This window comes from Bradyrhizobium manausense (assembly GCF_001440035.1).
Classification (GTDB): domain Bacteria; phylum Pseudomonadota; class Alphaproteobacteria; order Rhizobiales; family Xanthobacteraceae; genus Bradyrhizobium; species Bradyrhizobium manausense.
On sequence record NZ_LJYG01000116.1, the window covers coordinates 1 to 56,312 of the forward strand.

At 64.6% G+C, this 56,312-nt stretch carries 51 protein-coding genes (1 of these 51 running past the window's edge); 9 read left to right on the forward strand and 42 right to left on the reverse strand.

Translation table 11 applies throughout. The features are described from left to right. Positions 1-80: 80 nt before the first annotated feature. The 14 genes from AOQ71_RS40230 to AOQ71_RS40295 form a co-directional block, all read right to left on the reverse strand. A complete protein-coding gene (locus AOQ71_RS40230; RefSeq protein ID WP_057742559.1) occupies positions 81-1,412 on the reverse strand; it encodes an IS1182 family transposase in 1,332 nt (443 codons plus the stop codon). 1,086 nt (positions 1,413-2,498) lie between these two features. After that, positions 2,499-2,918 carry a DUF3052 family protein gene (locus AOQ71_RS40235; RefSeq protein WP_057759151.1) on the reverse strand — a complete coding sequence of 140 codons (420 nt, stop codon included), beginning with the start codon at positions 2,916-2,918 and terminating at the stop codon, positions 2,499-2,501. A gap of 10 nt (positions 2,919-2,928) precedes the next feature. Further along, the gene (gene ftsH / locus AOQ71_RS40240; RefSeq protein ID WP_057759153.1) at positions 2,929-4,851 is read right to left on the reverse strand and encodes an ATP-dependent zinc metalloprotease FtsH; all 1,923 of its coding nucleotides are present in this window, start codon (positions 4,849-4,851) and stop codon (positions 2,929-2,931) included. 255 nt (positions 4,852-5,106) lie between these two features. Then, positions 5,107-6,276 (reverse strand): tRNA lysidine(34) synthetase TilS, encoded by a 1,170-nt coding sequence (tilS, locus tag AOQ71_RS40245; protein ID WP_057759156.1) that lies wholly within the window; start codon positions 6,274-6,276, stop codon positions 5,107-5,109. A 72-nt stretch (positions 6,277-6,348) separates the two neighbouring features. After that, entirely contained in the window at positions 6,349-7,392 is a 1,044-nt protein-coding gene (gene ybgF / locus AOQ71_RS40250; RefSeq protein ID WP_057759157.1) for a tol-pal system protein YbgF, read from the reverse strand. A gap of 183 nt (positions 7,393-7,575) precedes the next feature. Beyond that, positions 7,576-8,064 carry a peptidoglycan-associated lipoprotein Pal gene (pal, locus tag AOQ71_RS40255; RefSeq protein WP_057759160.1) on the reverse strand — a complete coding sequence of 163 codons (489 nt, stop codon included), beginning with the start codon at positions 8,062-8,064 and terminating at the stop codon, positions 7,576-7,578. A gap of 264 nt (positions 8,065-8,328) precedes the next feature. After that, a complete protein-coding gene (locus AOQ71_RS40260) occupies positions 8,329-9,069 on the reverse strand; it encodes an N-acyl amino acid synthase FeeM domain-containing protein (protein WP_057759162.1) in 741 nt (246 codons plus the stop codon). 167 nt (positions 9,070-9,236) lie between these two features. After that, entirely contained in the window at positions 9,237-11,564 is a 2,328-nt protein-coding gene (locus AOQ71_RS40265; RefSeq protein ID WP_057759164.1) for a putative bifunctional diguanylate cyclase/phosphodiesterase, read from the reverse strand. A gap of 244 nt (positions 11,565-11,808) precedes the next feature. Beyond that, the gene (gene tolB, locus AOQ71_RS40270) at positions 11,809-13,155 is read right to left on the reverse strand and encodes a Tol-Pal system beta propeller repeat protein TolB (RefSeq protein WP_057759857.1); all 1,347 of its coding nucleotides are present in this window, start codon (positions 13,153-13,155) and stop codon (positions 11,809-11,811) included. 41 nt (positions 13,156-13,196) lie between these two features. Next, positions 13,197-14,156, reverse strand: coding sequence for a protein TolA (locus tag AOQ71_RS40275; RefSeq protein ID WP_083514850.1), 960 nt, complete (start codon positions 14,154-14,156; stop codon positions 13,197-13,199). A gap of 4 nt (positions 14,157-14,160) precedes the next feature. After that, positions 14,161-14,613 carry a protein TolR gene (gene tolR / locus AOQ71_RS40280; RefSeq protein ID WP_057759167.1) on the reverse strand — a complete coding sequence of 151 codons (453 nt, stop codon included), beginning with the start codon at positions 14,611-14,613 and terminating at the stop codon, positions 14,161-14,163. Between the two features lie 43 nt (positions 14,614-14,656). Further along, positions 14,657-15,373, reverse strand: a complete 717-nt coding sequence (gene tolQ, locus AOQ71_RS40285) for a protein TolQ (protein WP_057759169.1) — start codon at positions 15,371-15,373, stop codon at positions 14,657-14,659. Positions 15,374-15,810: 437 nt separating this feature from the next. Then, complete coding sequence (locus AOQ71_RS40290; RefSeq protein ID WP_083514851.1) at positions 15,811-17,535, reverse strand: outer membrane protein; 1,725 nt, start codon at positions 17,533-17,535, stop codon at positions 15,811-15,813. A 158-nt stretch (positions 17,536-17,693) separates the two neighbouring features. Continuing rightward, a complete protein-coding gene (locus AOQ71_RS40295; RefSeq protein WP_057759174.1) occupies positions 17,694-18,662 on the reverse strand; it encodes an AraC family transcriptional regulator in 969 nt (322 codons plus the stop codon). A 252-nt stretch (positions 18,663-18,914) separates the two neighbouring features. On the opposite strand from AOQ71_RS40295, the gene ggt reads away from it, so the two are divergent. Further along, positions 18,915-20,651, forward strand: coding sequence for a gamma-glutamyltransferase (gene ggt / locus AOQ71_RS40300; RefSeq protein ID WP_057759176.1), 1,737 nt, complete (start codon positions 18,915-18,917; stop codon positions 20,649-20,651). Here the strand turns inward: ggt and AOQ71_RS40305 are convergent. From AOQ71_RS40305 to AOQ71_RS40330, 8 genes are all read right to left on the reverse strand, one after another. After that, positions 20,600-21,421 carry a serine acetyltransferase domain-containing protein gene (locus AOQ71_RS40305; protein ID WP_057759865.1) on the reverse strand — a complete coding sequence of 274 codons (822 nt, stop codon included), beginning with the start codon at positions 21,419-21,421 and terminating at the stop codon, positions 20,600-20,602. The genes ggt and AOQ71_RS40305 overlap by 52 nt on opposite strands. A 47-nt stretch (positions 21,422-21,468) precedes the next feature. Continuing rightward, positions 21,469-21,618 carry a hypothetical protein gene (locus tag AOQ71_RS46535; protein WP_167354022.1) on the reverse strand — a complete coding sequence of 50 codons (150 nt, stop codon included), beginning with the start codon at positions 21,616-21,618 and terminating at the stop codon, positions 21,469-21,471. Next, positions 21,615-21,872 carry a hypothetical protein gene (locus AOQ71_RS40310; RefSeq protein ID WP_057759178.1) on the reverse strand — a complete coding sequence of 86 codons (258 nt, stop codon included), beginning with the start codon at positions 21,870-21,872 and terminating at the stop codon, positions 21,615-21,617. The genes AOQ71_RS46535 and AOQ71_RS40310 overlap by 4 nt, the downstream gene beginning before the upstream one ends. A gap of 65 nt (positions 21,873-21,937) precedes the next feature. Continuing rightward, the gene (locus AOQ71_RS46540) at positions 21,938-22,108 is read right to left on the reverse strand and encodes a hypothetical protein (protein WP_167354023.1); all 171 of its coding nucleotides are present in this window, start codon (positions 22,106-22,108) and stop codon (positions 21,938-21,940) included. Positions 22,109-22,260: 152 nt separating this feature from the next. Next, positions 22,261-22,752 carry a DUF2852 domain-containing protein gene (locus tag AOQ71_RS40315; protein ID WP_057759180.1) on the reverse strand — a complete coding sequence of 164 codons (492 nt, stop codon included), beginning with the start codon at positions 22,750-22,752 and terminating at the stop codon, positions 22,261-22,263. Positions 22,753-22,873: 121 nt separating this feature from the next. Then, complete coding sequence (locus AOQ71_RS40320) at positions 22,874-23,614, reverse strand: TetR/AcrR family transcriptional regulator (protein ID WP_057759182.1); 741 nt, start codon at positions 23,612-23,614, stop codon at positions 22,874-22,876. 140 nt (positions 23,615-23,754) lie between these two features. Beyond that, a complete protein-coding gene (locus tag AOQ71_RS40325) occupies positions 23,755-24,117 on the reverse strand; it encodes a YciI family protein (RefSeq protein WP_057759184.1) in 363 nt (120 codons plus the stop codon). 21 nt (positions 24,118-24,138) lie between these two features. Continuing rightward, complete coding sequence (locus AOQ71_RS40330; protein WP_057759186.1) at positions 24,139-24,576, reverse strand: YciI family protein; 438 nt, start codon at positions 24,574-24,576, stop codon at positions 24,139-24,141. A 211-nt stretch (positions 24,577-24,787) separates the two neighbouring features. Here AOQ71_RS40330 and AOQ71_RS40335 point away from each other — a divergent pair, with 211 nt between their 5' ends. After that, positions 24,788-25,576 (forward strand): SDR family NAD(P)-dependent oxidoreductase, encoded by a 789-nt coding sequence (locus AOQ71_RS40335; protein WP_057759188.1) that lies wholly within the window; start codon positions 24,788-24,790, stop codon positions 25,574-25,576. 125 nt (positions 25,577-25,701) lie between these two features. Further along, positions 25,702-26,139 (forward strand): hypothetical protein, encoded by a 438-nt coding sequence (locus AOQ71_RS40340; protein WP_057759190.1) that lies wholly within the window; start codon positions 25,702-25,704, stop codon positions 26,137-26,139. Between the two features lie 896 nt (positions 26,140-27,035). On the opposite strand, the gene AOQ71_RS40345 is transcribed toward AOQ71_RS40340, so the two are convergent. From AOQ71_RS40345 to AOQ71_RS40360, 4 genes are all read right to left on the reverse strand, one after another. Then, the gene (locus AOQ71_RS40345; RefSeq protein ID WP_057759192.1) at positions 27,036-27,449 is read right to left on the reverse strand and encodes a VOC family protein; all 414 of its coding nucleotides are present in this window, start codon (positions 27,447-27,449) and stop codon (positions 27,036-27,038) included. A 57-nt stretch (positions 27,450-27,506) separates the two neighbouring features. Further along, entirely contained in the window at positions 27,507-28,043 is a 537-nt protein-coding gene (locus AOQ71_RS40350) for an SRPBCC family protein (RefSeq protein ID WP_057759194.1), read from the reverse strand. 201 nt (positions 28,044-28,244) lie between these two features. Beyond that, on the reverse strand, positions 28,245-29,540 hold the full coding sequence (locus AOQ71_RS40355; protein ID WP_057759196.1) for an RNA polymerase sigma factor: 1,296 nt from the start codon (positions 29,538-29,540) through the stop codon (positions 28,245-28,247). Beyond that, positions 29,537-29,905, reverse strand: coding sequence for a YciI family protein (locus tag AOQ71_RS40360; protein ID WP_057759198.1), 369 nt, complete (start codon positions 29,903-29,905; stop codon positions 29,537-29,539). The genes AOQ71_RS40355 and AOQ71_RS40360 overlap by 4 nt, the downstream gene beginning before the upstream one ends. A gap of 145 nt (positions 29,906-30,050) precedes the next feature. On the opposite strand from AOQ71_RS40360, the gene AOQ71_RS40365 reads away from it, so the two are divergent. Then, the gene (locus tag AOQ71_RS40365) at positions 30,051-31,016 is read left to right on the forward strand and encodes a 2-hydroxyacid dehydrogenase (RefSeq protein WP_057759200.1); all 966 of its coding nucleotides are present in this window, start codon (positions 30,051-30,053) and stop codon (positions 31,014-31,016) included. Between the two features lie 19 nt (positions 31,017-31,035). Here AOQ71_RS40365 and AOQ71_RS40370 read toward each other — a convergent pair whose 3' ends face one another. From AOQ71_RS40370 to AOQ71_RS40385, 4 genes are read right to left on the reverse strand one after another with little or no spacing between them, the layout of a single operon-like run. Continuing rightward, on the reverse strand, positions 31,036-31,449 hold the full coding sequence (locus tag AOQ71_RS40370; protein WP_057759203.1) for a Rieske (2Fe-2S) protein: 414 nt from the start codon (positions 31,447-31,449) through the stop codon (positions 31,036-31,038). Next, entirely contained in the window at positions 31,446-32,546 is a 1,101-nt protein-coding gene (locus tag AOQ71_RS40375; RefSeq protein WP_057759205.1) for an amidohydrolase family protein, read from the reverse strand. Before AOQ71_RS40375 ends, AOQ71_RS40370 begins: the two co-directional genes overlap by 4 nt. Further along, complete coding sequence (locus AOQ71_RS40380) at positions 32,543-33,649, reverse strand: amidohydrolase family protein (RefSeq protein ID WP_057759207.1); 1,107 nt, start codon at positions 33,647-33,649, stop codon at positions 32,543-32,545. Before AOQ71_RS40380 ends, AOQ71_RS40375 begins: the two co-directional genes overlap by 4 nt. Before the next feature lie 31 nt (positions 33,650-33,680). Then, complete coding sequence (locus AOQ71_RS40385) at positions 33,681-35,057, reverse strand: MFS transporter (RefSeq protein WP_057759210.1); 1,377 nt, start codon at positions 35,055-35,057, stop codon at positions 33,681-33,683. 125 nt (positions 35,058-35,182) lie between these two features. On the opposite strand from AOQ71_RS40385, the gene AOQ71_RS40390 reads away from it, so the two are divergent. Further along, positions 35,183-36,100, forward strand: coding sequence for a LysR family transcriptional regulator (locus tag AOQ71_RS40390; protein WP_057759212.1), 918 nt, complete (start codon positions 35,183-35,185; stop codon positions 36,098-36,100). Positions 36,101-36,234: 134 nt separating this feature from the next. Next, positions 36,235-38,202, forward strand: coding sequence for a methyl-accepting chemotaxis protein (locus tag AOQ71_RS40395; protein ID WP_057759213.1), 1,968 nt, complete (start codon positions 36,235-36,237; stop codon positions 38,200-38,202). Position 38,203: 1 nt separating this feature from the next. Here AOQ71_RS40395 and AOQ71_RS40400 read toward each other — a convergent pair whose 3' ends face one another. Further along, positions 38,204-38,869 carry a TetR/AcrR family transcriptional regulator gene (locus AOQ71_RS40400; protein ID WP_057759215.1) on the reverse strand — a complete coding sequence of 222 codons (666 nt, stop codon included), beginning with the start codon at positions 38,867-38,869 and terminating at the stop codon, positions 38,204-38,206. Between the two features lie 106 nt (positions 38,870-38,975). Here AOQ71_RS40400 and AOQ71_RS40405 point away from each other — a divergent pair, with 106 nt between their 5' ends. Beyond that, positions 38,976-39,620, forward strand: coding sequence for a glutathione binding-like protein (locus AOQ71_RS40405; RefSeq protein ID WP_057759217.1), 645 nt, complete (start codon positions 38,976-38,978; stop codon positions 39,618-39,620). A 56-nt stretch (positions 39,621-39,676) separates the two neighbouring features. On the opposite strand, the gene AOQ71_RS40410 is transcribed toward AOQ71_RS40405, so the two are convergent. From AOQ71_RS40410 to AOQ71_RS40430, 5 genes are all read right to left on the reverse strand, one after another. Beyond that, a complete protein-coding gene (locus AOQ71_RS40410) occupies positions 39,677-41,335 on the reverse strand; it encodes a hydantoinase B/oxoprolinase family protein (RefSeq protein WP_057759219.1) in 1,659 nt (552 codons plus the stop codon). 2 nt (positions 41,336-41,337) lie between these two features. Next, the gene (locus AOQ71_RS40415; RefSeq protein WP_057759867.1) at positions 41,338-43,422 is read right to left on the reverse strand and encodes a hydantoinase/oxoprolinase family protein; all 2,085 of its coding nucleotides are present in this window, start codon (positions 43,420-43,422) and stop codon (positions 41,338-41,340) included. A gap of 142 nt (positions 43,423-43,564) precedes the next feature. Then, positions 43,565-44,386 carry an NAD-dependent protein deacetylase gene (locus AOQ71_RS40420; RefSeq protein ID WP_057759870.1) on the reverse strand — a complete coding sequence of 274 codons (822 nt, stop codon included), beginning with the start codon at positions 44,384-44,386 and terminating at the stop codon, positions 43,565-43,567. 64 nt (positions 44,387-44,450) lie between these two features. Continuing rightward, a complete protein-coding gene (locus tag AOQ71_RS40425) occupies positions 44,451-45,287 on the reverse strand; it encodes an SDR family oxidoreductase (protein WP_057759221.1) in 837 nt (278 codons plus the stop codon). Between the two features lie 74 nt (positions 45,288-45,361). Continuing rightward, positions 45,362-46,696: a solute carrier family 23 protein gene (locus AOQ71_RS40430; RefSeq protein WP_057759223.1), complete on the reverse strand. Its 1,335-nt coding sequence runs from the start codon at positions 46,694-46,696 to the stop codon at positions 45,362-45,364. 127 nt (positions 46,697-46,823) lie between these two features. On the opposite strand from AOQ71_RS40430, the gene AOQ71_RS40435 reads away from it, so the two are divergent. Then, complete coding sequence (locus AOQ71_RS40435) at positions 46,824-48,152, forward strand: dicarboxylate/amino acid:cation symporter (protein WP_057759226.1); 1,329 nt, start codon at positions 46,824-46,826, stop codon at positions 48,150-48,152. 247 nt (positions 48,153-48,399) lie between these two features. On the opposite strand, the gene AOQ71_RS40440 is transcribed toward AOQ71_RS40435, so the two are convergent. The 4 genes from AOQ71_RS40440 to AOQ71_RS40455 form a co-directional block, all read right to left on the reverse strand. After that, positions 48,400-49,992, reverse strand: coding sequence for an ABC-F family ATP-binding cassette domain-containing protein (locus AOQ71_RS40440; protein WP_057759227.1), 1,593 nt, complete (start codon positions 49,990-49,992; stop codon positions 48,400-48,402). A 134-nt stretch (positions 49,993-50,126) separates the two neighbouring features. Continuing rightward, on the reverse strand, positions 50,127-51,371 hold the full coding sequence (locus AOQ71_RS40445) for a metal-dependent hydrolase family protein (protein WP_057759229.1): 1,245 nt from the start codon (positions 51,369-51,371) through the stop codon (positions 50,127-50,129). A gap of 14 nt (positions 51,372-51,385) precedes the next feature. Beyond that, positions 51,386-51,883, reverse strand: a complete 498-nt coding sequence (locus AOQ71_RS40450; RefSeq protein ID WP_057759231.1) for a GAF domain-containing protein — start codon at positions 51,881-51,883, stop codon at positions 51,386-51,388. Further along, entirely contained in the window at positions 51,880-53,238 is a 1,359-nt protein-coding gene (locus tag AOQ71_RS40455) for an MFS transporter (RefSeq protein WP_057759234.1), read from the reverse strand. The genes AOQ71_RS40450 and AOQ71_RS40455 overlap by 4 nt, the downstream gene beginning before the upstream one ends. 116 nt (positions 53,239-53,354) lie before the next feature. On the opposite strand from AOQ71_RS40455, the gene AOQ71_RS40460 reads away from it, so the two are divergent. Next, a complete protein-coding gene (locus AOQ71_RS40460) occupies positions 53,355-54,278 on the forward strand; it encodes a LysR family transcriptional regulator (protein ID WP_057759236.1) in 924 nt (307 codons plus the stop codon). Between the two features lie 13 nt (positions 54,279-54,291). Here AOQ71_RS40460 and AOQ71_RS40465 read toward each other — a convergent pair whose 3' ends face one another. Together AOQ71_RS40465 and AOQ71_RS40470 are read right to left on the reverse strand one after the other, a co-directional pair. After that, a complete protein-coding gene (locus AOQ71_RS40465) occupies positions 54,292-55,416 on the reverse strand; it encodes an NAD(P)/FAD-dependent oxidoreductase (protein WP_057759238.1) in 1,125 nt (374 codons plus the stop codon). Then, positions 55,413-56,312, reverse strand: the 3' portion of a protein-coding gene (locus AOQ71_RS40470) for an FAD/NAD(P)-dependent oxidoreductase (protein WP_057759240.1). It continues 519 nt past the right edge of the window; the window shows 900 of its 1,419 coding nt (coding positions 520-1,419); its start codon lies beyond the right edge, outside the window; it ends in the stop codon at positions 55,413-55,415. The genes AOQ71_RS40465 and AOQ71_RS40470 overlap by 4 nt, the downstream gene beginning before the upstream one ends.

A 56,312-nucleotide genomic window follows, 5' to 3' on the forward strand; every position in this document is an offset into this window, starting at 1 on the left:
TTCGATATTAAAGAGTGGGTAGCGCCCGCGCTGATGTCGGGGGCCGTCGATGTCGAACCGCCGGGGGATGGCTGTGCTGTCTATGCTTTTGCCAGTTGGTGTCCTTGCAGGATGTTGTTGGTGAGGGCGTACCAGAGCACGACGGCACGGACCTTCTCGATGCCGCGCACGGTCAATTGCCTGAGGTCCCAGTTCCGCCACCGGGCATGGATGCATTCGCAGATCGTGCGGGCTTTGTACTGTGCCTTGCCGGCTTCGCTGGCCATGCGGGCCCGCCAGGCCGCGACGCCAGGACCGTCGCTGCTCCGAGGTAAAAAGGGATCGACACCGCTCCTGGAGTTGGGCGGAGGACAGTAGACCTCGACGCCTTCACCGTGCGCCCATTCGATGTCCTCGCCGCTGCAGAACCCGCCATCGGCGAGGTAGCGACGCGGCAAGCGCTTCAGCCGAGTGCGCGTTCGCTCCAGCATCGGCCGCATCAAGCCGCGATCTGATCCGTTGTTGTCGATGTCGACCGTGACCACGATCAGTTCGCCGGCCGCGCTGGCCACCTGCACATTGTAGGCGGGGCGGAAGCCGGCATCTGCCATCTTCATCACCCTTGCCTGCGGGTCGGTGGTGGAGGCCCGGGGCTCCTTCGGCTTTTTGCCATTGCCGCCTTTTTCGTCGAGTTGCTTGCGCTTCCGCTTGATCTCGTCCAAAGCCCTCTGCGCAGCCTGCACCCGCTCACTGCGTTCGCGTGCCGCGCGCTCTCTGGCCGCCCTGATACGCCGGCTGCTGGCTTCCGGATCCGCATCGACCTCGCGCTTGAGCTCTTCCACCACAGCCTTCGCTTGGGCCATCTGCCGGCCGAGCGTTGCCTCCCGCCGGAACGAGCCGGCCCCCGCATTCGCCCGTATCCGCACCCCGTCCTGGGTCAGCTTCTCCAGATCAATCAGCCCTGCCTCATTCAGAGCCACCAGATGTTCGACCAGCAAACGGTCCAGCAGGTCCGCGCAGCCGACCCGGAAATCCGACAGTGTGTGATAGTTCAAAGACACGCCGCCGCAGAGCCAGCGGTAGACGTCGTGACTGTCGCAGAGCCGATCCAACGCCCGCGCGCTGCCAACGCCATCGCTCGTGGCGTACAGCCAAAGCGCCAGCAGCAGCCGGGGTGATGGCGCCGGATGGCCCGGCCTGTTTTCCCGTGCCTTAACCCGATCTTCCAGCTCGCTCAGGTCGAGCCCCTCGACATAAGCCCAGATCACCCGGGCCAGATGATCCTGCCCGATCAGGCTGTCGATATCGACCGCCCGCAATTCGACCTGATTGCGCACGGGCTCGCGCAGCCGAGGTGCACCCCGCGGCACCGCTTCGGTTCGTGGCGCCGACTGATCCGGCAATTCGCCAAAAAGTCCCTCGTCAGCCATCATCCTCTCCAGCAGATCAGTCTGCCTAGAGAATCACATTCGCCCGACACGCGGTACAAAAGATTCACAGTCTCGTAGGGTGGGCAAAGCGCAAGCGTGCCCACCACCTGTCGCGATTGGCAAGAGGTGGTGGGCACGGCGCAAGGGCGCCTTTGCCCACCCTACGAGGCTGCCTTTGTTGCTGGCGCACTGCATCGACACCGTCATTGCGAGCGCAGATATTGTAGGGGGCAAGCGCAAGCGTGCCCACCACCTGTCGCGATTGGCAAGAGGTGGTGGGCACGGCGCAAGGGCGCCTTTGCCCACCCTACGAGACTGCCTTTGTTGCGGGCGCACTGCATCGACACCGTCATTGCGCGCGCAGATATCGTAGGGTGGGCAAAGCGCAAGCGTGCCCACCACCTGTCGCGATTGGCAAGAGGTGGTGGGCACGGCGCAAGGGCGCCTTTGCCCACCCTACGAGACTGCCTTTGTTGCTGGCGCACTGCATCGACACCGTCATTGCGCGCGCAGATATCGTAGGGTGAGCAAAGCGCAAGCGTGCCCACCACCTGTCGCGATTGGCAAGAGGTGGTGGGCACGGCGCAAGGGCGCCTTTGCCCACCCTACGGGACTGCCTTTGTTGCTGGCGCACTGCATCGACACCGTCATTGCGAGCGCAGCGAAGCAATCCAGAGTCTTTCCGCGGATGCATTCCTGGATTGCTTCGCTGCGCTCGCAATGACGGAGCGTGCGGGATAGCACGCCCGCGCTCATCCTCGGTGTCATTCCCCGCGAAAGCGGGGAATCCAGTACGACAGCGAGTGTGCGGCAACGCGCGTGCCACGAGCTCGTCATTGCGAGCGCAGATATTGTAGGGGGCAAAACGCAAGCGTGCCCACCACCTGTCGCGATTGGCAAGAGGTGGTGGGCACGGCGCAAGGGCGCCTTTGCCCACCCTACGAGACTGCCTTTGTTGCGGGCGCAAGGTCGTTGCGAGCGTAGCGAAGCAATCCAGAGTCTTTCCACGGATGCATTCCTGGATTGCTTCGCTGCGCTCGCAATGACGGAGCGTGTGGCTGGAGGGTCCATTCGCCACCGGCGCTGATGCTACTTCGCCTTTTTCGCGCGATCCTTCACGGGGATCACGAGCTTGAGGCCGGACCAGACATCGTCGACCGCGCAGATCTTGATATCGACGAGGCCGTTCGCGAGCGCGGTCTCGCGCACCAGGGCTTCGGTGACGTCGGTCGCAACGCCCGACGCTTTCTTCGGCCAGGACGCCCAGATCATGCCGTCGGGCGCGATCGCCTTGCGGTAGTTGCGCAGCTTGGCGGCGAGGCCTTTGGCCTCGGCCGCGAAGAGATGCACCATGTCGAGCGGTGGCTTGGCCGTGTTGGCGATGCTCACGCCATCAGGGAGATCGCCGACGACGTTGCGATAGGGGGCGCCAAGGCCGTCCACAAAAATGCAAAAGCCCGGCTTGATGCCGAGCTTTTGCACTAACGGTTTGCCGGAATATCCGGCCATGGCCGAAGCGTTACGCCTGCGGCTGCGGCTCCAGGCCGGGATCCGGATCGGGACGCGGGCGCGACTTGCCGGCCGGGGGCACGGCGGAGGCGCGCGGCGTGGCCGGCTCCAGCACGGACTCGCGGTTCGGCTTCTTGCCCTTGAGCAGGTCGACGATCTCGTCGCCAGAGAGCGTTTCGAACTCGAGCAGGCCCTTGGCCAGCGCTTCGAGGTCGGCGCGCTTCTCGGTGAGGATGCGGGTCGCTTCCTTGTAGCCTTCCTCGACCAGGCGGCGGATCTCGGAGTCGATCTTCTGCACGGTCGCTTCGGACGCATTCTGCGTGCGCGAGACCGACATGCCCAGGAACACCTCGTCCTGGTTCTCGCCATAGGAGACGGTGCCGAGCTCTTCCGACAGGCCCCAGCGCGTCACCATCATCCGGGCAAGGCGCGTGGCCTGCTCGATGTCGGAGGCCGCACCCGAGGTCACCTTGTCGCGGCCGAAGATCAGCTCTTCGGCGACACGGCCACCCATCATGATGGCGAGGCGCGAGGTCATCTGCTCCAGTGACATCGACAGCTTGTCGCGCTCGGGCAGCTGCATGACCATGCCGAGCGCACGGCCGCGCGGAATGATGGTCGCCTTGTGGATCGGATCGGTGGCGGGCACGTTGAGGCCAACGATGGCGTGGCCGCCCTCGTGATAGGCCGTCAAGAGCTTCTCTTCCTCGGTCATGACGAGCGACTTGCGCTCGGCGCCCATCATCACCTTGTCCTTGGCTTCCTCGAACTCGGCCTGGGTCACCATGCGCTTGTTGCGGCGCGCAGCGGTGAGTGCGGCTTCGTTCACAAGATTCATCAGGTCGGCGCCGGAGAAACCGGGCGTGCCGCGCGCGATGGTCTTGAGGTTGATATCGGGCGCCAGCGGGACTTTACGAACATGGACTTTGAGGATCTGCTCGCGGCCGACGACGTCGGGATTGGGCACCACGACCTGGCGGTCGAAGCGGCCCGGACGCAGCAGCGCGGGATCGAGCACGTCAGGGCGGTTGGTGGCCGCGATCAGGATCACGCCCTCGTTCGCCTCGAAGCCGTCCATCTCGACCAGCAGCTGGTTCAGCGTCTGCTCGCGCTCGTCATTGCCGCCGCCGAGACCGGCGCCGCGGTGACGACCGACCGCATCGATTTCGTCGATGAAGATGATGCAGGGCGCGTTCTTCTTGGCCTGCTCGAACATGTCGCGGACACGCGAGGCGCCGACGCCGACGAACATCTCGACGAAGTCCGAACCCGAAATGGTGAAGAACGGCACGTTGGCTTCGCCCGCGACCGCGCGCGCGATCAGCGTCTTGCCGGTGCCGGGAGGGCCGACCAGCAGCACGCCGCGCGGAATGCGGCCGCCGAGGCGCTGGAATTTGCCGGGGTCGCGCAAGAACTCCACGATCTCCTGCAGGTCCTGCTTGGCTTCGTCGACGCCGGCGACGTCCTCGAAGGTGACGCGGCCATGCGCTTCGGTCAGCATCTTCGCACGCGACTTGCCGAAGCCCATCGCCTTGCCGGCACCGCCCTGCATCTGCCGCGACAGGAAGATCCAGACGCCGATCAGCGCGATGAAGGGCAGCCAGGAGACCAGCAGCGAGACGAACCACGGCACGTTGTCGCCCGGCGGCTTCGCGGTGATCTGCACCTTGCTGTCATAGAGGCGCTTCACCAGCGTCGGATCGTTCGGCGCATAGGTCTGGAAGCTCGAGCCGTTGGTGAAGGTGCCGTGGATGTCCGGCCCCTGGATCACGACGTCGCGGACATGGCCCTGGTCGACGTCGCTCAACAGCTGCGAGAAGGCGATGTCCTGCGAGGACGTGCGCTGACCCGGATTCTGGAAGAGCGTGAACAACGCCAACAGCAGCAAAACAATGATGACCCAGAGGGCGAAATTGCGCAGATTGGCGTTCATCGATCTTCCTTCGTGGTCGCGCGGATCGCGGCCTGATCCTTGGGGCAATCAGAGGAAATCCCCAAGGAATCCTCATCGTTAGACGTATACAATTTAGGTGCCGCCCCGGTCGCTGCCAAGGGAACGAGATGGGACTATTTATCCCATCTTAGGGCGATTCCCGCTGAAATAATGGCATCAAGGCCGGGGTTTTTCCTGCCTGGTTAAGGTGTCCTGACGGCAGACCAGGCAAATGACCGGTGTCATGATCCGCCCTCATCTGCCCGCAGGCCCACTCTTGGACCCGCTCTTGGACCCGCTCTTGGACCCATTCCTGGACCGCCGGGCCGGCGCAGGCGCGATGTGGATACGCCCCCCGGCAAGGCTGATCAAGGCTCCCGCAAGGGTCTGCTTGAAAAGGGTCTGTTTGAGAAGGGTCTGCTTGAAAAGATCCTGCTTCAAGATGGCACGGCCATTTGCGGGTGCATGCCGCCCCGCGCCCATCGCCTGATCGAGCGCGGCCAGCAGGGTCTCTACCTTGCCGAGTTCCGCCGGCCCTTCGTGCCCGAGCGCGTCGATGGCTCGCAACAAGAGCCGCAGCCGGACTTCCTCCGGCAGGGCGGCGAAGGCCTCTGCCTCAAAGGAGGTTTTGGCCTCAAAATTGCGAACGCCCGGCTGCTTCTGTCGGCCGCGATCCCGCAAGGCGAGGAAGCGCTCGGCACCATCGGTCAGCACCTCGACCGCGGCGTTGGCGCGGGCGAGCCGCGCCGACAGCCGCACCAAGGTCCTGGCATCACCACCCTCGGCGGCAAGCTGCGGCAGCAGCGCGCGCAACCGGGGGCGCGTGAAGGCCATGTCGCCGTTGGTGGGATCTTCAGCGAAGCCGATCCCGGCCCGCTTCAGGGTTGCGATCAGTTGCGATTTCGGAACATCGAGCAGCGGGCGCGCCAGCACGAGGCCGTCGCGCGCGGTGAGGCGCGCCATCGCCGACAATCCGGCGATGCCGCTGCCGCGGCAGAGGCGCATCAGCACCGTCTCGGCCTGGTCGTCGCGGGTGTGCGCGGTCAGCACGTGGCTGGCTCCAGCAGCGCGTGCGGCCTGCGCCAGCAGGCGATAGCGGGCCTCGCGCGCGGCGGCGGGCAATCCTGCCTTCGGCTTGGCGCCGCGCCAGCGCAGGGTGCGGTGTGCAAGGCCAAGTTCCGTGGCGAGCCGCTTGACCTCGCGCGCTTCGCGCGCCGCCTCCTTGCGCAGGCCATGATCGACGGTGACGACGGTAAGCTCGGGGCCGCGGGCGAGGCTGCGCCGCCAGCGCGCCGCCAGCCACATCAGCGCGACCGAATCGGGTCCGCCCGAGACCGCGAGCACCAGCGCCGGCGCGGCTTTCAGCTCGGCGAAGAGCTGCCTCGCCGCGCGCGCGGAGATCGGAGAATTGTCGTGGTCTGACATGACGCGGCCCGGCAATCGCCAGACCGGTTTAGCGCAATCGCGGCCGCGTTGTCAGCGCGCAAACGACGCGCGTCAGCACTTCACCCGCTTCTGCTCGCGGTCGACGGCGGCCTTCACGCCGGCGGAGGCACGCGGATATTTGCGGCCGACCTCGCCGAAGGCGGCGCAGGCGGCTTCCTTCTCCTTCAGCGCGGCGAGCGACTGGCCGAGCCGCAACAGCGCATCCGGCGCCTTGGCCGACTTGTCGTATTTGGTGGTGACGGCGAGGAAGGCCTCGGCGGAATCGCGATATTGCTGGCGCTGGAAATAGCTTTCGCCGAGCCAGTATTGCGCGTCCCCGAGCAGCGGGTCTGAAGGGTATTTCGCGGCAAAATTCTTCATGGTCTGCTCGGCGAGCGCGTAATCCTTGCGCTGCATGTAGCCGATGCCGAGGTCGAACTCGTCGCGGGGCGTCGCCGAAGGCGGCAGGGTCGCGAGCGCCGGACCACCGGTCTGCGCCGGATAGCCCTGCCGGGCCGGCGGATAGGCGGGCTGCGCGGGAGCTGCTGCTTGCGGGTATTGCCCGCCATTGTTGGAGAGATCGAGCGGCGCACCTGCCGGCATCGGCTGCTGGCCGCCGCCGAGCGCACGCGGCGCACCGGGCGCATTCGGGCTCTGGCTCGGGTCGAATGCATCGCCGCGGCGGCGCGTGCCGGGAGCACTTGAGCCAGCACCTGGGCCCGGCTGCTCCTGAACGATCGGCGCAGGTGCCGCAATCTGGGGCTGCTGGTAATTCGGTTGCTGGTAGTTCGGCTGCTGCACCGCCTGTTGCTGCGGCGGCTGACGATAGGCAGGGGTGACCTGCGCGGGCGGAACGCCCGCGACATTGGGCTGCGCCGGTGCCTGCCCGGGCGCAGCACCTTGCGCGCCGCCCTCGAGCTGCCGGATGCGATCCTCGAGCTGGCGGTTGCGATATTGCAGCTCTTCGTTCTGGCCGGTGAGCTGGCGCAGCTGGTTCTCCAGCCGCTCGATCCGCATCTCGGGATCATCGTCGGTCTGCGCGAATACGGGCGCGGACAAAGAGAGCAGCGCGGCCAATGCCACGATGCCGGTAATTCCCTTGGATCTGGATGACATTTTGCCCTGACGACGAAAACAAAATCTGCGACGGAACGCGCGAGGCGCGACACATTCAAACGCACTACGCCAAAAATGTGACTTGCACCACGCCGTTTCGGTCACAGTTGGCTGAAACGAAACCGGCGCCCGTGAGGGCGCCGGCATATTCGGTTTGCACAGATGAACAGCGGCTGACCGGCGTCAGGAGCTCGCGTTCAGCACGGTCACAGCACGGCGGTTCTGCGACCAGCAGGAGATGTCGTTACACACGGCCACGGGGCGCTCCTTGCCGTAGGAGATCGTGCGCATGCGATTCGGATCGATGCCGCGCGAGGCGAGGAAGGAGCGCACCGACTGGGCACGGCGGGCGCCGAGCGCGATGTTGTATTCGCGGGTGCCGCGCTCGTCGGCGTGACCTTCGATGGTGAAGGAGTAGCGCGGATAGGTCTGCAGCCACTGCGCCTGCTTTTCCAGGGTCACGATCGCCTGCGGGGTCAGATCGGTCTGGTCGCTCTCGAAGAACACGCGGTCGCCCACGTTCACCACGAAATCCTGCTGGCTGCCTGGGGTCGCCGCGCTCGCATTGGCGTCCAGACCTGCGTTGGTTTTGGCGCACGCACCCATCGACAGCGCGATGGCAACCACCGCGGCCAGCTTCAATCCCTGGAGGATACGCATAGGATATTTCATTCCGGAGCCTCCACGCTCACGTTCGTCCACTGCTGTCCGGTCTACAGGGGGTTGGTTAAGCGAACGTTCCGTCAACCTTATCGGAACCTTGCCTCAGCCGGTCAAATGCCCCCAACCAGCGAAAAGCACCCATTGTGGTTAATGGGTTGTAAATGTGGCGCGAGGGTGAAAGCAAGCCGCGTTGACAGACAAATCGCCGAATTCCGGGCCTTTACGGGCTCCGGCGGGCTGCGCGAGGCGTCATAGGGTCGGAACCAGCGCCGGTCAGACCAGGCCAGCGGGACTGAGCGGCGCTTGAACGAGCACCGGCCGGGCCACGGCCTGGGGCTGGCTCTTGCGCTCGAACAGCATGCGCCGCTCGAACGCGCTCGAGCGCATGATGGGAAAGCGCGTCAGGATCTTTTCCCGGACCTTGGGGTAGTCCGATGCCATCAGCACCGCCTTCTTGGTCGGCCAGCCCGGAAACGCGCGCGGCTCGGTCAAAGTCTCGGACAGGAACACGCTCCGATAGAACGCCTGATGATCGACGCGCACCATCGAAAGCCCCACATCGGCATTGAAATGCTCGCAAGCGATGAACGGCAGGCGGACCGTGAGATAAGGCAGCTCCGGGAAACGTTGCTGCATTCCGGAATCAGCAACAAATCGACACGGATCGATAAAAACCTCGCCGCGATCGAGGCGGGGATGCAGCACGTCGCCGAACACCTCGGTCGTGTAGGACATCCGCCACTCGGAGGTCAGAACGTGGATGCGGACGGAGCTGCACAGTTCGTCGTCGACATAGACGCCGAAATTCCAGACATTCGGCGCGTCGTCGAAACGGTCGGTCACGCGCTGTGATTCCGACGGCGGGATCAGTCCGGCCTGCAGATAGGCGCGATAACGCATCTGGTGCAGGCGATCGCGATCCTCGGGCGTCTCGATGAGGCGGTAGTCGGTGCGCTCGAAGAGCGCCGCTCCGCGCGGGCGAAGCGGCTTCTGCGGTTCGGCCGCGGACTTCATTGATAACCTCTACGCTGCAAGCAACTTCTGCGAGTTATCAAAGATTAAAGGTTCATTAACACAATTGCAAAGGGTTAGAGCCGTTAGGGTTAAGGGTTGCAGCCCGCAACCCCCTCGGGAAATACTTGGAAATATCGGGGAAATAGCGACCGCTGGGACGCTTGAGCTTACGCGAGCGATCGTGAGGAGACGACGATCAGCTGCTCCTGCACGCGCTTGCCATGCGACGCATTGAGCAATTGCCTGATACGGACGGCTGGAACGGGACGGCTGAACAGGTAGCCCTGCCCTTCGGACACGGTGCCGTCGGCGCTGATCAGCGCAAGCTGCTCGTTGGTCTCGATGCCCTCGACAACCACGGCCATGCCGAGGTCGGCGGACAGCCGTGCCACACCGCGGAGCAGCGTCAGCGGGCGGTGGGCGTCGATCCCTTCCAGGAAGGAACGGTCGATCTTGACCTTCTGCATCGGGAAGTTGTGCAGATAGCTGAGGCTCGAATAGCCGGTGCCGAAATCGTCCAGCGAGATGCGCACGCCGAGCGCATGCAGCTGCGAGAGGATGTCGTGCGTGAGCTGCGTGTTGCGCAGCAGCGACGATTCGGTGATCTCGATCTCGAGCCGGTGCGCCGGCAGGCCCGACACTTCGAGCGCGTAGCGAATCTCGCTCAAGACGTCGCGCTGGTGGAATTGCTGCGGCGAGAAGTTGACGGCGACGCTGACGCCCTCCGGCCACTTGATGCATTCCATGCAGGCCCGGCGCAGGATCCAGCGACCGAGATCGACGATCAGGCCCATGTCCTCGGCAACCGGGATGATGTCGACCGGCGAAACCGTGCCGCGCACCGGATGATTCCAGCGCAGCAGCGCCTCGCAAGTGGAGATCTTGCCGGACTTCAGATTCACCAGCGGCTGGTAGAACAGCTCGAATTCCTCGTTGGCGAGCGCCTTGCGCAGGTCGAGCTCGAGAATGCGTCGCGCCTCGGCGGTTGCCGCCATCTCGTCGCGGAAGAAGCAGAAGGTGCCGCGACCGTCGGCCTTGGCGCGGTAGAGCGCCATGTCCGCGTTCTTGAGCAGGGTATCGGCGCTGGCGCCCTCAGCCGAGGTCAGCGCGATGCCGATGCTGGCGCCGATCTCGACCAGATGATTGTCGATGCGGTAGCGCTCGCTCAGGCGCTCGACGATACGGCGGGCAAGGCTCGCGGCATCCTCCGGGACGCTGATATTCTGCTGGAACACGACAAACTCGTCGCCGCCGAAGCGGGCGACGAAATCCTCCGGCCGCAGCATCTCGCGCAGGCGGTTGGCAACCGCACAGAGCAGCTGGTCGCCACAGGGATGGCCGAGCGTGTCGTTGACCTGCTTGAACTGGTCGAGGTCGATGAACAGCAGCGCCGAGAGACGCTCGGAATGACGCGCGGCGGCGAGCAGCCGCTCGATCTCGTCGCGGAAACTGACGCGGTTGGGCAACGCGGTGAGTTCGTCATACCGCGCCAGATGGCTGATCCTGGCCTCGGCATTGCGCCGTTCGGTGATATCCTCGAGCAGCACCACCGCTCCGCCGTCGGCCATCGGCTGGACCGTCCACGACAGCGAACGATTCCGCTCCGCATCGGGGTCGGTGGTCACGGTTTCCCTGGCCTGCAAGGTCTCGATATCGGCAAGGATCAAATCACCGCTCGCCGCGTAGATCGATCCCGCCTGGACGCACGCGGCGACGACATCACGGGCGCTGGTGCCGCTTTGCGGCAGATTGTCGGGCAGGTTCATCATCGCGCCGAAGCGATGATTCATCACGGCGAGCTGGCCGTCGCTGCGGAACATGCAGAGCCCGTGCGGCATGTTGTTGAGGGCGGTGTCGAACTGGCCGGCCAGCGCGGCCTCGCGCTCGCGCGCCACGACCGCGCGCAGGAAGATCCGATGGAGATTGGCCGAAAGCTGCAAGACCGCGAAAAGGAAAGCCGCCGAAACGACCGACATCGCCACGTAGTAAGGCGTGCCGCGCAGAGCCAGGGCGGCAACCGGCGGCACGAAGATGAAGCTGGCCTGGAGACGGAAGATCGACTGCCGTCCATAGGCCCTGCCCGCTCCGCCTGCCACGATACCGGTGGTGACGGAGAGCGCGATCATATGGGCAATAGCGTCGTCATTGCTCAACAGGGTCGTGAAGCACCACAGGCCAATGACGATGGCCTGAATCAAGGCTCCGATCTGATAACGCTTCTGCCAGCGTGCCGCCTGCTCGGCGGTCATGGTCAACTTGGTGGCGTGATAGCGGTGCAGATCGTAAGCGCGAATGGCGCCCGCCAGGATGAGAAGCGGGACAAATGCCCAGATCAGGACCATGCCGGTCTTGAGCGCGGTCAAGGATGCCGAGAACGCCGAGAAGACAATGCCGGTCAGCACCGTGCCGGGAGCCTCGAACAACGAATCGATCAGCGCCGCCGAACGCTTCGTAGGTTTGTGATCAATCCCGCCGCTCTGGTCTGCGAATTGCATTTTGGTTTGTACGCGCGTCCTGTCTGGCGCGTAGTTTTACTCACAGCAGATGAAGTCTTTCTGAGGGAACATCGTTAAAGTCGGGTTGTTTTTCGGCAATAGCGAAACTGTTTCTGTTGAGAAATCAAGCAACTAGGCAAGCCTTGCCGGGCCCAAGGTGAAGGAAAGCTTGCCGCGCACGCAAAAAGCCGAAGCGTTCGCGCTTTTTTTGAAGATATCGCGCGTTGCGAAACGCGCGATCGAGCTATTGGCCCGCGGTCGCGGACAGCAGCGGCGACCATGCCGGATCGGAGGCGAAGCCCGGCGTCGGCACCTTTTGTTCAAAGCGACCGGAGATGTCGACGGAGAACAGCGACGGTCCGGCATTGCCGCCGGGATCGCGGAAGAACATCACCACGCGTCCGTTCGGCGAGAAGGTCGGGCCTTCGTTGTGGAAGCCTGATGTCAGCAGCCGCTCGCCACTGCCATCAGGCTTCATGACGCCGATCGAGAACTGCCCGCCGCCCTGCCGGGTGAAGGCGATGTAGTCGCCGCGCGGCGACCACACCGGGGTCGAATAGGTGGCGTTGTTGTCATCCTTCGAGAAGGAGATGCGCTGCGCCTGACCGCCGCCCGCGGCCATCACATAGATCTGCGACCTGCCGCCGCGATCGGACTCGAAGCAGATGCGGGTGCCATCAGGCGAGTAGGACGGAGACGTGTCGATCGCCGGCGTGTCGGTGAGGCGCGTGGTCGAGCGCGAACGCAGATCCATCACGAACAGGTTGGAATTGCCGCCCTGCTGCAGGCTCATGATGACGCGCTGGCCGTCCGGCGAGAAGCGCGGCGCAAAGGTCATGCCGGGGAAGTTGCCGACGATCTCGCGCTGGCCGGTCTCGATGTTGAACAGATAGACCTTCGGATCCCCCTGCCCGAACTCCATATAGGTGATCTCTTGCGAGTTCGGCGAGAAGCGCGGCGTCAGCACGAGGTCGGCGCCACGGGTGAGGTAGCGCACATTGGCGCCGTCCTGGTCCATCATGGCGAGCCGCTTGACGCGGCGCTCCTTCGGCCCGGTCTCGTCGACGAACACCACGCGGCTGTCGAAATAGCCCTTCTCGCCGGTCATCTGCTCGTAGATCTGATCGGAGATGATGTGGGCGATGCGGCGCCAATATTCCGGCGAGGTGAAATATTGCTGGCCGGCGAGCTGCTGGCCGGTCACCACATCCCACAGGCGGAATTCGGCCTTGAGGCGGCCGTCCTGCTGCCGCGTCATGCGGCCGGTAACGAGGGCCTGCGCGTTGAGCGTCTTCCAGTTCTGGAATTGCGGGGCGACGTCGATGTTGCTGATGCGCTCGATGAAGGCGGCCTGGTCGATCGGGGCAAACAAGCCCGAGCGCTTCAGATTGTTGGTGATGACCTGGGTGACGCCATTGCTGACCTCGCCGTCGGCCGGTGAGCCCGGCACGAAATTGGTGATCGCGATCGGGATCGGACGAAACTCGGTGGGATCGATGCGGAGACGGCCTTGCTGCTGGGCGAAGGCCTGACCACCCCCGAGCAGCGCGAGCGTCGACCCGGTCAGAGTCATGAAGCGGCGGCGGTTCATCGATCGAACGTCAATCATCGCAAAATTCTTTTGTTCGGATGTCACAACATGTCTTTCAGGCCGAAAGTCATCGGAATGAGCTTCCAGCTGTCGTATTGCTGCTTTGGCAGGAACGAATAGACCTGACACTGCACGATGGCGCGCTTGGCGCTCTCTGCCACGGCCTGCGCGATCGATCGCGACGGCCCGCGCACCGCGACGATCACGGGCTCGGACGCCAGCGATCCGTCGACCTTCATGGGAATGTCGATGTCGGCTTCGTACAGGTTGGCGTCCTGCCCGTTATAGGTGGGCGTGAAGCAGCGCTTGACCGCGCCCTGGAATGCGCCTTGCCAGGTCGCGACGTTGTTTGCGGCTGTTCCTGATGTCGAGCCCAGTGACGCCGACGCATTCAGTGCCGAGCCGGCCAGCTCATGCCGGGTCGCGGCACGCTTGTCTAGGTCGCGGGCAATCTGCGCGGGATCGAAGGTGCGCTCCTTGGGCTTCGGCTGCTGCTGCGGCTGCACCGCGGCGACCTTCTGCTCCACCGGCTTCGGCGGCGGCTTCTTGGTGTCCAGCTTCTTCTGCAGCTCCGCGATCGGATCTTCCTTGGCCGGATCAGGCTTCTTTTCCTGCGGCTTCGGCTCTTCCTTCGGTTTCGTCTCTGCGACCGGCTTCGGCGGATCGGGCTTCTTCTCGACCGGCTTTTCGACGGGCTTCGGCGGCGGCTCCGGCTGTGAGTTGGTCTTGATCAGCTCTTTCTTCTCGGTGACCTTGCCGACGGAATCTTCCTCGGGCTTGGCCTCGGCGATCTTCTCGACCTTGGGTTTCGGCTCTTTCTTGTCGCCGGTTTTCTGCCCCGACATCATCTGCGCGAGCTGGTCGCTGGAGATGATGTCGACCGGCAGCGACTCCTCGGGCGCGATGTAAGCTTTGCTGCTAAAGGTGAGCAGGCCCCATCCCAGCACGAGGACGTGGAGTACAATCGACGCAACGAGTGTCTTGTCGACCTTCACCTTCACTGCTTCAGGACCCCTGATCCGCTTCGGTGACGAGCGCCAGCTTCTTGAAGCCCGCGCCTGACAGCAGGCCCATCACCTTGGCCACGGTGCCGTAGTCCGCCTTCTTGTCGGCGCGCAGATAGATGCGTTCCTCGAGGCCGCCGCGCGCATCCGTGATCGCCTTCAGCTTCGGCACCAGCTCGTTGATCGCGATCTCCTGGTCGTTGATGAACACCTTGCCCTTGATGTCGACCGACATCTGGATCGGCTTCTGGTCGCTCTGGTCGAGGCTCTTGGCCTGGGTCTGCGGGAGGTCGAGCGGCACGCCGACCGTGAGCAGCGGCGCCGACACCATGAAGATGATGAGCAGCACCAGCATCACGTCGACCATCGGCGTGACGTTGATCTCGGCCATGACCGGCTTGCGCCGGCTGCGGCGCCCGCCGCCTCCGGACGAACTGGCAACGTTCATGCCCATGGCTTGGTGCCCAATCTCGCCTTCACACTATACATGCCGTCCGTCAGCCCCGCTCGTCGATCTGGCGGGACAGGATGGCTGAAAATTCATCAGCGAAGCCCTCGAGCCGCTGGGCCTGCCGGTTCACCTCGGAAGTGAACTTATTGTAGAAAATAGTGGCAGGAATTGCGGCAATCAGGCCGACTGCGGTCGCAAACAGCGCCTCCGCGATACCGGGCGCCACCACCGCCAGAGAGGTATTTTTCGACGCCGCGATCGACTGGAAGCTCGACATGATGCCCCAGACCGTGCCGAACAGGCCGACGAAGGGGCCGGCGGAGCCCACGGTCGCAAGCACCAGCAGGCGGCGTTCCAGCCGCTCGACCTCACGGGCGATCGAGACGTTCATGACCTTGTCGATGCGCATCTGGAGCCCTGCGACCGAGCGGGCATGGCTCTCGAACGAGCGCTTCCATTCGCGCATCGCGGCAACGAAACACGCCGCCATCGAATGGGTCGGCTTGGCCGAGAGCGTCCGATAGAGCTCCTCGATCGACTCGCCGGACCAGAAGGCCTGCTCAAACCGGTCCATCGAGCGGCGGGTGCGGGCGTAGAGGAAGATCTTGTCGATCGCGATGGCCCAAACCCAGACCGAGCAGGACAACAGGCCGAGCATGACGCATTTCACGATCCAGTGAGCCTGCCAGAACAGCGCAATCAGCGACACGTCGGCGGAGGCGGCAACCGGAAGGGCGGACTGAGCCATTTCGGCCGGATTCATCAGAAATATCCTCTCAAGGTGACCGTTTTGGCAATCGTTACCTGTGTCCCCGCCTATGGCGGCGGATTCCCAACAGCCGCGCTAGACACCGGCGCGGCCGGCAAGCCCGCTCAAAGCCTTGTCTTTCTGGGATGCAGGGCTCGTCCAAAGCCGCCGCCTGCATTCCCTGTCAAGATGTCAAAACTATGGGCCTCGACGACAGCTCCGGGCGCGATTGTCCGTCGTTACCAGAGCCCGGCGATGGTTAATGCGGGGTTACCGGGGGCGATTTTGGCCGCGGAAAAGGGTGGCAGCACAGGGGGATGAAGCGACCGCAGGGCTCTGTCGCCAGTCAGGCGACGCTGCTGCACTGAATTCGGGGGCCGGATAGTTCCATGGTGCCGGCCGCCCTGGTCGCGAGCGCAGACCCGACAGGGACGTCAATTTGCGGGACGCGGTCAGTTGAACCTGTAGGCGATACCGAAGGTCGCCATGTGACTCTGCAGACGCACGGAGTTGGTGGTGGACGAGGTTCCGGAGCAAAAGACCGTCGCCGTTCCGAACGCGGGGTCACTGATGGTTGCGCTGCCGTTGCAAGTGCGGCTCTGCGTGAAGCGAGCCGTCCCGAAATCCGCATAGCGGTACTCGCCGCGCAGGATCCAGTTCTCGGTCAGCTTCATCTCGCCACCGCCGCCAACCGTGAAGCCGGTGCGAACCGCGGATTGCTTGATCACGGCGGGTGAAAAAAGTCCCGCGGTGCAGCCGCCGAACTCCGCAGAAACGAAGCCTGGCGCCGTGAACAGTGGCTTCAGGGCCGTATCGCAGTTCGACGTCTGCTCCATGCTCATCCAGGCCGGGCCGCCGGTGAGATAAGCCAGGAAAGCGGGGTTGACGATGTAGCCGGCTCGCGCGCGAATGCTCGCATCCCATTTGGTGCGGATGCTGAAGCTGTCATTCATTCCGCCGCTTCCGCCGAAGAAACCGCCGATGCCGCCGGGAAGATTCCGGCCAAACACCGAAGCCTGGCGATCGGCCCAGCCAAAATCACCCTCGACGCCGAGCAGCCATTTCGGATTGACCTGCCAATTGTAGCCGAGATAGGGGCTGATGCGGGCCGAGCTCGTATCGAAACGATCGCCCATGAAGCAATCGCCGCAACCGGCCAGCACGTTGAACCCCGAAAAAGTGGACGTATCGGTGCTCGAGCTGACCTGGTTGGCGCGAATGCCCGCGCCGACACCAAGATAGGCCCCATTCCACGATGTGGCCTGAGGCGCCGCCGCATAGGCCGCGAGCGCCTTCACGCCCGGCGCATTGGGCTCGCCAAATTTGTAGGCCAGGCCGAACGTTGCGGTGTGGGTTTTGATCGCCGTGTCGTAATTGACCGTCTGTATGCCCGTGGCGGCAGTCCGGACGTCCGTGCTGGAGAAATGACCGTAATCGGCGAAGCGATACTCGGCCCGGGCGATCCAGTTCGGCCATAGCATCGCTTCGATGCCGCCACCGACCGTGTAGCCGAGCTGGGTCTTGCTATTCGTGAGGCTGGCGGGAGCAAGCGAGAAGGCAAAGCCCGGCGCGCAGCGGCCGTCGGCGCTCTGCAGCGTGCTGCAATTCGACGTGGTCTCGACATGGATCCAGGAGGGGCCCGCCGTTCCGTACAGCAGCACGGCGGGATCGACGAGATAGCCAGCGCGGCCACGGATGCTTGCATCCCATGTCGTCTTGAGCGCAAACGAATTGGAGGTCGACGCGCCGCCGTTGAACGGCGTTGCCGGATAGGCGGCGCCGAAGATCGTCGTGGTTTGATCGGCATAGGCCGCATCGGCTTCGAGACCGAAAACCGTTTTGCCGATCTGCCAGTTGTAACCGAGATATGGACTGATGCGGAACGCGGTGCCGTTGAAAGAACGCCCGGTCACGCAAGGCAGGCCGGCGAAACAATCAGCTGCGACGAACATGTTCCGGAGCACCGCGGGTGCGGTCGTGTCGGTCGCCGAATTGACGTTGACGCTGGACTCGCTGGCACGGAATCCTACTCCGGCACCGACGTAGAAGCCGCCCCAGGCTTCGATTGCGGCTGGCGCCTTGAACGCGGGTGCCTTGAGCGGCAAATCCGCGGCAGTGGCCGCAGAAGCCACCAGCACCCCGGCGGCTACAGACAAAAGGCACTTAAGTGTTGTCATCGCATTCCATTCCGGCGCGTCTCAATGAGGCGAATGCCGCATTGAAGCTGTACATGAAGGCGACCGGCACGACTTGGAGCAGACGGGACTGCCTCGTGGGACTTGACGCGACTCCCGCTGCTATTTCCCGGTGTGTTGCGCACGCGACACAGCCCGGTCTACTCGCCCGACAACCGCGCCTTGCGAAGTTCAGAGGGGGTCAGGCCGTAGCGCCGCCGGAAACAGCGATTGAAGTAGGAGATGTCCGCGAAGCCAGAGGCCAGTGCGACACGGGCGATGCTCTCATGTGATCTGAGCGGATCGGCGAGGCCTGCATGCGCCTGTGCAAGCCGCAATTCGAGCACGTAGTCATGGAAGGAGGTGCCGGCTTCGCGAAACAGTTTCCGGATATAGTCCGCCGAGACTTGCTGGAGCGCTCCGACGCTTTCGGCCGACAGATCGCCATCCCCCAGGCGCGCTTTGATGGCCTGCCTGGCAGCCTCCAGGCGCGCCACCCGCGGGCCGTCGCCCTGTGCGGCGACCTCATCTTCCGGGACCCCACAGATCAAGGCGACGAGGTCGCGCAGATGCTGTGCGGCCATCAGCTGCATCTCCGCACCGGCTGGTTCGCCCATGGCCATCGCGCCGAGCACATAGCCGCGCAGCAGCTTGAGCGCGGACGAGCGCGGATGGATCGGCCGCATCAATCGGTCCTCGATATCGGGCAGGAAGGGCGCAAGCGCCTGCCGCGGAAGTTGAACAGTGAGATGGCGGCCGCGATCGAGCAGCGTGTGGCGGCCGACGTCGCAGGTCGTCATCAGCACTGCGCCGCCTTGCGACACCTCCAGGTCCCGTCCGAGCTGGGAGGCTTCGGCGCGACCTCGCGTGACCACAGCGAGGACGATGTTATCGGACGCGGTCGCAAGCAAGGGCCGCGTAATGCGAAAATGCGCGGGCGTGCGCCAGCCAGACGATAATCCTACCGCCCGCAGACGTCGCAACTCCGTTCTGGCCTCGAAGGGCGCGCCCTCGATCGGATTTATGTCGACATTGAACAGCAGACGACCATAGACCTCGCGCCAGATCGCCAGGCGGTCGCGCTCGGGCAGCAGGGCCGTAGAGAGGGATAGATAGTCCGACTGAGACATTCAGGAGGGCGTTCGCGAAAGTCAAAGCTCTTCGTCGCCCCTCGGCTACTGGCGGTTCAGCCCGTTAAGGTTGTGAGCCAATTTGTCGCACTTCGCTCTCGTCATTGTCGAAGCGGCAAGCGGGGAGCATTGGGACTCGTGGCTGATACCCCCGAGCTGAATGCGCGATTTGCCCGACCGAATCCGCCTGATAGGCTGCGCTCGCATCAACCAACAAGGGCCGGAGCAGCCGGCCTCGCCAGGGAGCAAGCCGTGCAACATGCGGGAACAAGCCTGCGGTGGATCACCGCCGCCATCCTATCGGTCAGCCTCGTCACATTCATCCCCGCGCGCGCGGCATCGGTGGCGCCGGTGGCCGCGGAGAACGGCATGGTCGTCTCCGCGCAACATCTGGCGACGGAGGTGGGCGTCGAGGTGCTGAAGCGCGGCGGCAATGCCGTCGATGCCGCCGTGGCGGTCGGCTATGCGCTGGCCGTTGTCTATCCGGCAGCCGGCAATCTCGGCGGCGGCGGCTTCATGACGATCCAGCTCGCCGACGGCCGCAAGACCTTCCTCGATTTCCGCGAGACCGCGCCCAAGGGTGCGACGGCCAACATGTATCTCGACAAGGATGGCAACGTCATCAAGGGCATCTCGACCAAGGGGCACCTCGCCGTTGGCGTCCCCGGATCCGTCTCGGGCATGGAATATGCGCGCGAAAAATACGGCACCATGAAGCGTGCCGAATTGCTGGCTCCCGCGATCCAGCTCGCCGAACAGGGTTTCGCGCTGGAGCAGGGCGACATCGACCTGCTGCTCACCGCCACCAAGGACTTCCAGGACGATCCCGCCTCCGCCGCGATTTTCCTCAACAACGGTCAGCCGTTCCGGGTCGGCGAGAAGCTGGTGCAATCAGAGCTCGCCAAGACCCTGCGCGAGATCAGCAGCAAGGGCACTGACGGCTTCTACAAAGGCTGGGTCGGCAGCGCCATCGTGGCCTCGAGCCAGGCCGGCAAAGGCCTCATCACGCAGGATGACCTCAACGGCTACAAGACCCGCGAGCTCGCTCCCGTCGAATGCGACTATCGCGGCTATCACGTCGTGTCCGCGCCGCCGCCGAGCTCGGGCGGCGTCATCATCTGCGAGATCCTGAATATCCTGGAAGGCTATCCGCTGAAGGAGCTGGGCTATCACTCCGCAGCCGCCGTGCACGTGCAGATCGAAGCGATGCGGCACGCTTACGTCGACCGCAACAGCTATCTCGGCGATCCTGACTTCGTGAAGAATCCGCTCGACCGCCTGCTGGACAAGAAATACGCCGCCGATATCCGCGCCGTGATCGATCCGAACAAGGCAGGAATCTCCAAGGACATCAAGCCGGGCGTGGCGCCGCATGAGGGCAGCAACACCACGCATTACTCCATCGCCGACAAGGACGGCAACGCTGTATCCGTGACCTACACACTGAACGACTGGTTCGGCGCCAAGGTGACAGCAGCCAAGACCGGCGTTCTGCTCAATGATGAAATGGACGACTTCACCGCCAAGGTCGGGGTGCCGAACCTTTATGGCCTGGTGCAGGGCGAGGCCAATTCCATTGCTCCCGGCAAGCGGCCGCTGTCCTCGATGAGCCCGACCATCGTCACCAAGGACGGCAAGACCGTCATGGTGGTGGGCACGCCGGGCGGCAGCCGTATCATCACCGCTGTCCTGCAGACCATGATCAACGCGATCGACTACGGCATGAACGCGCAAGAGGCCGTCGACATGCCGCGCATCCACCAGCAATGGCTGCCTGATCTGACCAATGTCGAGACCTACGCCCTGTCTCCGGACACGCGCAAGATTCTGGAGGGCATGGGCCACAAGTTCGGGCCGCCGCAACCGGCCAACCATCTCGCGGTCATCATCGTCGGCGCGCCGTCGCTGGACGGCAAGCAGGTCGGCAACAACCGCTACTACGGCGCCAACGATCCGCGCCGCAATTCGGGGCTGGCGGCGGGGTATTGAGGGAAAGCCGCCGGGAGAGTCTCGGGGCAGTTGGTCAGTCGCGCCGGATTGCCGACCGCGGTGCAGCCGCCTGGCACATCCGATGTCACGACTGCGCCGGCGCCGATCTTGGCGAAATCGCCGATGCTGCTGTCACCGAGGATGCTCGCGCCGGCGCCGATATAGACAGCGCTGCCGATCCGCGGCGAGCGCGCCGGCAGCTCGCTGTCGCGGCCGATGCTGACGTTCTGGAGAATGGTGACTTCGTCGCCGATCACGACATTGGCGCCGACGACAATGCCGGTGGCATGGTCGAGGTACACCCCCGATCCGAATGTCGCGGACGGGTGGATGCTGACCTGCAGGACGTTCGAGGCCTCGTTCTGGAACAGCAGCGCTGCATCGCGATGGTCGTGACGCCAGAGCCAGTTCGAGACGCGCCAGGCCTGCAATGCGACGTAGCCCTTGTAATGCAGCAGCGGCGGCAACAACGAGGTGATGGCTGGATCGCGCAGCGCGATAGAGCGCAAGTCGAAAACGGCCGCTGCGATCAGGTCCGGCTCGTCGCGAAAGGCATTGCGCGAAAGGGCGGTGAAGCGCGCGCGCTCGGCGTTGCTGCGGCCAAGCCGATGCCCGATCAGCTCGGCCAGCGCAGCTGCAAAATCATCATGCGCGAGTATGGCACCGGCAACGGCCCTGGCGAACACGGGATCGGCATCGGCCGCGCGCTGCGCCTCGCCGCGGATGTCCCGCCAGAGGCTCTCGCTCGTGATGATCGCAGCCGGTGTCATCGTCGCCTCCGCGTCTTGCCCGCGGCGACGAATATAGGTCGTCCCGGTCAAGGCGCCAGGGACGCCGGAGGAATGGCGCCCCGCTCGGGCGCGCAGCCCGGACTTCGCCGTTTGCGCAGGTCGATCGCGTAGAGCCAGCCGCTCGCAGCGGTGGCGACAGGAAGGATGAAGAGCACGAAACCACGCAGCAGGATCATGGGTCGAGGCCCGCTTTCGCAAACATGATGGCGCGGTCGAGCGCGAGCCATGCGAACCAATAGAGATAGAGGCTCAGGAAGAACTTCCAGGACTCGCCGACCTGCCAGTGCGGATAGAGCTCGACCTGCGTCGGCCATTTATTGAGAAGCGCGACCGCCATGGGAACCAAGCTGCCGAATCGCCCGAACAGCGCCGTGGCGCGCTCGAGCAGCGCGATGCGCCGGTCGATCTGCTTGCGCTCTGCGTTGGTCATGGTCGGACCCGTCGGCGCGCGGAATGCGCTGTCAGGCCTTAGTCGTACCTCGCGGCAAGCGGGTTCTATGGCGCCTGATGGTCTTGCGGATGGTCATAGACGACGCCGCAAAACCGGTAGCCGCAGGTGCGGAAATGGCAATCGGGATCGCCTGCGCAGCTGCCATAGACGAAGGTGACATAGCCCGGCACCGCCAGCGCGGTCGCGCCAAGCAGCAGGCGAGGGGCGAGGTCCATGGGCTTTGGTGTCGACGACCCGGGCGCCGGTTCGCTCCCCGCTTGAGGGAAGAGGTGAAAACCAGACCGCCCGCCTGCGCGGTTGCGCAAGCGGGCGGCTCGGGGCCATCAGGACTTTGGGGGCATGCGCCTGAAGGCTTTGAGAGGTTTGATCAACCCTGCGGCTGGTCGGTCGGCGGCGGGGTCGGGCGCGTCTTGTGCTGGGCCATGAACTGGTCGAATTCTTCCTTGTCCTTGGCGTGGCGCAGACGGTCGAGGAAGTTCTTGAACTCGACCTGCTCTTCCTCGAGACGGCGCAGCGTTTCGGAGCGGTACTCGTCGAAGGCGCGGTTGCCGGAGGACGGCGGGCCGAAGCCGAAGCCGAAACCACGGCGCTCCATGCGGTCGCGCATGCGGTCCATCTTGTACTGCATCCGCTCCATCTTGTTCTGCCAGCGATCCTGATTGCTCCAGCACGACATTCTTCTGCTCCCGAGTGTGAAAAAGAGAAGGGCGAGTCCGATCGGCCACCAGATGATGAAGCCGAGAATGGTCACGGCAATCCAACCAGGATGCCAGGGCGTATCGAGCATGTGGGGCCGCTCATACGATCGGTATTGGTCCGAGGGGCCGCGCCAGCGATTGACATCAGCGGTGTAGGCCATTTCCCTTCTCCATCACGGCATCAGCGCCGTTGTGAATGTAAATAACATTTACATAGCTAGACCATCCCGCGATTTTGTCAAGCTGACCGCCTGACACGCCCGCGTGATTATTGGCGCAACTTTATTTCGGCTTGCCCCAGGGACCGCCAGGCGGCACGCCCGAACCGGAGGAAGCCTCCGGCGGCACCGGCGGCGGCTCGGCGCTCTTCGCCTGCGGCCTGCGGTCGGTCGGGAAACCGAGGCCACGCAAGTAAATCAGCACCTCGGCCTCGAGCAGCTCGTCCGGCGACATCGGCAGTTTTCGGCGCGCGGCGTCACCCCGGGAAAACAGCGAGGCGACGCCATGCGCCATCGACCAGATGTGCAGCGCCATCATCATCGCCGGCGGGCGCGGCGTGCCTGGCGGGGCCAGCGCGGCGAGACGCTCCGCGGCGGCGCGAATGACGTTAAAAGCACGCTCGCTTGCGGCCTGCAGCGCCGGATTGGCATCGACAGGAAGGCCGGATTCGAACATCGCATTGTAGAAGGCCGGCTCCTCGCGGGCGAAGGCGAGATAGGCCCGGCCGACGCGCTCGAACGCGGTGACGGTGTCGGGGCGCCCGTCGTCCCAGGCCTCGGTCAGCCGCTGCTCGAACTGCTCGAAACCGCGCTGGGCAATCGAGGACAGCAGCTCATCGCGGTCGCGAAAATGCCGGTACGGCGCCGCCGCGCTGACGCCGGCCATGCGCGCGGCATCGGCAAAGGTGAAGCCGGCCGCCCCCTTTTCCGCGATCAGCCCGAGGGCGGCCTGCAGAAGTGCTTCCTTCAGATTGCCGTGGTGATAGCCGCGCTCGGCGCGGCGCTGCTCCTTGCGCCAGCTCATGTGAACGATCTTTACATGAGCTGCGCATGAAGGTCACTAGGCGCTCCCCGTCATTCCGGGGCGGCTCGAAGAGCCGAACCCGGAATCTCGAGATTCCGGGTTCGGTCCTCTGGACCGCCCCGGAATGACCGTACTCTCGCCTAGCCGCCGGGAATCGGCAGCACCGGCATGATCTCGACGCGCTCGCCGGGGAAGATCGCGAAATGCGGGTGGTTCTCGAACATTTTTGCGGCGGCCTCGTGCGAGGCGGCGCGGACGACCGTGAAGGCGCCCATCTCGTTGGCGATGTCGGCAATGCCGCTGCCGTCGACCTTCTTGGTCCTGCCAAGCGGACCACCCATCGCCTGGATCGCGCTTTGGTGCTTCTCGACCCAGCCCTTCCAGGCCGCCATGCCCTCCTTCTCCTTTGCCTTGCGCTCGGCGTCGGACATTGCATTCCACGCAGCCATTTTCGGACTGCTCTTGCTGCCGAGGAAGACGGCGAGATAGGTGTCGTTGCTCATTTGCTGTTTCTCCCTTCAACGTTAATGATGCGCCTGGCCGCGTTGTGCGGCCGTAACATGCGGCAAGTCTTCGAATCCAGAGACCGCGTCTCGCACCTCGTCAGAGAAATCCGACAACTCCTGCACCTGCCGGATCTCGATGATCTCGTTGCCGGAGGCCGGACATTTTTTGGCCCATGCGATCGCCTCGTCGCGCGAGGCCACATCGATCATCCAGTAACCGCCCAGGACTTCCTTGGCTTCGGCAAACGGCCCATCGGTCACGATTGGTTCACCGGCGCCGAAGGACACCCGCGCGCCGGCAGACGGTGGATGCAGGCCGTCGAGCGTGATCAGCACGCCAGCGTTCTTCAGCTCCTCATTGTAGCGCATCATCGCCGCGACGCGCTCGGGATCAGGCTGGGCACCCGGCTCCGCAGTGCAGTAGCCAATCGGAATCATCAACATCATGAAACGCATGGAAGGTCCTTGGCTTGCTGTGGCCTCCCGGCATGCGCCGCAAGGCCGGCTGGAGACATTCACTCGATGCGAGCCGATTTGCCCGCACTCCCCTGTAAGACGAACGAGCCTTGCCGGAACCGACACCGGGACGCGAATTATTTGAAGCGCCGGACGAAAGCACAGTAAGAAGACCCACGCGCCCCATGTTCGAGACAGGACAGATCAGCCCATGCCGTCAGCCTCGCAAAACGTCGCCCTCGTCACCGGAGCCGCGCGCGGCATTGGGCTCGCGACCGCGAAAAAATTCCTGGCCGAAGGATGGCGGGTGGCGCTGCTTGATATCGAGGGCGAATTGCTCGCCAAGGCCGTCGCCGAGATCGGCAGAAGCGGCGATACGCTGGCACTCACCTGCGATGTCTCGGACCCGACCGCGGTCGGCGCGGCAATGACGGTGCTCGAGCGGCGCTTCGGCCGGCTCGATGCCCTGGTCAACAATGCCGGCATTGCGGTGTTCGCGCCGCTGATGGAGACGTCGGAGGCCGACTGGCGCCGCGTGCTCGAGGTCAATCTCACCGGACCGTTTCTCTGCACCAGGGCGGCGGTGCCGTTGATGCGCGAGGCCGGCGGCGGCGCCATCGTCAATATCACCTCGATTTCGGCCGTGCGTGCCTCGACCTTGCGCTCGGCCTACGGCACCAGCAAGGCGGGGCTCGCGCACCTGACAAAACAGCTCGCGGTCGAGCTCGCCTCGCTCAACATCCGCGTCAACGCGGTCGCGCCCGGGCCGGTCGACACGGCAATGGCAAAGCAGGTGCACACCAAGGAGATCCGCGCCGACTATCACGACGCCATCCCGCTCAACCGCTATGGGCTCGAGGAGGAGCTGGCGGAGGCGATCTACTTTCTGTGCTCGGAGCGCGCGAGCTACATCACCGGCCAAATTTTGGCCGTCGATGGCGGCTTTGATGCCGCGGGTATCGGCCTGCCGACGTTGCGGGGACAACGACGGAACGGATAGGCACGGATTGTAGGGTGGGCAAAGGCGCTCTTGCGCCGTGCCCACCATCTCTTTCGGATTTGCTGTGGCAATGGTGGGCACGCTACGCTTTGCCCACCCTACAAAATCGGGTTGGTGGAGAGCTCATGCGACGCGTCACCTTCTACAGTGCCCTGCTGCTCGCATCAGCACTGTTCGCATCCGCACCCGCCAAGGCGGAGATCCGTATCATCCAGAGCCCCGGCGGGCAGGTCGGGCCGTTCCTCGATCTGTTCGAGAAGGTGCGCGCGAGCGGCGAACGTGTCGTGATCGACGGTCCGTGCCTGTCCGCCTGCACGCTGGTGCTCAGCATCGTACCGGGCGAGCGCATTTGCGTGACCAGGCGCGCCGTGCTTGGTTTCCACGCTGCGCGTTCGGTCGACCGACACGGACGCTTCTATGCCGAACCGGAAGCATCCGAAGCCGTGCTCGAAGCCTATCCCGGCCCGGTGCGTGACTGGATCGCCCGCCGCGGCGGCCTCACCTCTCGTTTGCTCTTGCTGAGGGGACGCGACCTCGCCGCCATCTATCCTCGCTGCCGGTGAAGATCAGCGACGATACGGCGCGGGTCGTCGCTGCCGCGAGATCGTCGTCGCACCGATCATTGTCGTTCGCAACACCGCGCGAACCAAGTGATGTGTTGCCTAGAAGAATCTCTCGATCGTCTGCGCCAGCTCCAGGCTCGCGCAAATGAGCATTCCCCACAGTGCAAAGTTGATTTGTAGCGCCGCCGCCATCGGTCGCACCCCTTCCAAGTGACGTCCACCCCAGATTTTAAATTTTATGAAGGAATTATTAGCGGATTCTCGTGCGACGTGCACAGCCTAATATTGCGCCAGTTGTTGTGCATTGCGATCCGCTTCAGTTCACGAAGCGGCCTCACTGCTCTCGCAATGTTGTGCGAATCAAGACTTCAGATTCAGCCTCGCCGGCGGTGTGATTTTTTTGGGTTCCATTTGATTGGCGCGAAGCAGAACGTCCTGCGCAGCTTTTGCCTGTGGCGTGGAGCACCGAAAGTCAGGCGTGATGCGACACATCCTGGTCTTGCTTAGTTTTTGCGCAGTGCTCGCGGGATGCGCGGTCGCGCCGGCGGCGGAGCGGCGATCAATCGCATGGGACGGACTAGGTCGCGATCCAAATCACCCTGATGTCACGAAGCGTCGCGTTGCCGGTCGCACAGCACCAGAGACCGATCCTAATCTTGAGCGGCAAAGGGTGCTGGCGACGTTGCGTCCCTATTCCGACGCGTGGTGGGCTGTTCGAGACGAGATCTTAGCCGAGAACGACAGGCAGCTCGGCTCGAAGCTCGTGATCTGCCGCAGCTGCGTGGCACAGCCGCCAAGCGAAGAGACGACCGGATCAATCCGCTGAGGTGCGCCCTCCTCGCTCGCGGCAGAGCAGGGAGGAGGGCGCAGCGCGGTGCATCAGCGGAACGACACGCTCACATTCCCTCGGCGGGGCAATTCACCATCCAGGGGATGCCGAACTTGTCGACGCACATGCCGAAGCCCTTGGCCCAGAAGGTCTTGCTGAAGGGCATCGTGACGGTGCCGCCGTCGGCGAGCGCGTTGAACTTGCGCTCGGCGTCCGCAACGTCCGTGATCGTCAGCGAGATCGAAAAGCCCTGGGGTTTTTGAACATGCTCCGGCGGTGCGTCGGAGGCCATCAGCACGCTGCCGCCGGGCAGCGACATCCGTGCATGCATGATCGTCTTCTCGCGGCCGGGCGCGGCGGGCATGTCCGGCGGCGCCTCGGAGGAACGCATCATCATCTCGATCTTGCCGCCGAGAACCTTGGCGTAGAAATTGAACGCCGCTTCGCAGGTGTCCTGATAGAACAGATAGGGATTGAGCATTGTTCTCTCCTATTTCCTTGTTCTTTCCTCGTTGTTTCCTTGGGCCAGTGAGACTTATTACTTCTCGGTGAGCTTCTTCAGGCTGGCGAGGCCGACTTCAAAGTCCTTGCCGATCATCGTGTCCATGTTGATGAAGACCTGCATCAGCTTGGACATGAAGGGCGCCGGGCCGTACATCGCCCATGTAACCAGCGTAGCATCGCCTTGCGGCACAAAAGTGAATTCGGCGGTATTGTGCCCCTCGAAGGGACGCTCGAAGTCGAGCTTGATGCGGAGCTTCGACGGCGTGCTTGCCTCAAGAATTTCCATATGGCCGGCGCCGACATTGTTGTTGCCGTCCCAGGCATAGGTTGCGCCCCTCCCTGACGCGGTTCCACCGTAGATGCGCTTCATCGCGGGGTCCCGGTTTTCATAAGGTGACCAGCTGGTCCAGAAGCGGAAATCGGCGACCAGCGGATAGATCGCATCGGCCGGCGCCTTCAGCGCCAGCGAACGCTCGACACGAAACGTGTCGGGCTTGGTGAGGGCGAAGACGAGCACGCCCGCGATCCCGATCGCGAGGACAACAGCGATAATGGCAACAGCTTTCAGCATGATTGGCTCCCTTGATACGGGATTAAGACGAAGGGAAGCCGCGCTGGCCGACAATTTGGGAAGAGATTTTCTTGGCCGTCATTCCGGGGCACCCGAAGGGTGAACCCGGAATCTCGAGATTCCGGGTTCGATGCTTCGCATCGCCCGGAATGACGAAGTGATTGGAAGCCTGGGCACGGCAGCAGAGAAACGGCCGCGCCGTCAGTTCGCCTTCGCACCCTGCTTGGCACCGCCGCCCTTCGGCTGGCTATCCCGGATCAGGCGATCGATGTGCATGCGGATGTGGGCAGCTTCAGCGGAGGTGTTGGCGAGGGCGATGGCGCGGTCGAAGGCGATTCGCGCTTCGTCGTTGCGGCCGAGCTGCATCAGGAAGGCACCGCGCACGCCGTAGAAATGGAAGTAGTTGGCAAGCTTCGGCGCCAGCGGCTCGATCAGGTCGAGCGCGGCCTGGGGCCCGCGCACCTTGGCGACGGCAACCGCGCGATTGAGCGTCACCACCGGCGAAGGCTGCACCACTTCGAGCGCACCGTAGAGCAGGTCGATCTGGGGCCAGTCGGTCTCATCGGGCGTCGCCGCGCGCGCGTGCAGCGCGGCGATCGCAGCCTGGATCTGGTAGGGCCCGCTGCGGCGGTGGCGCATGGCCTTGTCGATCAAAGCGAGGCCTTCCGCGATCATGGTGCCGTTCCACAAGGCGCGGTTCTGGTCCTCCAGCAGGATCAGCGATCCATCTTCGGCAAAGCGCGCGGCGCTGCGGGCGTGCTGCAACAGGATCAGCGCCGTCAGCCCCATGATCTCCGGCTCGCTCGGGAACAGGCGCAACAACAGTCGCGCCAGACGGATCGCCTCCTCGCACAGCGGCTTGCGGATCTCCGCGCTATCGCCGCTCGCCGAATAGCCCTCATTGAAGATCAGATAGATCATCGCCGCGACGCCGGCGAGCCGCTCCGAGCGTTCCACCGCGCCGGGCGTCTCGAACGGCGTCCCGGCTTCCGCCACCCTGGCCTTGGCGCGGGTGATGCGCTGCTCCATCGCGGCTTCCGAAACCAGGAAGGCGCGCGCGATCTGCTTCACGGTAAGACCGGAGACGATACGCAGCGCCAGTGCGATCTGCTGCGTCGCCGGCAGTTGCGGATGGCAGCAGATGAACATCAGCCGCAAGATGTCGTCGCGATAGTGCGAGCCGTCGAGACGCTCGGCAATCGCGCCTTCGGCGTCGTCGAGATCGGAGATCGCCTGGTCGTCCTCCGGCAGCGGCTGCTGCTTGCGGGTGCGGCGAACCTCGTCGATGGCGACGTTGCGGCCGACCATGATCAGCCAGGCCGCCGGATCCCGCGGCGGCCCGTTCTCCCGCCAGTTCTTGAGCGCGCGCAAGCAGGCGTTCTGAAAGGCTTCTTCAGCCGTATCGAGATCGCGGAAATAGCGCAGCAGCGCGCCGACCGCCTGAGGTCGCGCCGAGGTCAGCGCCGTCTCGATCCAGCCAGTGTCGGCCTCGCTCACGCCGAAATTCCTCCCGGCCTGAACACGCCGACGGGGCGCACCTCATAGGCGCCGCCGGGATTGGCAGCGCCCAGGTCGCGCGCGACGTCGAGCGCATCGTCGAGGTTCTTGCAATCGACGATGTAGAAGCCCAGCAGCTGCTCCTTGGTCTCGGCATAGGGGCCGTCGAGCACCAGCGGTGGATCTTCCTTGCGCAAGGTCGCCGCCGCGGTGGTCGGCAGCAACCGCGCCACCGGGCCGAGCCGGCCTTGGCTGGTGAGCTTGTCCTGCACCACGGCGAGCTTTTTCATCACAGCCTCGTCCTGGTCCTTGCTCCAGGAGCCGACGAAGTCTTCGTCATGATAGCAAAGGATCGCATAAAGCATGGGCAGTACCTTACCTGAACGCTTGTTTTGAAGACGATCCAATATGCCTCGCCCCGACAGGGCTGCGGAAAAAAATTTGCGAGAAAAATCCGCCGGATCGTGCCAAGGAGAGCCACCAAAAGCGGAACCTTATGAGGCACTTCGAATGACCATGGGCACACTGGCCGTCCTGATCAACAGCACGCAGCAGAATTGGCTGCCGGAGCGATGGAAGGCCCGGTTCGATGCGGTCTGCGACGGCCGCCGCGTGGTGCTGCTACCGGATGCCTCCCTCGATCCCGCCGAGGTGCACTATGCCGCTGTCTGGAAACCCGTGCCGGGCGACCTCGGCGCCTTCCCCAATCTGCGGGCGATCTTCAATCTCGGCGCCGGCGTCGATGCGCTGATGGCCGACAAGAGCCTGCCCGACGTGCCGCTGGTGCGCGTCGCGGTCCCCGATCTCACCAATCGCATGACCGAGTATGTCGTGCTGCATGTGCTGATGCACCACCGCCAGGAGCTCTATTTGCGCGACTCGCAGCGCGCCAGGCGCTGGGAGCCGAAATATCAGTGGCCGGCGAGCGCGATCACCGTCGGTGTGATGGGGCTTGGCACGCTCGGCGCTGATGCGGCCGACGTGCTGCGCCGGCTCGGCTTCCGCGTCGCCGGCTGGAGCCGCAGCCCGCGCGCCATCGCGGGCGTCGAGTGCTTCCACGGCACCGCCGGAATGGATGCGTTCCTGCGCAAGACCGACATTTTGGTTTCGCTGCTGCCGCTGACGCCTGACACAAACGGCATTCTCAACCGCGAGGTCTTCACCAAGCTCAACCGCACGAGCCCGCTCGGCGCGCCGGTGCTGATCAATGCCGGCCGCGGCGGCCTGCAGAACGAAGCGGACATTCTCGCCTGTCTCGATGACGGCACGCTGGGCGCCGCCTCGCTCGACGTTTTCGTGCAGGAACCGCAGCCCGCGGACAGCCGGTTCTGGACCCATCCCAAGGTGGTGCTGACCCCGCACAACGCCGCCGACACCGATGCGGACGCGATCTCGGCCTATGTCGCCGAGCAGATCGCAAGGTTCGAGGCGGGCGGCGCGCTGGAGAACGTGGTGGATCGGGTGCGTGGATATTGATGCCGCGCGCTTCACATTCTCAGAGGTCGACCACGATATAGGCGTCCTCGACCGTGACCTGATATCGCTCCGCCACATAGGGTCCCATCACCAGATCGGAGCCGGCTTCAAGCTTGACCTCGAAGCTCCGCACCCTGGTGCGGCGCGGATCGCACCAGGATTGTCCGGTCGCCATGTCGAATTCCCAGCCATGCCAGGGGCAGCGCAAGAATTCACCGCGCCGTTCCAGGCGGTAGTCGCCGGGGCCGGATGACTGGCTGAGCCCGGTGACGACGCCAGAGCAGATCGCAGCTCCGCCGTGCGGACAGCGATTGAGCAGCGCATGAAGGCGCCCCTCGACATTGAACACGCCGATCTCGCGCCCGTCGACCACGACGACCTTGCGTGCGCCGGGCGGCAGCTCGGCTGCCGGGCAGACCACATGACGGCTCATGCAAGGCGATACAATGCCATTGCATTGTCCCTGAAGATCATGCGGCGCTGCGCCTCGGTCATCGGAAATTTGAAGGCAAAGGACGGATTGTCATAGTCCCAATGCGGATAGTCGGATGAATAGAGCAGCCGGTCCCAACCGATCCAATCGATGATCTCGACGATGTGGCGCGCCTGCGCCGGCTCCTCGATCGGCTGCGTCGTCCACCAGATGTGCTCGCGCAGATATTCGGAAGGACGCCGCCTGAGATGTGCGACCTCCTTGCGGAATTTCTCGAAATGCTTGTCCATGCGCCAGGCCAGCGCGGGGGCCCAGCCGAAGCCGCCCTCGACCAGCACGACCTTCAGCTTCGGAAAACGCTCGAATACGCCCTCGACGATCAGGCTCGAGGCAAGCGCTTCCATGCACGCGACGAAGACATAGTGCTCCTGCAAATAGAAGGTCGGCCAGCCGGAGCCCGTAGAGGGATGGCCACCATTGTAGCCGACCGGATGCAGACCGATCGGCAGGCCGGCGCGCTCCGCCGCCTCATAGATCGGCCAATAGCGCCGGTGGCCCAGCGGGTCCGAGGGCCTCGATGACAGCATGATCTGCACATAGCGGCGATCGCCGGCGCAACGTTCGATCTCGGCCACGGCCGCCTCGGGAAACTCCTGCGGCACGACGATGCCGGCGCGAAGGCGCGGCTCCTCGCGCACCCAGCGATCGATCTGCCAGTCGTTGGTGGCGCGCGACAACGCTGCCGCAAGACCGGGATTGCGCTCCTCCATGCCGCCCTTGCTGAGCGCCATCAGCAGGCCGAACTCGACATTGACGGGATCAAGATGCTGCCTGCGCAGGAGATCGAGATCCGATCCCGCAGGACCGCCCTTCTCGGGAAGCGAATCGGCGCGCATGCCGGCGGCCATCATGCGCGGATACATCAGCGCGCTTGGCAGCGCCTGTCGCACATGGACGCCATGGGTCTCGTAGTGCTCGCGCCAGCGCGGCTCGAGGTAGGGCAAGAGCTCGCCGGGCGTGCGGTGTGCCGGATGGATGTCGCAATCGACGACCGCCAGCGTCTGCCGGCCCTTCTGCTCGATAAAGGGTGCGTTCATCTCACGTCCTCCCTCGCAAGCTCGACGGCGCCGGCGGCCGCGCCCTGTGCCAGGCGGGGATAGGTTGCGAGCGCATTGTCGATCAGGATTTTCCGCAACGAGTCCGGCGGCAGCCCATCCGGCAGCACGTCGTCGCCGTCGAACTGCCAGTGCGGATAGTCGGTGGAGAACAGCAACATCTCATCCGACCCGATTCGATCGAGCGTCTGCGCGACCGCCGTCGCATCGGCCGCATCGAACGGCTGGACCGATAGGCGCAGATGCTCGCGAATGATCTCTGACGGCCAGCGGTCCACCCAAGGCACCTCCGGCCGCGCGCCACGCCAGGTCTTGTCGGTGCGCCACACGGTCATCGGCAGCCAGCTTACGCCGGACTCCAGCATCACCACCTTGAGGCGCGGGAAGCGGCGGAATACGCCCTCGGCAACGAGGCTGATGGTCTGGTTGGCGAAAGCCTGCGCCTGCGCGACATAGTCCTCGAACTGATAGGACGGCCAGCCCACGATCGTCGGCGCGTACCGATAGGTGCTGCCCGCGTGAACGGCAATGACGAGGCCGTGCCGTTCCGCCGCCTCATAGAGTGGAAAGAACTCGCGCCGGCCGAGCAGCTTTTCGCCCATCACAGGCAGCAGCACCTGCACGAAACGCGGGTCCGAGGCGAGACGCTCGATCTCGGCGACGGCCTGCGCCGGATCCTGCGGCGACACCAGGATCGAGCCGCACAGCCGCGGTTCGCGGTCCAGCCACTCCGCCCGCAGCCAGTCGTTCACGGCGCGGCAGATCGCCGCCGCCATGTCGTCGTTGTGGAGCGCGATCGCACCATGCATCACGTTGGCGATGCCGAACCGGAGGTCGAAGGCATCGAGGACATGGGCGCGCAGCGTATCGAGATCGCTCCGGGCGGTGTTCGGCGCCCGCCAGTCCGCGCGCGCGCTGATTGGCGCATTCGGCGGATAGCTCATCATGGCGAACGACATGCGGTCGATCGCGCGGTTCGTGATCTGGTCGCGCCAGTAGTCGTCGACATATGGCAGGAGCTGCGCCATGCTCGGCATCGGCGGGTGCAGGTCGCAATCGATTGCGCCTGCGAAAGGCATTTTCATCTTTCGCACTCCATTGCTTCGCTCGACGCGGCTAGGCCGCGGCCGTCTGATCGATCTTCCGCGCCGCCAGGTGCTTGCGCTGCGAGATTCCCAGCACCGAGACGCAGGCCGCCACCACCAGCGGCGGCAGAGCGGCCAGCAGGAACAGGTTCGAGAACGGCAGATGCTGTGCGATCAGGATGCCGGCAACCAGCGGTCCGCTGATCGAGCCGATCTTGGCGACCGACAGCGCCCAGCCCACGGCCGTCGTGCGGTTGGCGCTGGAATAGAACTGGCCCACCGAGCTGTTCAGGCCCTGATGGCCGCCCACGACGAAGAATCCGACACACGCCATCGTCCCAAGGTAGGTGCTGTCACCAAGACCGGCCCAGCCAAGCGAAGCAACCAGCGGGCAGGCAATCAGCGGCACGATCGCAATGGCGATGACGCCGAAACGATCGAGCACCCGGCCGATGGTGAGGCCGCCGACGGCGCCTCCCAGGCTGAACACGGTCAGGCCCATGGCCGCCTGCGCGGGCGTGTGCCCGGATGCCTCGGCCAGGATCGGCGTCCAGCTGTTGAGGAAGAACATCGTGATCGAGCTTGCGATATAGGCCACCCACAGGAACGGCGTGATGATCGCCAGCCGCCCGTCGAACAGCGAGGCGAGTTGCGACAGGGGTCCCATGCCGGCGCTGCCGGCGGACGCTTCGTCGCGCAGCACGAAGCGCGTCGTCGCCTGCGCCTGAAGGCCGGGCTCGATCCGGTTGAGGATACGCGCGATCTCCGCGGGCTCGCGATTGCGCACCACGAGGAACTTGATCGATTCCGGAAGCGCGAAATAGCACAGCGCGGCCCCCAGCAGCGGCAGCACGCCGCCGATCCAGAACACGATGGTCCAGCCGAACTGCGGCACGAGACCGGCAGCGATGAAGCCGCCGACGCTGCTGCCCGCGACATAACCGACCATGATGATCGCGACCGCCGTGCCGCGATATCGGCTCGGCGCATATTCGAGGTTGAGCGCGTAGCATAGCGGCGACAATCCGCCGATGCCGATGCCGGCGAGGAAGCGAAGCACGATCAGGCTCGTGATGTCGTTCGCCCACACCGTCGCCAGCGTGAAGCCGCCGAACACCAGCATCGAGGCCACGATCGACAGGCGACGGCCGATGCGGTCGCCGAGCGATCCGAATACGAGGCCGCCGACCAGGATGCCGAAAATGCCGGCGCTGAAGACTATTCCGAGCGCAGCCCGCTCGACGCCCCAGGCGCGGATGATCGATGGTGCGGCGAAGGCCATGGCCTGGAGGTCGTAGCCGTCCAGGAACATCATCGTCGTCGATAACATCAGGACTGTCAGGACCAGGCCATTGCGGCGCTGGCGCTCGATGACGTCGGTGACATCGATGATGTCAGATGCACTCATGCTCATTCCTCCCAGTTGCCGTTCGTTTTGGTGTGACGGCTTGTGGTAGCGGAGGAAGCCTATTTCCTTCGGGAATGGGGGAGAATAAGCTATTTCGCGCGATCATCTTTTCCGGATTGGATTAAATGGCCGATAGCCTTTTGAATATGAAGGCGTTTTTGGCAACGGCCCGAACCGGCAGTTTCTCCGAAGCCGGCCGGCAGCTGGGGGTGGCGCCCTCGGTCATCACCAAGCGGGTCGGACAATTGGAGTGGTCGCTGAAGACCACGCTGCTGCGGCGGAGCACGCGGCGCCTCGCGCTCACCGAGATCGGCGAGCGCTATCTCGACGTCATCAGGCAGATCGTGCGCGATTACGACGAGATGGCGAAAGGCATCATGCGATCGCCAAACGAGCTCGAGGGCCAGTTGCGCATCAAGGCGCCGGCCTCGCCGATGGTGATCAACCTCGCGCAATTGCTGTCGTCGTTTCAGATCAGATATCCGCGCGTGACGCTCGACGCGGTGCTGGTGGACCGCACGGTGAACCCGGTCGAGGAAGGCTTCGACATCGTTCTCACCATGATGCCGTCATCCTTCGACGGGGTGCTCGAGGAGCCCTTGCATGTGTTCGAACGCGTACTGTGCGCCGCGCCCTCTTATCTGGCACGGCGCGGCCAGCCCCGACACGCGCGCGACCTCGTCAATCACGATTGCATCGTGTTTTCGCCGATCGGGCCCTCCTGGACTTTCGAGGGGCGCAACGGCGTGACGACCGTGACAGTCCGGCCGCATCTCGTCACCAATAACGGCGCGCTCGTCATCGACAGCCTGTGCGCGGGCAGCGGCATCGCGATCGCCTCGCGCACCGCGGTGGCGGATCGGCTCAAGTCCGGCGCGCTGGTCGAGCTGCTCCCGGAGCTGCAGGTCCCCGATCTCTGGGTCAAGGCGCTCGTCCCGGCGACGCGCTCCAACCTCGCCCGCGTACAGACGTTGCTGGGCTCCCTGCGCGACGCCTTCCGGGACGCCGCGGCAGCGGCGCCGGCGCTCGCGCGCGAGACCTAGCGCGGGGGGACGACGCCGTTATGTTGGCCGATTAGCCTTGGCCTCCCCAACCGGCATCGCCGGTATCCCGTTCACCCTCTTTTAGCGAGAGATTGATACGCGTTGTTAGTCAATGCGCAGCGAGCGAGTCGGACATGCGAGCGAACCTCGGCCTCAGGATGCGGATCACGGTTGCGCTGGCGGTGACGGCGGCGGCGACGGCGCTGATTGCCGTGCTCGGCGCCATGTGGATCATCGCGGGGATCATCGACCGCGCCGACCAGCGCGAATTGCGCAGCCATTATGATGCGCTGCTGTCGCGGATCTCCGAAGAGTCCCGCCGCGCCGCCGCCATGAGCACGGTGGTGGCCGCGATGCCGGCGACGCAGGAGGCGATGGCCAAGCAGGATCGCGACGCCCTGATGCGCCTGTTCGGGCCGGTGTTCGCAGCGACCAAGTCCGAATACGGCGTCGAGCAGTTCCAGTTCCATACGCCGCCCGCGACCTCCTTCCTGCGCGTGCACCAGCCGGCGAAGTTCGGCGACGACCTCTCGAGCTTCCGCAAGACCGTCGTCGACGCCAATCAGGAGCGCAAGGTCATCGTCGGACTCGAAGGCGGGGTCGCCGGGCTTGGCATCCGCGGTGTGGTGCCGATCGCGCAAGCGGGCAAGCATCTCGGCTCGGTGGAATTCGGCCTGAGCTTCGGCCAGTCCTTTCTCGACGATTTCAAGGCCAACCGCCATGTCGACATCGCTTTCCACCTTGCCGATGGCGCGGGCTTCAAGCTGTTCGGCGGAACGCTGAAGGGCCAGAGCTTCTTCGATGCCGCAGATTACCGCGGCGCCACCGGGGGCGATTTTGCGGTACGGCAGTCGAAGCTCGACACCAGGCCGGTCGCGGCGCTGCTCGGGCCGATCAAGGACTTCTCGGGAAAACCGCTCGGCGCCGTCGAGCTGGTGATGGACAACGCCGATTACGTGGCTTCCGCCGACCGCGCCTGGATGCTTGCGATCGGCATCGCCGTGCTCGGACTCGTGCTCGCCGCCATCGTCGGCTACCTCATCGCCCGCGGGATCTCGCGCCCGATCCTGTCGATCACATCAGTGATGCGCGCGCTCGCCGACGGCCATCTCGACGTCGCCATCCCCGAAAGCAAGGCCAATGATGAGGTCGGCGCGATGGTGAAGGCGGTGGCGGTGTTCCGCGACAATGCCATCAACTTCAGCAGGCTCCAGGCCGGCCAGCTCGAGGCCAAAGCACAATCCGAGGCGGAGAAACGGCGCGCCTTCGCCGCGCTCGCCGACAATTTCGAGGCCAGCATCCGCGACGTCGTCACCACAGTCTCCTCGGCCGCCGTCGAGATGGAACACACCGCGCGCTCGATGTCCGCCATCGTCGAGCAGTCGCGCAATCAGACCCGCGCGGTGTCGTCGGCTTCGGCGCTCGCCTCCGAGAACGTGCAGACGGTTGCGGCTGCCGCGGAAGAATTGTCCTCGTCGATGACCGAGATCAACCGGCGGCTCGCGCATGCGACCGAGGTGGTGGGCAGGGCTGCGAGCGACGGCCAAGCGTCGAATGCGCGCGTGCAGAGCCTCGCCGATGCCGCGCAGAAAATCGGCGACGTCGTTTCTTTCATCAACGGCATCGCCGGGCAGACCAATCTCTTGGCCTTGAATGCGACGATCGAGGCGGCGCGCGCGGGCGAAGCCGGCCGCGGCTTTGCCGTGGTCGCCTCCGAGGTCAAGGCGCTGGCGACCCAGACCGCAAAGGCAACGGAAGAGATCGGCGCACAGGTGACAGCCGTCCAGGGCGAGACGTCAGGTGCGGTCGAAGGCATCCGGTCGATCTGCGCCACGATTCAGCAAGTCGATGAAATCTCCGCGGCAATTGCGGCCGCCGTCGGCCAGCAGGGCACGGCGACGCAGGAGATCGCCCAGAACGTTCAGCAGGCCGCCGCCCGCACCGGCGAGGTCTCGCAGAACATCGCCGGGGTCACCGACGGCATCGCAGCAACCGGCACAGCCGCGGAAGAGGTGCTCGCCTCTGCCGTCGAGCTGTCGAAACAGTCGCAGCGGCTGCGCGATGAGGTGGATCGCTTCCTCGCCCAGATTCGCGCGGCGTAAGTTAGCTAGACTTAGCCCCCACCATCACGTCAATCGCGCCTTTGACGATTTCCTCCAGCTCCTTGCGCGGCACGCGCGCGCGGGAGCGGATGGCGATGGTGTGGATGGTGGCGGAGGCGAGTTGTGCCAGCACGGCCGGATCGGCACTGTCCGGCAGCTCGCCCTTTTCCTTGGCGCGGCGGAAGCAGCTTGCAAAAGCCTTGTCGAGATCAGTGAGCCCCTCCAGCACCATGGCGCGTATCTCGGGATCGCCGACGGCTTCGGACGCCGCCGTCACCACGGTGAAGCAGCCGCGCGGCCCGGTCTCGCCGGAAAGATAGATGTTCAACGCGGCGGCATAGATGCGTTCCAGCCGCTGACGCACCGGCATCTCCTGGCGAAAGATCTCGACCATGGAGGCGCGGGCGTCCTCGCGGTAGCGCTGATAGCTCTTGATGTAGAGCTCGCGCTTGTCGCCGAAGGCGCCGTAAAGGCTCGGCCGGTTCATGCCGGTGGCTGCGCTGAGGTCGTCGAGCGAGGTCGCGGCAAAGCCTTGCTTGCGAAACAGATCGAGCGCCTTGCCGAGGGCGATTTCGGGTTCATAGGCGCGCGGCCGGCCACGGCGCTTGGGTTCGCCGCGGCGCTGGGGTTCTTTGGCAGCAGCTGGCGGCTTCGATTTTTGTACCATTTCGCAATTAATCCTTGACCCGCCCCATATTATGCAAGATGGTACAAAAATCAATCTGGCCAGGTTGAGCGACACCCACACGAGGACCTGCCGAAGGAGGCCCATCATGGATCTTTATTTCTCGCCGCTCGCCTGCTCCATGGCGACGCGCGTCGCGCTCTATGAAGCCGGCGCTGATGCGAATTATCTCGAAGTCGATCCCCCGACCAAGACAGTGCTGAACGACGGCTCTGATTTCCGAGCGGTCAATCCGATCGGTCTGGTGCCGACGCTGCGTACCGACGAGGGCGTGGTGCTGACCGAGAATGCGGCGATCCTGCAATATGTCGCCGACCGCTTTCCGCGATCCGGTCTTGGCGCCACGGCAGGTATCGAGCGCACCCGGCTGCATCAATGGCTCTGCTTCATCGGCACCGAGCTGCACAAGGGGCTGTTCATCCCCGTGCTCGACCGCAAGGCGCCGCAGTCGGCCAAGGCCTATGTGCTGGAGAAGAACCTGTCGCGGCTCGACTATCTCGACAACTACCTGAAAGGCCGCGACTACCTGCTCGACCATTTCAGCGTGGCCGATGCCTACCTGGTCACGGTCATCAACTGGACCATGGCGACGCCGCCGATCGAACTCGCGAAATGGCCGAACGTGAAGGCCTATTACGAACGCTTGCGCCAACGGCCGTCGATCGCGAAAGCGATCGCGGAGGAATTCGAGCTGTACAAGGCCGAGCTGGCCCGGAAGAAGGCGGCTGCGTAGGTCAGGCCAAAGGCAACGTCCCGGCCGGCGAGGCCGGGACGGACTCTTTCAGCGGTTCACCCCGCGTAGCCATACACTGCGATCGCATTATCTGACGACACGAGACCGCTCTCGAGGTCGTCTTTCACCGCCGCACGATCGCGCATCGTGGGATCGCCGATGCCGGCGCCGCCGGGCGTATGCACCACCAGGCGGTCGTCCGGCGGCACCTGCTGAAAGCCCTTGCCACGCAGCTTCTTGCCCGACTTGAGGCCGACATAGCCGGCCTCGCCGTTCTTGCCGCCATCTCGGCCGCGCGGCGGATGTTCGATGCGGTCGAACGCCGCCAGGATATCGAACGGCGCATCGACGCCGCTGCCGACCTCGATGATCTGGCCGAGACCGCCGCGGGTGCGCCCCGCCCCGCCGGAGTCAGGCCGCAGCTCCTTGCGCCAGAAGATCAGCGGCGTCTGCGTCTCCGCGATCTCGACCGGCGTGCCGCGCACGCCGCTGGGATAGGCGGTCGCCGACAGCCCATCCTTCGCAAAGCGCGCACCGGTGCCGCCGTTTGAGGTCACCGCCATCGAGAATCCGTAATTGCCGCCGACGCCGGAACGTGTCTGGCCGCGTACATTGAGATTCCACAGGCAGGAGGTGCCTTCGGCGGGCACGCGTTCGGGAATGATCTGGCGCAGGCAGCCGAACACGACGTCGGGCAGCATCTGCCCGATGATGTGGCGCGATGCGACCGGCGCCGGCTTGGGCGCATTGAGGATCGCCCCCGCGGGCGCCGACACCGTCAGCGGCGAGAGCGAGCCGGCATTGTTCGGGATCTGCGCGGCGACGACGCAGCCGAGGCCGAACACGGTGTAGGCCGTGGTGTAGGACAGTGGCACGTTGATGCCGAATTTCGACGCGGCCGAGGTGCCGTCAAAATCGACGTGGATACCTTGATCGGAGATCGTCAGCGTCGCCGCCAGCGTCACGGGCGCATCATAGCCGTCGACCACCATGCTGTTGCGCCAGCTTCCCTTGGGCAGTTTGGCGATTTCGGCGAGCACGGCCTCGCGCGAGCGGTCGCAGATATAGTCGCCGAGCGCGTCGAGCGTATCGATGCCGAATTCGGTCATCATCTCGACCAGGCGTTCGCAGCCGACATCGTTGCAGCCGGCGAGCGAATAGGTGTCGCCTTCGGTATCGATGGGCAGGCGCGTGTTGGTGCGGATCATCGCCATCAGCGTCTCGTTGACGACGCCCTGGTCGATGAGCTTCAGCATGGGGATGTAGAGCCCCTCCATGAACACGTCGGTGGCATCAGGGCCGAAGCCGATGCCGCCGATGTCCATGAGATGGCTGGTGCAGGAGAACAGCGCGACGATCTTGCCGTCCTTGAAGCAGGGCGTGGTGACGACGAAATCGTTGAGGTGGCCGGTGCCCATCCAGGGGTCGTTGGTGATGTAGGCATCGCCCTGCTTCATCGTCTCGAGCGGGAAATGCGCGATGAAGTGCTTGACCGATTCCGCCATCGAGTTGACGTGGCCCGGCGTGCCCGTCACCGCCTGCGCCAGCATCCGCCCCCTGAGGTCGAACACGCCGGCGGAGAGATCGCCGCATTCGCGCACGATCGGGCTGAACGCGGTGCGCAGCAGCACCTGCGCCTGCTCTTCGACCACGGCGATCAGCCGGTGCCACATGATCTGAAGGTCGATCAGGCTCGCGCCGTTTGCCTTGCTCATGATCAGGCCGCCTTCCGTTCCATGACGATGCTGCCGGCACCGTCGATATGGGCATCAAAACTGGTCGACACAAAAGTAGAGGTCTCGTCCTCCGCAATCACGGCGGGACCCGCAATGGTCGCGCCGGGCGCCATGTCCTCGCGGCGATAGAGCGGGATCTCGACCACCTCGCCCGCCCTTCCGTCAAAGAATTTTCGGCTGCCGGAGGCTTGGCCCGCCGGCTTGCGCGTCACGGCCGCGACGGTGGGCGGATTGCGCGCCTCCGTCGTGGCGAGCACCGACCAGCTCAGCACCTCGATCGCCGCGCCCGGGATCGCCCGCTCGAACATCGCGGAATAGTCCGCCTCGAATTTCTGGCGCAGGCCTGCAAGATCGGCCGACGTCAACGGCCGGTTCGGCAGCTCGACGGTGATCTCGTGGCCCTGGCCGACATAACGCATGAAGGCGGCGCGGCGCTCGCGCACCGGCGCACCGGCCGCACCGGGCTCGACCAGCGCGCGCGCTTCGGTCACCATCTCCTGCAAGAGATCGGAGACGACCTTGGTGTCGAAATCATCGAGGCGGACGTGACGGCTGCGCACCAGCTCATAGGCGATGGGCGCGGCGAGGAAGCCAACGGCAGAACCGACGCCGGCATTCGACGGCACGATCACGCGGGAGACACCGATCTTCTCGGCAACGCGCGCCGCATGCAAGGGCGCTGCACCGCCGAAGGCGATCAGCGTGTGCTGGCCGACGATCTCGCCGCGCTCGACGGCATGCACGCGCGCCGCGCTGGCCATGTTCTCGCAGACCACCTCGTGCACCGCATAGGCTGCGGTCTCCGCCGACAGGCCCAGCGCTTCGCCGACGCTGCTCAGCAGGGCCTTCTTTGAAAGCTCCGGGTCAAGCTTGATCGTGCCGCCAGCAAACGCATCAGGATCGATCATGCCGAGCGCAACGTCCGCATCGGTCACGGCCGGCCGCTGACCGCCACGGCCGTAGCAGGCGGGGCCCGGTTCGGAAGACGCACTCTCCGGGCCGACAGTGACGCGCTTCATCGCGTCGACATGCGCGATCGAGCCGCCACCGGCGCCGATCTCGACCATCTCGATCACGGGAATGCGCACCGGCAGGCCCGAGCCTTTCAGGAAGCGCGCAGCGCGGTCGACCTCGAACACGCGCGAGGTCTCGGGCTGGTACTTTTCGATCAGACAGATCTTTGCCGTGGTGCCACCCATGTCGAAGGACAGCACCTTGCTTTCGCCAAGACGCGCAGCAATCTGCGCCGCGAAGATCGCGCCGCCGGCAGGACCGGATTCGACGAGCCGCACCGGAAAGCGTCGCGCCGTCTCGATCGAGGTAACGCCGCCACCTGAGGTGACGAGATAGATGGCGCCGCGGAATTGCTCGACCTGCAACGCGTCGGCCATGCGGGCGAGATAGCCGTCGATCAGCGGCTGCACATAGGCATTCGCAACAGCGGTTGAGGTTCGCTCATACTCGCGGATCTCCGGGCACACGGCCGAGGACACCGTCACCGAAATGCCCGGCATCTCCTCACCGATGATCGCGGCTGCGCGGCGCTCATGGTCGGGATTGGCATAGGAGTGCAGGAAAGCGATGGCGACACTCTCGACGCCTCGCTCGCGCAATTTCGGCGCCAGTGCGCGGACCGCCGCTTCGTCCAGTGCGAGACGAACGGCACCGTGCGCGTCGATGCGCTCGGGCACGGTGAAGCGAAGGCTGCGCGGCGTCAGCGGCTTCGGCTTGTCGATACTGAGATCGTACTGATCGTAACGGCTCTCGGTGCCGATATCCAGCACGTCGCGAAAACCTTCGGTGGCGATCAGGGCCGTTTTGGCACCACGCCGCTCGATGATGGCGTTGGTCGCCAGCGTCGTGCCGTGGATGAAGACGTCGATGTCGCTGATATGCGCACGCGCGTCGGCGAGAATGAGGCGCATGCCGTCCAGCACTGCCTGCTCTGGACGCTGCGGCGTGGTCAGCACCTTGCGGGTCTTGCGCACCTCGCCCACATCAAGCACGATGTCGGTGAACGTGCCGCCAATATCCACGGCAAGCCGCACCTCGGCTCCTTCAAGCATTCCAAAATTCTCCGGCTGATCGTCAAGAACTGAGGGCGAAAACGCAGCAATTTCCGTGCCATCGAGCACAACGAAAACGCTGTACCCGGCTATTCTGCTTGGCACCTATGCAATAGGCAAGACGTGTTCACCCGGCATCACATCAGAGCAGGAATGCAAGGGCCGCTTCGCAACGCTCCTCGACCTTGAGCGTCAGGAGATCATCGGCACGGGTGCGCCCGAGATTGACCGCAGCGATCGGGATCTGACGCTCTGCGGCAGCCTTCACAAAGCGAAAGCCGGAATAGACCATCAGCGACGAGCCGACGACCAGCATGGCATCCGCCTGCGCCAGATGATCCTGCGCGGTGGCGACAACGTCGCGGGGGACGTTCTCGCCGAAGAACACCACGTCGGGCTTGAGGATGCCACCGCAGGCCTCGCAAGCCGGCACCTTGAATGATGAGAAATCCGCGTGCTCCAGATCGGCGTCGCCGTCGGGCGCGTCCGCGGCATCGAGCGTCAGCCATTCGGCATTGGCGCGGCCAAGCGCCTCCTGGAATTCGTTGCGCGGCGTCTTGGCCCCGCAGCCCATGCAGCGGACCAGATCGAGCCGTCCGTGCAAATCGATCACCTGCCGGTGGCCCGCGGATTGATGCAGCCTGTCGACATTCTGCGTCAGCAGCATCTCGCAGCGCCCGCTCGCCTCGAGCCGGGCCAGCGCATGATGCGCATCGTTCGGCCTCGCTTGTCCGAATCGCCGCCAGCCGATCAGGCTGCGCGCCCAGTAACGCTGGCGCGTGTGCCCTTCCGACATGAAGGCCTGGAAATTGACCGGCTGGGTCCGCTTCCAGCTGCCATTTCTGTCGCGGTAATCAGGGATGCCCGAATTGGTGCTGCAGCCGGCGCCGGTCAGCACGAACAGTTTTTCGTGCCGGCCGACGAAATCCTGGAGCCGAGAGTCTGCCAGCGGAGTGTCTGTCATGGCGCAGATGTAGTCTGCGCCGCGACATTTTGCCAGATCACGCTTTGGCCGGCGGCCGCTCATCTCAGCTCGACCAGTTGTCCCTGAATTCGGGAAACAGCGTCAGGCCGCCGCACGCATAGATGGTCTGCCCGGTGATGTAGCTGGCGTCATCCGAGGCCAGGAAGGCGAATACCGCAGCCATCTCTTCCGGCGTGCCGACGCGGCCGAGCGGAATGTGGCTGACGACCGCGCCGCGCTTTTCGGCGTCGCCGGTCCAGGCGGCGTTGATCGGCGTGTCGATTGCGCCGGGGCCGACCGCATTGACGCGAATGCCGCGGCCGGCAAACTCCAGCGCCAGCGTGCGGGTCAGATTGGCCATGCCGCCTTTGCTGATCGAATAAGCGAGATAGCCAGGTTTTGGGATGATCTGGTGGACGCTCGAGCAATTGATGATGCAGCCGCCTCCGCCGCGGGCAACGAAATGCGCCAGCGCCTTTTGCGCGCAGAGCACGGCGCCGTTGAGATTGACGTCGATGATGCGGCGATAGGCTTCGATGTCGAGCGCCTCGCTCGGCGATTCCTGCTGAAAGCCGGCATTGTTGACGAGACAGTCGAGGCGCTTCCAGCGCGCCAGGATGGTTTCGAACATTGCGGCGATGTCTTTTTCGTCCCCGATATCGGCGTGAATGATGAAATGATCGAGCCTGCCGTGGCCACGGTCGCTCGAAGCCGTGCGCGCGAGCGCAAGCGTCTCCTCAGCCTTCTCGGGGGGACCGATATAGTTGATGGCGACCGTCGCGCCTTCCTGGGCGAGGCGAATGGCGACGGCACGCCCGATGCCCTGCGGAGCGCCCGTCACCAGCGCGTATTGGCCGACGAGGCGTGAGGGGAACTGGGTCGAGCGATCGGTTTGCGGCATGATGTCTCTCCGGAATGCTCCATCATCTACGGAAGACGTGATTTGTTCCATCCCCCGCGGCGCATCGCTGGGATTCATTCCGCGCGGCGCGCGATCGGCGAGGTCAGGATCTGATACAGGATAATCGCACCAAAGGTCGCGGTGCCGATTCCGCCGATCGTGAACGCACCGAATTTGAGCGTGAGATCGCCGGCTCCCGCGGTCAGCGCCACCGCGACGGTGATCAAATTCGCCGGATTGGCAAAGTCGACCCTGTTCTCGACCCAGATCCGGCCCGCCATCGCCGCGATCAATCCGAACAGCACGATCGAAAGACCGCCGATGACGGGCCCGGGGATCGACAGGATCAGCGCGCCGAATTTCGGCGAGAAGCCGAGCAGGATCGATACGATGGCGGCGAAAGCAAACAGCAGGGTCGAATAGACCTTCGTCGCCGCCATCACGCCGATATTCTCGGCATAGGTGGTGACGCCGGTGCCGCCGGCGCAGGCCGCCACGATCGTCGCGAGGCTGTCGGCAAGCAAGGCGCGGCCGAGATACGCATCGAGGCTGCGGCCCGTCATGGCTCCGACGGCCTTGATGTGCCCGAGATTTTCGGCGACGAGGATGACCGCAACCGGCGCGATCAGGAAGATGGCGTCGGCCTGAAAGGTCGGCGCGGTGAAATTCGGCAGGCCGAACCACGGCGCGGCCGAGAGCTGCGTGAAGTCGATCGGCTTGCCGAAGCCAAGACCGTTCGCAAACAGCAGGTACAAGAGATATCCGCCGATCGCGCCCAGGATGATCGGCAGGCGGCGCCACAGGCCGGGCGCGGCCACCGCAACCACGCCGATCATCAGAACGGTCGCAAGCCCGATCCAGGTCTCGAACGCGTTCGCGCTTACCGCCTTCACCGCCACGGGCGCGAGATTGAGGCCGATCGCGGCGACCACGGCGCCGGTGACCGCCGGCGGCATCAGACGCTCGACCCAGCCGATGCCCGACCACATCACGATCAGTGCGATCACGCCGTAGAGCACGCCGGCGCCGACGATGCCGCCGAGCGCAATTGAGATGTTCGGATTCGGTCCGTGCCCGACGTAGCCGGTGGCGGCGAGGACGACGGCGATGAACGCGAAGCTCGAGCCGAGATAGCTCGGCACGCGCCCCGCCACGATGACGAAGAAGATCAGCGTGCCGATGCCGGAGAACAACACAGCAACATTGGGATCGAACCCCATCAGCAACGGCGCGATGATCGTCGCACCCGACATGGCGACGCAATGCTGGAGACCGGAGACGATGGTTTGCCCCCACGACAGCCGCTCCTCCGGCATGACCACGCCCGAGGTCTTCAGCTTCCAACGCGGAAAATAGCCTTGTGAAAGACGGTCTTGCGATCGCTCGTCCGCGCCAAATGCGTTCGACATGTTCCCCCCAAGGTGCGGTGCAGCGATTGATCTTCGTGCTAATAGACAAAAATGTGATTGTTGCTCGAGCGGCGATGATCACATGATGTAAGTCATGCACGATCAATGTGTTCCGGGATTGAACTTTATGACACAGATCGCGATCCAGCCAGCCGTCCACCGCCGGCACCAGCCCTGGTACAGGATCCTCTATGTCCAGGTCCTGATCGCGATCGTGCTCGGAGTCCTGATCGGCTATTTCTATCCGGACCTTGGCAAAGCCCTCAAGCCACTCGGCGACGCCTTTATCGCGCTGATCAAGATGATGATCGCGCCCGTCATCTTCTGCACCGTGGTGCATGGCATCTCCTCGATGGGCGACCTCAAGCGTGTCGGCCGGGTCGGACTGAAATCGCTGATCTATTTCGAGACTGTCTCGACCGTTGCGCTCGCCATCGGTCTTTTGGTGGGCGAGATTCTCCAGCCCGGACACGGCTTCAACATCGATCCCGCCACCATCGATCCGAAATCGGTCGCGACCTATGTGTCCAAGGCGCATGAAGACGGCATCGTCGCCCATCTGATGGCGATCATTCCCGACAGCTATGTGGGCGCGATCGCGCGCGGCGACCTCTTGCAGGTGCTGCTGGTCTCGATCCTCTCCGGGTTCGCCATCGCCTTCCTCGGCAAATCAGGCGAGCCGATCGCGGAGGCAATCGACAAAGCCGCAAAGATGTTCTTCGGCATCATCCGCATCATCGTGCGCGTGGCGCCGATCGGTGCATTCGGCGCGATGGCGTTCACCGTCGGCGCCTACGGCCTTGGCTCGCTGCTCAACCTCGCCGCCCTGATCGGCACGTTCTATCTCACCAGCATCCTGTTCGTGCTGATCGTGCTGGGTGCGATCGCACGGCTTGCCGGCTTCTCCATCATTCGCTTCATCGCCTATATCAAGGACGAGCTCCTGATCGTGCTCGGCACCTCGTCGTCGGAGACGGTGCTGCCGCAGATGATCCAGAAGATGGAGCATCTCGGCGCCTCGCGCTCGGTGGTCGGCCTCGTGATCCCGACCGGCTACAGCTTCAACCTCGACGGCACCAACATCTATATGACGCTGGCGACGCTGTTCCTGGCGCAGGCGACCAACACGCATCTGACGATCTGGCAGGAACTCGGCATCCTCGGCATCGCGATGATCACCTCGAAGGGCGCCTCCGGGGTAACAGGCGCGGGCTTCATCACGCTCGCCGCGACGCTGTCGATCGTGCCTGATATCCCGATCCAGTCGATCGCGATCCTGGTCGGCATCGACAAGTTCATGAGCGAATGCCGCGCGCTGACCAATCTGATCGGCAACGGCGTCGCCTGCGTCGTCATCAGCATCTCGGAAGGAGAGCTCGATCGCCAGGCGCTGCACGAGACCATGGCGCATCCACTGGAGCTCGGCGAAGCGCTGGAGCCCGGCGGCGGCGCGTAGAGCCGCAAAGCGAGATCGAAGGCAGACGCCGCCCGGTTCCGTTGCGGTAGTTTCCCGGAGTAGAAAATTCCTAGGACCGGAGTCACAACATAGGTGTTGGGATCACGGATCGATACTCATCCATTCCACCCGACGCGCTGGGGGCAGAGCGTCGGGTTTTTGAAAATTTTCACTCGATCTAGCTGTCAAAGCTTGCATCGGCCGCATCTGTCAGCACCGCCGGCCGCGGGCAGGTATCATTGTTCCGTCAGTCGGGACAACCGGTCAGATCGAGCCGGCGTGTGATCCCGATCGCTCCGAGGAACGCCTCATCGTGACTGACCACGAGCAGCGCGCCGTCATAGGCACGGAGGCCCGCCTCGACGGCTTCGATCGATTCAAGGTCGAGGTGATTGGTCGGCTCGTCCAGGATCAGCAGCGACGGCGGCGTCGCCCCGCCGAGCACGCAGGCAAGGCCGGCGCGAAACAGCTGGCCGCCGCTCAGACTGCCAACGCCTTGCAAGGCCGCATCTGCGCGAAACATGAAACGCGCCAGCGCGGCGTGGCATTCATTCGCACCGGCCCTCGGATTGAGACGCCCAAAATTGTCGAGAATCGAGATCGCGGGATCGAGCAGGCTGACCTTCTGGTCGAACAGCGCGAAGTCCGGCCTCACGCGCACGGTGCCCGCGACAGGGCGTAGCTCACCGGCGATGAGCTTCAACAGCGTCGTCTTGCCGGAGCCGTTGGGCCCGACAATCGCGACGCGCTCCGGCCCGACGATGGCAAGCGATAGATCGCGCAGGATCGGCCGTTCCGGCTGATAGCCTGCGCGAACACGATCAAGCCAAACCACCTCCCGCCCCGCCGGGAGCCGGGTCGACGGTAGCTTTACAGTCAGCGGCTGAAGGATCTCGATGCGCCGGCGGGCGGTGTCGAGCGCATCCAGAGCCTCCGCGCGCCGCCGCTCGGCGATCTCTGCGGCCCTGCCGCCGCTGTCCTCACTGCGATCCTTGCGCGCGCCTGCAAGGATTCGTGGCATGTCGCCCTTGGCGCGCTTCCTCTTGCCACCGCTGTCCTTGCGCGCCTTGCGTTCGGCCGCCTCCTGCGCCTTGCCGTCGATCTCGGACAAATGCTTCTCGGCATGCGCGAGGTCGTGCCTGACGGCCGCAAGCTCGACGGCCTTTTGCGCGCGATAGCTACTCCAATTGCCGCCATAGCGCGTCGCGCCGAGCGAGGTCAGCTCGACGATGGCGTCCATGGTCTCGAGCAGTGCCCGGTCATGGCTGACGACGATCGCGCCGCCGCGCCAGGCGGCAAGCAGATCGATCACGGCACGGCGCCCGTCCCGATCGAGATTGTTGGTGGGTTCGTCCAGCAGGATGAAATCCGGCGCGGTGAACAGCAGCGCGGCGAGACGAACGCGCGTGATCTGCCCGCCCGACAAACAATCCAGCTCCGTATCGGGCGCGATATCGATGCCGACGCGCGCCAGGGCGGATGCGAGCCGCGTCTCGAGCGCCCAGTCGACCTCGGCGACATCCTCGGCGGAGGCCTCGCCACGCTCCGCCCGGCGAAGCAAGTCGAGAGACTCTCGCGCGCCAAAGAGGTCGACGACCCGCATGCCGCCGCGCAGCTGGGCGTCCTGCCGCAAGAGGCCAACGGTGCCGTTGACGACCATGCGTCCCGCCTGCTGGACGTGCTCGCCCGTGACTGCGGCGAGCAGCGTTGTCTTGCCGACGCCGTTGCGGCCGACAAGGCCGGCGCGTTCCGCGCCGAAGATCAGATCGATGTTGGAGAGCAGCGAGCGGCCGTCAGGCGTGGACAGCGACAGGTTCGACAGGATGATGGAAGCAGGCATGGAATTCCCCGTGAGCAATGCGGATCGGCGTTGCGGTCGGGGTGAAATCCATGGCTGCTGACATCCTTGATGTGAGCCTCGCTCATAATTCGGCCGGGTGGCAAGATCAAGGCATGCCGTCGCGAAGCCAGCGGCTACGCCAGCCTGTCGAACTGAACCTTGCCCGCTTTCATCACCAGCGGGATGTGCTCGCCCTGACCGAGCAAGCAGCCGACATCACGCAACGGATTGCCGTCGACCACGAGCAGATCCGCAAGCGCGCCGGGCACGATGCGGCCGAGCTTGCCCTCCATGCCGAGCACCTCGGCCCCGATCACGGTCGCGCTGGCGATGACCTCGCGCGCCCCCTGGATTTCGGCGCGAATGCGGAACTCTTCGCTCTGGAGGCGTTGCGACGGGCCGAGCAGGTCGCTGCCGTATCCCATCTTCACCCCGGCCTTGCGATAGATCTCGAGCGAGCGCAGGCCGGCATCGCGGACGTCGGCGATCTTGGCGACGCTCTCCGGCGGCAGGCCGAACTGCGCGCCCTCATTGGCGAGCGCTTCATAGGTGATCAGCGTCGGCACCACATAAGCGCCCTTCTCGGCCATCAGGCGAGCGGTCTGATCGTCGACCAGATTGCCGTGCTCGATGGTGCGGACGCCGCAGCGGACTGCGCGCGCAATCGCCGGAGCCGTATAGGCATGGGCGAGCACATAGGTCTGCCGGCCCTGCGCTTCGTCGACGATGGCGCGGATCTCGTCCTCGGAGTAGCCGAAGGCGCCGACCGGATCGGTCGGAGAGGCCACGCCGCCGGACGCCATGATCTTGATCTGGTCGGCGCCCATCTGTAGTTCCTCGCGCACCGCCTTGCGCACGCCGTCGACACCGTCGGCAACCCGCGCCAGCGCGCCGACCCGCACGCAGCAGGGACAGACGGAATCGCTGGCCAGATAGTCCGAGCGGGCCCGACCGTCGCCATGGCCGCCGGTCTGACTCAGCGCACGGCCCGAGACGAACAGGCGGGGGCCATCGGTCAGGCCGGTCTCGATGGCCTGCTTCATCGCGTGGCCGGCGCCGCCGGCATCGCGGACGGTCGTGAAACCTCGCCGCAGCATGCCCTTGAGAATCAGGGTCGAACGCAGCGTCACCAGGACATTCGGCATTTTCGCCTGTGCCGCCAGGTTGAGCTCGATCGCGATGGTATGGACGTGCAGGTCGATCAGGCCGGGCATCAACGTCCTGCCCTTGAGATCGATCGTTCGATCTGCGGTGGCCTGGATCGGCCGGTCCGAGACCTCCTTGATCATGGCATCCTCGACCAGAACGTCATGGCCGGCCAGCAACTCAGGTCGGAGCGGATCAAGCAGCGCGGCGTTCTTGAAGAGAGTGCTGGGCATGGAGGATTCCTCTATCAGGCCATCAAAAGCAGCGCCGGCAGGGCGAGTTGGGCGAACGGAAGACACGCGGCGACGTCGTCCTCGTCATACCAGCCGGCTTCGTGAAGCAGGTTGAGCGATCCGAGCGTGCGGCCGCGCCAGCGCACCGGCATGTTGAGCACGCTGGCGCAGCCAAGCGAGGCGATCAGCTCGTGGTCGGGGAACACGGTGCGCAGATCGTCCTGCGTCCGGCCGATATAGGCCTCGCCGGAATCGAGCACGGCCTCGGTCCACGGCCCCGGCGCGAGGCGCTTGCGACCGCCGGTGGGGTACGGACCCGGCAGATTGGAATAGACCCGCGCGGCTTCGAAGGTGGCGCCGTCATAGGTCAGGATCGTGAACAGCTTGTGCCCGATCGCCGACTTCAGCGCTTCGTCCAGCGCCGCAAAGACCGCGCCCGGTTGATCCGCCCTGTCCTGCGCCGCCGCAACGGCGCAGAGCAGCGGATCGGCCGGGCGCCTGGTCGGCCTCATGCTGTTTCACCTGCGGCGATCTCTTCGAGCGAGCGGCCGCGCGTCGGCACGCCCATCAAGACGACGGTGACCGCCCCTAACAGCAGCACCGTGGTGGTGACGCCGAACACGCCGGCGAAGCCGAAATTGGGATAGAGGTAGCCGACCAGGATCGGCGAGACGATCGCGCCGATGCGCCCGATGGCGGAAGCAAGCCCGGCGCCGGTGGTCCTGATCGGGGTCGGGAACACTTCGGCGGTGTAGGCATAGACACCGGCATAGGTGCCGTTCATGAACAGCGACAGCAGAATTCCCGCCAGTATGATGTGCTGATCCGTCTGCGCGAAGGCAAGGCCGAGCGCGCTGACGCCGCCGAGCACCATATAGGTCGCAATGGTCGCCTGCCGGCCGATCCGCTCGTTGAAATACGCGGCGCTGAAATAGCCGGGAATCTGGGCGCAATAGATGGCGATCGAATAGCCAAAGCTCTTGGTGATGCTCATGCCGTTCTGGACCAGGAGGCCGGGGATCCAGACGAAGAAGGAATAATAGCTGAAGGTGATCGCAAGCCACATGATCCAGGTCATGATGGTGATACGCGCCTGGCGCGCCGCCAGAAGCGCTGCGAAATTGGCAAGCAGTGTTCCACCGGTGCCGGCGGGAGGGACGACTTCGACCACCGGCGGCGGCAACAGACGGCCCTCACGCGCAAAGACAGCCTCGATGCGGTCAAGCACGGCCTCGGCTTCCTTCTCCCGCCCGCGGCTCTCCAGCCAGCGCGGCGATTCCGGCAGAGCGCGCCGCCACCACAGCAGCATGACGACAGGCACCGCCGTGATCACAAGCACGATACGCCAGCCATTGTCGTAGGAGGGAACGATGAAGTAGCCGAGCAAGGCCGCGGCCACGAAGCCGAAAGAGAAGAAGCCTGCGAGCGCCCCGGTGAAGGCGCCGCGGTAACGTCGCGCCACGAACTCCGCAAGATAGGGCGCGATGATCGCGCTCTCCGCGCCCGTGCCCATGCCGGCGACGATGCGGGCTGCGAAGAAGGCCGGCCAGGTATCGACCATCGCGCTGACGATCGATGCTGCGCAATACAGCGCCAGTGCCGACATCATCACGGCGCGGCGCCCGATGAGATCACCGAGCGTGCCGGCGAACAGGGCGCCGAACAGGAAGCCGATATAGGTGCTGCTGCCGAGCACGCCGATCTGGACGCTCGACAGATTCCACGCCGTGCGCAGCACCGGCAGGATGAAGGCCAGCACCGCCGCGTCCATCGCGTCGAACATGTAGCCGAGCCCACCCATCAGCAACAGATGCGTGTGGAAGCGTGCAAACGGAAGGCGCTCGATGCGCGCCGATATCATCGACATGAATATCCCCCTCGATCCCGCGGGCCGGCACCCGCTTGTCGTTCGGGACGAAATCATAGACAGAATGACGTTATCGTAATAATTTATAATGATGATCTGGTACATCACTGTGGTGAATATCCGTGTCCTTCCGCGCGCTCGACCTCAACCTGCTGAAAGTCTTCGAGGCATTGATGACCGAGGGCAGCGTCACGCGCGCGGCGAGCGCGTTGACGATGACCCAGCCCGCCGTCAGCAACGCGCTCGCACGCCTGCGCGATGCGCTCGGCGATCCGCTGTTCGTACGGTCCGGCACCGGGATCCGTCCGACCCAGCGCGCCGTCGTTCTCTGGGAGCCGATCGGCGAGGCCCTGGAAAGCGTCCGCAGCGCGCTCGACGAGCAGGTGTTCGATCCGGCTCGCGCCCAGACCGAGTTCACCCTGTCGATGTCGGACTACGTCGCCTCGCTGGTGATGCCGAATTTGTTGAACCATCTCGGCGAGATCGCGCCCAAGACGCGGGTCCACACCGTGCCCAACACCATCCTGGAGATCGCCGATCAGCTCGAGGGCAACCGGGTCGATTGCGTGCTGAGCGTTTATGTCAACGAGGCGCAGCAGCCGACGGCGATTCGCTCACGCTCGCTCTGGACCGTCGATTATGCCTGCTTCATGCGGCGCGGCCACCCGCTCGCGGCCCAGAAGCGGCTGAGCACGCGCGCCTTCCTGAACGCCGGGCATGTCGACGTGACCCTGGCCGGCAAGCGAGCGCCGACCTACGATCTCTTCCTGGCCTCGCGCGGGCTGTCGCGCAATTTGGTCGCGACCGTCAATCATTACAGCGCCGCCTATGAAATCGTGCGCCAGACCGATCTGATCGCCGTGCTGCCGAGCGATCTGCGTTCGCAGTCGCGTCATGCGCCGTTCCTGCATGCGATGCCGCTGCCGCTCAAGGCGCCGGCGCGGATCGTCAGCCTGTTCTGGCACCAGCGCAACGACACCGTGCCTGCGCAGCGCTGGCTGCGCGAGACCCTGGTCGGAATGTTCGCCAAGTCGGAATGAGCGAAGCAGCGCCTCAACGCACGGCGGAAGCATGGAAACGCTCGATGCCGAGATCGCTGATGCGAGTCTGGGTGCCGCCGCCCACGATCAGCTCCGCCATCACGGCGCCGGCGCCGGGCCCGAGCTGGAAGCCGTGCAGCGAGAAGCCGAACTGGTGATAGAGTCCCTTGTGCCGGCTGCTCGGCCCAAACACGGGGATATCGTCCTTCATCTTCGCCTCGATGCCGGCCCAGGCGCGCACGATGGTGGCGCTGCGCATCACCGGGAACAACTCGAACACGGTCTGCGCGCTGGTTGCAAGGCTCTTCCAGTCCAGCACCGTCTCGTTGCGATCCTGGTAGGCCGTCGCCAGATGACCGCCGCCGATCAACACGGTGCCGTTCTTGAATTGCTTGAAGGAGAGTTTTCGTCCACGCAGGATCACGACGGGATCGATGAAGTGCGGCACGCGCGAGGTGATCATCAGCATCGGCGCCACGGTCTCGACCGGCACCGGCTCGCCGAGATCGGCGGCGATCTTGCCGGCCCAGGCGCCGGCGGCATTGACGAGCACTGGCGCGGCGTAGCTATCTGAGCCAACGTCGACATGCCAGAGGCCGTCACGGTGCCGGATATTGCTGGCGGCGACGCCCTCGCGCACGGTCGCGCCGAGCTGCTCGGCCTTGCGCCGGAACGCCGTCGTCGTCTGCGCCGGATTGGCGGCACCGTCGCGGCGCGACACCACGCCGCCGGGACAGGTCTCGGCGACCGCGGGCACAAGGCGCCGGAGCTCCGCCGCGTCGATCAGCTCTTCATGAGTGAAGCCCAGCGCGTTGAGTTCAGCCACGCGTGTACGGCAAACGGCGAGCTCCTCCTCGTTCTCCGCGACCAGCACCTGGCCGTAGCTTTCGAAGCTGCAATCATCGTCGAGGAGATCGGTGATCTTCTCCCAGATGCCCATCGAGCGGATCGAGAGCGGAATCTCGGGGATATGCCGCGCGAGCTGGCGGACGCCACCGGCGTTGACGCCTGAAGCGTGGCGGCCGGCATAGTCCTTCTCGATCAGCACCGGCTTCAGGCCGGCGAGACACAGATGCAGCGTCGTCGAGCATCCGTGGATGCCGCCGCCGATGACGATCGCATCCACTGATGTGGTCATCCGCGCACCACGGCCCTGACGTCCTCTTCCGTTTTCGGGACGGCGGCGAGCTCGGCAAGGGTGATCGGTTTCACCGGTGCGCGCAGGCGGTAATAGCCGATCTCCTGCGGGGTCTTAGCCCGAGCCTGCGCCATCAGCTCCGTCACCGTGAGGCCGCAGAGCCGGCCCTGGCACGGCCCCATGCCGGTGCGGCGGTAGGCCTTGAGCTGGTTCGGCCCGGTCGCGCCGATCGCCACGGAATCCAGAACATCCTTTGCCGTCACTTCCTCACAACGGCAGACGATGGTGTCACCTGAGGGGATGCGGAACTGCGGCGCGGGACGGAACAGCGTGTCGAGGAACACGCGGCCGCGCTCGGCCCTGGCGAGATCGGCGCGGAGCGTCGCCACCGGCGCAAGTTTGGCGGCAGCCGCAGGCGCCAGCGCTTCGATCGCAGCGCGCGCGGCAATACGACCACGGACCACGGCCGCATTGGCACCACCGATACCCGCACCGTCGCCGGCGATCGCGATGCCGGCCACCGAAGAATTGCCGTTCGCATCCAGCACCGGCGACCAGCACAATTGCAGATCATCCCAGCGATGCTCGATACCGGCCGCCATCGCCAGATTGACGTTGGGCACCACGCCCTGATGCAGCAGCAGCAGATCGGCAGGGATGGTCTCGCGCTTGCCGCCGGCAACGTAGCTGACGCTCGCGAGTTGCCCGTCACCAGCCGCAGCCAGCTCGGTGACGCCGGAGACGACCTGCACCTTCGCCTTCACCTCGCGCATCATCGACAGGCCCTTGGCAAAATAGGGCGAGGTGAGGAATGCGAAGGCGTGCGGGAGCGCCGCGAAATAATTGCCGCGCTCAGTGGTGTCGAGAATGCGATCGATACGGCCGCCGAGGCGCAG

Excerpts from the sequence above, each read along its gene's own strand:
- AOQ71_RS40445 (WP_057759229.1), bottom strand. The coding sequence starts at position 51,371 with ATGCCCAGCACTCTCTTCAAGAACGCCGCGCTGCTTGATCCGCTCCGA.
- AOQ71_RS40260 (WP_057759162.1), bottom strand. The coding sequence starts at position 9,069 with ATGAAGTCCGCGGCCGAACCGCAGAAGCCGCTTCGCCCGCGCGGAGCG.
- pal (WP_057759160.1), bottom strand. The coding sequence starts at position 8,064 with ATGAAATATCCTATGCGTATCCTCCAGGGATTGAAGCTGGCCGCGGTG.
- tilS (WP_057759156.1), bottom strand. The coding sequence starts at position 6,276 with ATGTCAGACCACGACAATTCTCCGATCTCCGCGCGCGCGGCGAGGCAG.
- AOQ71_RS40400 (WP_057759215.1), bottom strand. The coding sequence starts at position 38,869 with ATGGTACAAAAATCGAAGCCGCCAGCTGCTGCCAAAGAACCCCAGCGC.
- AOQ71_RS46540 (WP_167354023.1), bottom strand. The coding sequence starts at position 22,108 with ATGGACCTCGCCCCTCGCCTGCTGCTTGGCGCGACCGCGCTGGCGGTG.
- AOQ71_RS40430 (WP_057759223.1), bottom strand. The coding sequence starts at position 46,696 with ATGTCGAACGCATTTGGCGCGGACGAGCGATCGCAAGACCGTCTTTCA.
- tolR (WP_057759167.1), bottom strand. The coding sequence starts at position 14,613 with ATGGGCATGAACGTTGCCAGTTCGTCCGGAGGCGGCGGGCGCCGCAGC.
- AOQ71_RS40370 (WP_057759203.1), bottom strand. The coding sequence starts at position 31,449 with ATGAGCCGTCATGTGGTCTGCCCGGCAGCCGAGCTGCCGCCCGGCGCA.
- AOQ71_RS40230 (WP_057742559.1), bottom strand. The coding sequence starts at position 1,412 with ATGATGGCTGACGAGGGACTTTTTGGCGAATTGCCGGATCAGTCGGCG.
- AOQ71_RS40305 (WP_057759865.1), bottom strand. The coding sequence starts at position 21,421 with ATGACACCGGCTGCGATCATCACGAGCGAGAGCCTCTGGCGGGACATC.
- AOQ71_RS40435 (WP_057759226.1), top strand. The coding sequence starts at position 46,824 with ATGACACAGATCGCGATCCAGCCAGCCGTCCACCGCCGGCACCAGCCC.
- AOQ71_RS40395 (WP_057759213.1), top strand. The coding sequence starts at position 36,235 with ATGCGAGCGAACCTCGGCCTCAGGATGCGGATCACGGTTGCGCTGGCG.
- AOQ71_RS40420 (WP_057759870.1), bottom strand. The coding sequence starts at position 44,386 with ATGACAGACACTCCGCTGGCAGACTCTCGGCTCCAGGATTTCGTCGGC.
- ftsH (WP_057759153.1), bottom strand. The coding sequence starts at position 4,851 with ATGAACGCCAATCTGCGCAATTTCGCCCTCTGGGTCATCATTGTTTTG.
- AOQ71_RS40440 (WP_057759227.1), bottom strand. The coding sequence starts at position 49,992 with ATGCCTGCTTCCATCATCCTGTCGAACCTGTCGCTGTCCACGCCTGAC.
- AOQ71_RS40405 (WP_057759217.1), top strand. The coding sequence starts at position 38,976 with ATGGATCTTTATTTCTCGCCGCTCGCCTGCTCCATGGCGACGCGCGTC.
- tolQ (WP_057759169.1), bottom strand. The coding sequence starts at position 15,373 with ATGAATCCGGCCGAAATGGCTCAGTCCGCCCTTCCGGTTGCCGCCTCC.
- AOQ71_RS40320 (WP_057759182.1), bottom strand. The coding sequence starts at position 23,614 with ATGAGCTGGCGCAAGGAGCAGCGCCGCGCCGAGCGCGGCTATCACCAC.
- AOQ71_RS40360 (WP_057759198.1), bottom strand. The coding sequence starts at position 29,905 with ATGCTTTATGCGATCCTTTGCTATCATGACGAAGACTTCGTCGGCTCC.
- AOQ71_RS40350 (WP_057759194.1), bottom strand. The coding sequence starts at position 28,043 with ATGCTGAAAGCTGTTGCCATTATCGCTGTTGTCCTCGCGATCGGGATC.
- AOQ71_RS40380 (WP_057759207.1), bottom strand. The coding sequence starts at position 33,649 with ATGAAAATGCCTTTCGCAGGCGCAATCGATTGCGACCTGCACCCGCCG.
- AOQ71_RS40390 (WP_057759212.1), top strand. The coding sequence starts at position 35,183 with ATGGCCGATAGCCTTTTGAATATGAAGGCGTTTTTGGCAACGGCCCGA.
- AOQ71_RS40265 (WP_057759164.1), bottom strand. The coding sequence starts at position 11,564 with ATGCAATTCGCAGACCAGAGCGGCGGGATTGATCACAAACCTACGAAG.
- AOQ71_RS40330 (WP_057759186.1), bottom strand. The coding sequence starts at position 24,576 with ATGCGTTTCATGATGTTGATGATTCCGATTGGCTACTGCACTGCGGAG.
- AOQ71_RS40290 (WP_083514851.1), bottom strand. The coding sequence starts at position 17,535 with ATGACAACACTTAAGTGCCTTTTGTCTGTAGCCGCCGGGGTGCTGGTG.
- AOQ71_RS40345 (WP_057759192.1), bottom strand. The coding sequence starts at position 27,449 with ATGCTCAATCCCTATCTGTTCTATCAGGACACCTGCGAAGCGGCGTTC.
- AOQ71_RS40340 (WP_057759190.1), top strand. The coding sequence starts at position 25,702 with ATGCGACGCGTCACCTTCTACAGTGCCCTGCTGCTCGCATCAGCACTG.
- AOQ71_RS40295 (WP_057759174.1), bottom strand. The coding sequence starts at position 18,662 with ATGTCTCAGTCGGACTATCTATCCCTCTCTACGGCCCTGCTGCCCGAG.
- AOQ71_RS40450 (WP_057759231.1), bottom strand. The coding sequence starts at position 51,883 with ATGAGGCCGACCAGGCGCCCGGCCGATCCGCTGCTCTGCGCCGTTGCG.
- AOQ71_RS40310 (WP_057759178.1), bottom strand. The coding sequence starts at position 21,872 with ATGACCAACGCAGAGCGCAAGCAGATCGACCGGCGCATCGCGCTGCTC.
- AOQ71_RS40325 (WP_057759184.1), bottom strand. The coding sequence starts at position 24,117 with ATGAGCAACGACACCTATCTCGCCGTCTTCCTCGGCAGCAAGAGCAGT.
- AOQ71_RS40455 (WP_057759234.1), bottom strand. The coding sequence starts at position 53,238 with ATGTCGATGATATCGGCGCGCATCGAGCGCCTTCCGTTTGCACGCTTC.
- AOQ71_RS40375 (WP_057759205.1), bottom strand. The coding sequence starts at position 32,546 with ATGAACGCACCCTTTATCGAGCAGAAGGGCCGGCAGACGCTGGCGGTC.
- AOQ71_RS40415 (WP_057759867.1), bottom strand. The coding sequence starts at position 43,422 with ATGCTTGAAGGAGCCGAGGTGCGGCTTGCCGTGGATATTGGCGGCACG.
- AOQ71_RS40410 (WP_057759219.1), bottom strand. The coding sequence starts at position 41,335 with ATGAGCAAGGCAAACGGCGCGAGCCTGATCGACCTTCAGATCATGTGG.
- tolB (WP_057759857.1), bottom strand. The coding sequence starts at position 13,155 with ATGAACCGCCGCCGCTTCATGACTCTGACCGGGTCGACGCTCGCGCTG.
- AOQ71_RS40385 (WP_057759210.1), bottom strand. The coding sequence starts at position 35,057 with ATGAGTGCATCTGACATCATCGATGTCACCGACGTCATCGAGCGCCAG.
- AOQ71_RS40465 (WP_057759238.1), bottom strand. The coding sequence starts at position 55,416 with ATGACCACATCAGTGGATGCGATCGTCATCGGCGGCGGCATCCACGGA.
- AOQ71_RS40315 (WP_057759180.1), bottom strand. The coding sequence starts at position 22,752 with ATGGCCTACACCGCTGATGTCAATCGCTGGCGCGGCCCCTCGGACCAA.
- AOQ71_RS40365 (WP_057759200.1), top strand. The coding sequence starts at position 30,051 with ATGACCATGGGCACACTGGCCGTCCTGATCAACAGCACGCAGCAGAAT.
- AOQ71_RS40425 (WP_057759221.1), bottom strand. The coding sequence starts at position 45,287 with ATGCCGCAAACCGATCGCTCGACCCAGTTCCCCTCACGCCTCGTCGGC.
- AOQ71_RS40335 (WP_057759188.1), top strand. The coding sequence starts at position 24,788 with ATGCCGTCAGCCTCGCAAAACGTCGCCCTCGTCACCGGAGCCGCGCGC.
- AOQ71_RS40235 (WP_057759151.1), bottom strand. The coding sequence starts at position 2,918 with ATGGCCGGATATTCCGGCAAACCGTTAGTGCAAAAGCTCGGCATCAAG.
- AOQ71_RS46535 (WP_167354022.1), bottom strand. The coding sequence starts at position 21,618 with ATGATCCTGCTGCGTGGTTTCGTGCTCTTCATCCTTCCTGTCGCCACC.
- ybgF (WP_057759157.1), bottom strand. The coding sequence starts at position 7,392 with ATGTCATCCAGATCCAAGGGAATTACCGGCATCGTGGCATTGGCCGCG.